We start from the raw sequence: 56,988 nt of genomic DNA, 5'->3' as shown, positions 1-56,988 counted from the left end.
TGTCGATCTCGAGCTCGAGCCAGGCACCACGGGACGGGATGACCTTGGCGGAGTAGATGTCCTTGTCGGACGTCTTGTCCAGGGTGGTGTCGAAGTAGACGCCCGGGGAGCGCACCAGCTGTGAGACGACGACACGCTCGGTGCCGTTGATCACGAAGGTGCCCTTGTGGGTCATGAGCGGGAAGTCGCCCATGAAGACCGTCTGCGACTTGATCTCGCCGGTCTCGTTGTTGGTGAACTCGGCGGTGACGAAGAGCGGGGCCGCGAAGGTGAAGTCGCGGTCCTTGCACTCGTCGATCGAGTTCTTGGGGGGCTCGAAGCGGTGGTCGCGGAAGGTCAGCGACATCGAACCGGAGAAGTCCTCGATCGGGGAGATCTCCTCGAAGATCTCCTCCAGGCCGGACTTCTGCGGGACGTCGTGTCCTTCTGCGAGCGACGCCTCGACCCTGTCCTTCCACGCCTGATTGCCGAGGAGCCAGTCGAAGCTCTCGGTCTGCAGGGCGAGGAGGTTGGGAACCTCGAGGGGCTCACGAATCTTCGCGAAGGAAATACGGAGCGGTGCGGTGGATGCGGAGTTGTTCGAGGCGTTGCGCGAGGCGGCCAAGAGGGGGTCCTTCCGAGGGCTCGGACTCACTACGCGCGTACCGGGCCCACCCGTCGCACGGGTAGCATCCGCGCTTCCACACGAGCTCAGGGGCCTGGAGATTTCTCCAGGTCAGAGCCAGTGCGCAAACGGGGTGCCACCCCTGGTCGGGGTAGTGCGTACTCCGGGGGTCGAGTCACGGAGCAGCTAAAAGGCAGCGCAAAGGGACAGTGTAGCCAGACGGCACACTGCTGTCCAGTCCGGATTCGGAGACCGAATCTTCGAACTCCCTACCTCGCGGTGCAACCCCCGTCGAGGGCGCCCCTGGGGCGGTTACTGCCTACTGGGTGTGTATTCCCCACCACACCCCGGTTCCATGCCTGGAACCTGAGATTTGCTCGCTGCCGTGCCTGCTGCCGTACGTGCCGCGCTGCCTGCCGCGACCTCCTGGCGGAGGTACAACCTCGCGTCCTGAGAATTGCGCGCCGCGTGCCGTTCGTCAAGGGCGAGCCCCCGGTGAACCCGTCGGAGGACCCCTCCGGAGACCCCTCGGGGAGAGCTGCGGTCCGATCCCGGGGCCGGCGGTCGGGCCGGGCGACTGCCCTGGTGGGGTGGCCGCGCGGCGACCGCTGGTGCGGCTCCGGGAGTGGCCCCCGAAGCCTGCGGCGCCCGCTGCGGACAGGTCGTACCCGCAGCGACGACGATCACCATACTCGCCCTGGAGGGCGGTGGGGAGCACCTCGGCGACAGAAGTGGCGGATCGTCATAGATCGGACAGCAGTGGCGGGATGGACCCGGCAAACAAAAAACCGAGGCGCTCACCCGTACGGGTGAGCGCCTCGGTTCAGAGGTTCGTACCGGCCTCACGGCCGGCAGGCGAACCGCCAGCCAGTAACCGTGATTACTTGACGGTGACGGAAGCGCCGGCGGCCTCGAGAGCGGCCTTGGCCTTCTCGGCGGCCTCCTTGGCGACCTTCTCCAGGACGGTGGCGGGCACGCCGTCAACGAGGTCCTTGGCCTCCTTCAGGCCGAGGGAGGTGAGGGCGCGCACCTCCTTGATGACCTGGATCTTCTTGTCGCCGGAGGAGGTGAGCACGACATCGAACTCGTCCTGCTCCTCGACGGCCTCGACAGCGGCGGCAGCGCCACCACCGGCGGCGACGGCGACCGGGGCGGCAGCCTTGACGTCGAACTTCTCCTCGAACGCCTTCACGAACTCGGAGAGCTCGATGAGGGTGAGCTCGGCGAACTGCTCGAGCAGCTCTTCCTGGGACAGCTTCGCCATGATGGCGTCCTTCCACTATTTCGGCAGGTGCCGGATGTACGGATAGGCGGGCGTACGGGCCCGCTGCAAGGCAGGAGACGACGGAGTGGTTACTCCGCCACCTCGTCCTCGGCGGCGGGAGCCGGCGTACCGGCACCGCCCTGCTCGACCTTGGCCCGGAGAGCTTCCGCGGTGCGGGCGAACTCCGTGAGGGGAGCCTGGAAGGTGGCGGCGGCCTTGGCCATCGACGCCTTCAGGCCACCGGCCAGCTTGGCGAGCAGCACCTCGCGGGACTCGAGGTCCGCGAGCTTCTTGATGTCATCGGCGGACAGCGCCTTACCGTCAAGGACACCGCCCTTGATGATCAGCGCAGGGTTGTCCTTGGCGAAGTCACGCAGAGCCTTCGCCGACTCCACCGGGTCACCGGCGACGAAGGCGACAGCCGTCGGACCCGAGAACAGGTCGTCGAGCTCAGAGATCCCGGCCTCGTTGGCCGCGATCTTGGTCAGCGTGTTCTTCACCACGGCGTAATTGGCGTTGTCGCCGAGCGAGCGACGCAGCGTCTTCAGCTGCGCCACGGTCAGACCGCGGTACTCGGTCAGCACCGCCGCGTTGGAGCCACGGAACTTGTCCGTCAGCTCTGCGACAGCGGCAGCCTTGTCGGGCCTTGCCATAGGCTTACGCCTCCTTCCGTGATGTCGATGCGTGGCCGACCGTTGAGTCGACCTGCTACGCCCATACCGCCGGAAGAAAGTGTTCGAGAAAAACAGAACGGCCCCGGCGCAGGCGCACGGGGCTTCACATGCTCAACGGCGGCCATGCCTTGCGGCATGCATCCGGAGCGCGATTGTCCTCATCCATCCTGCGCGGGTCGTCCGCATTCGCGGAGCCTTCGGTCCTCGCGTCCTCCCCTTGCAGGGCACGCGACAACAACCAGCGGTCTGTGGCAAGGACCAAGCTACGTGATGACACGCCCGGCGGGCAAATCGCCCACCGGGCGCACTTGGGAATCGGCTACTTGGTGAGCGAGGCCAGGTCCTCGGTGTCGCTCGCCGGAGGCACAGTGATCTTCACCGGGGTGTTGCTGAAGTCGGAGTAGTCGATGGTGATGTCCACCGTGCCCTGGGGCGTCGTGGCGGTCTCGTGGAACTTCACCGGAAGGCTCTGGTCGTTGACCCACATGTCCACCTTCTCGGTGGTCATGCCGGTCTTGGCCGCCTGGTCGGCGATGGTTTTGAGGTCCGGGTCCGAGGAGGCCAGCTTCTTCAGGTCGACCGTGCCGGAGTAGCGCGTGGTGGACACGCCGTCCACCACCTCCGTGCCGACGCGCTTGACGTCACCGGATGCGGTGAGCAGCTTGACCGAGGTGGCAGGGTCCTGGCTGTTGCTCTTGTTGACGCTGTCGGCGAGGGCCTTGCCCACGGCCCCCATCTTCGAGAAGTCCATCTTGAGCCAGTGCTTGCCGCCGAACTCCTTCGCCCCGGCGGCGCCCATGGTGACGTACTCGGTGGTGCCGGACATCAGCAGGTGCATACCGTCGGGCAGCTGAGGGTTGGTCATGGTCGCGTCCAGCGCGATCGGGTTGTGGGACACCGTGCCAGTCATGACCGAGACGCCGACCTTGGGTATGACCATCGTCATGGTCATCTTGGCGGTGGTGAAGGTCGAGGTCTTCTTCGTCGTCAGCGACAGTGCGTCGGCGACGCTGAGCACGGCCGACTTGGCACCGCTGACGCCCTTGGAGGCGGCATCGGACGCCGTCTTCGCGGTCGAGCCGGAACAGGCCGTCAGAGCGGCGAGCGCCACGGCGGCAGTGGTGGTGAGGCAGAGCGCACGGGTACGGCGCATGTGAATCCCCCCTGTGGTTCGTACGAGATCTGCGAGCAGACGCTACACCCGAGGACTGACACGACGACGGGCCGGTTCCCCTTCCGTGACAGAAGGGGAACCGGCCCGTCGTATCGCTGCTGCTGCGACCTGGCCAAGCTGATCAGGGATCAGACGGAAGCCGGGTCCTCCTCGACGAGGAGGTTGCGGGTGCGGCTCGGGTCGACCGGGATGCCGGGGCCGATCGTGGTGCTGATCGCGACCTTGCGGATGTACCGGCCCTTGGAGGCGGACGGCTTGGCGCGGAGCACCTCGTCCAGGGCGGCGGCGTAGTTCTCGACCAGCTTCTCGGTGTCGAAGGACACCTTGCCGATGATCAGGTGCAGGTTCGAGTGCTTGTCGACGCGGAACTCGATCTTGCCGCCCTTGATCTCGGTCACGGCCTTGGCCACGTCCGGGGTCACGGTGCCGGTCTTCGGGTTCGGCATCAGGCCGCGGGGGCCGAGCACCCGGCCCAGACGACCGACCTTGCCCATGAGGTCCGGGGTGGACACGACGGCGTCGAAGTCCAGGCGGCCCTTGGCGACCTCGTCGATCAGCTCGTCGGCGCCGACGATGTCGGCGCCCGCAGCACGCGCGGCCTCGGCGCGGTCACCGGTCGCGAAGACCAGGACCCGGGCGGTCTTGCCGGTGCCGTGCGGGAGGTTGACGGTGCTGCGGACCATCTGGTCGGCCTTGCGCGGGTCGACACCCAGACGCATGGCGACCTCGACGGTGCCGTCGAACTTGGAGGTGGAGGTCTCCTTGGCGAGGCGAATCGCCTCGAGGGGGGCGTACAGACGCTCGCGGTCGATCTTCTCCGCCGCGGCGTTCAGAGCCTTGCTGCGCTTCACTGCTGCTCCTGTGGATAAAAGACGTGGAGTTGTGGTGGCTGCGGGCCGCGCTCGGCCCTACCACGACCGTTCAGGGACTGAGGAGTACTCAGCCCTCGACGGTGATGCCCATCGAACGGGCGGTGCCCGCGATGATCTTGTCGGCCTGCTCCAGGGAGTTGGCGTTCAGGTCGGGCAGCTTGGTGGTGGCGATCTCACGGACCTGGGCAGCCGTGATCTTGGCGACCTTGGTCTTGTGCGGCTCGCCGGAGCCCTTCTCCACGCCTGCGGCCTTGAGGATCAGCTTGGCGGCCGGCGGAGTCTTGGTGATGAAGGTGAAGGAGCGGTCTTCGTAGACCGTGATCTCCACCGGCACGACCATGCCACGCTGCGACTCGGTCGCGGCGTTGTAGGCCTTGCAGAACTCCATGATGTTGACGCCGTGCTGACCCAGGGCAGGGCCGACGGGCGGCGCGGGGTTGGCCGCACCGGCGTTGATCTGGAGCTTGATAAGCCCCGTGACCTTCTTCTTCTTGGGAGGCATGCTCTCTCCGGGTCCTTACGAGAGGTGTTCCCGACCGGCGTGCGGAAGCACGGCGGCGGGGCCTTGGGTTTCCGTGTGGCTCGCCGACCGAACGGTCCGGCTCCGCGCACACATCGAACCAGGATAGCCCGAAAGGGGCAGCGATCCTAAATCACGGTCCTGGGGGCGGCTCCGCCGGAGGTTCGGCAGTGCGCCCACCCATGCGCGAGGGCCCCGTACCTTCGCGGTACGGGGCCCTCGGCGCTGCTGCTGCCCGCTGATCAGTCGTTCTTGGCGATCTGGTCGAAGGAGAGCTCCACCGGGGTCTCCCGGCCGAAGATCTCGACGAGGCCCTTGACCTTCTTGGAGTCCGGGTTGATCTCGTTGATCGTCGCCTGGAGGGTGGCGAAGGGGCCGTCGGTGACGGTGACCGAGTCGCCGACCTCGAAGTCCAGGACCTGGATGTCGGAGGAGTTGACCTGCACCGGACGGCCGGCCTCGCGGGCCGCGGCGCGCTCGACCTCGGGGGCGAGCATCTTGACGACCTCGTCCAGGGTCAGCGGGTACGGGTCGTAGGCGTTGCCGACGAAGCCGGTGACGCCGGGGGTGTTGCGGACCACGCCCCAGGACTCGTTGGTGAGGTCCATGCGCACCAGCACGTAGCCGGGGAGCTTGTTCTGGCGGGTCGTCTTGCGCTCGCCGTTCTTGATCTGGACGACCTCTTCCTGGGGCACCTCGGCCTGGTAGATGTAGTCCTCGACGTTGAGCGAGACGGCGCGCTGCTCCAGGTTGGACTTCACCCGGTTCTCGTAGCCGGCGTAGGTGTGGATGACGTACCACTCGCCGGCGGCCGTGCGCAGCTCCTCGCGGAACGCGACGATCGGGTCGACCTCGACCTCCTCGACGTCGGCCTCGTCAACCTCGGCTTCGGCCTCCTCGGCCGCTTCGAGGGCCTCGGACTCGTCGGCGGTGACCACGGTCAGCGCCTCCTTCTCGGCGGACTCGCCGTCGGCGGCGTCGGCAGCCTCGACCTCGTCTTCGTCACCATCGGCGTTTTCGATGATCTGCTCGGCGGAGTCGTCGGCCTCGGCCCACGCAGACGCGTCCTGCTCCGCAGCGTCGGCCGACTCGACGGCTTCGTCAGCCTCGGGGGCCTGCGCGGCGTCGTACAGGTGGGACTCAGACACGTTGGCTGCTTCTTCCTGGAGATGAAAGGTGGGACGGTACCGGACCGTCCACAGGGAGAAGCAGGGCTTGGCTGCGGGCGGCTCGGATACTCAACGATACCGACACAACGGTAGCGGAGCGCCCGGACCGGGTTGTCCCACGACGGCTCGGACCGGGCCGACCCGGTCCTGGGGGAAACGCCGGTCAGGCGAAGATGAGCTTGGCGAGCGACGAGAACCCGGTGTCCAGGCCGTAGACCAGAGCCATGATCACCACGACGAAGACCACGACGACCGTGGTGTAGGTGGTGAGGTCATTGCGGCTCGGCCAGACGACCTTGCGCAGCTCGGCGATGATCTGCCGGTAGAAGAGCGCGACTCGGGCGAAGATGTTGGGGCGATCCCCACGCTTCTTCTTGCCGTCCTTGCCTGCGGCCTTGTTGGCACGCTTGCGGTCGCGGCGGGACAGAGTCTCGCTCTGTTCGTCCGCCGCGTTACCACTGTCAGGTGTCGCGGTGGAGCCCACGGTCTCCGTCACTCGTCCCTCACCTGAATCCGGGTACCTGTTGCGAGAGCCGCAGTGCTTGCGGTCTCGGGAATGCAGTGCTGACGGTACCGCCTGTCGCCGTCAGGCAACAGGGCGGACAGCAGGGCCGGAGGGACTTGAACCCCCAACCGCCGGTTTTGGAGACCGGTGCTCTACCAATTGAGCTACGACCCTTTGAATCCGCAACCACCGGATTCGCGAGGCCCAACCTACCGTATCGGGGTGCCTGCGCGGTGAACGCTGCACCCTGAGCCTTCGGGCGGGACCATCGAGGCTTGAGTGTAGGGGGTGGAACGGTAATTGGTCGAATGGATAGCACCTGCCGGTCCGCGGCCGCTCCCGGGCCCGGCGGGCGGCATCGCTGCTCGGAGCACCCGCGGCGGGGCGAGCGGCGACCACGGGCCCGACCGTCCGGCGAAACCTCGATGCCCGGGCGGCGCGGCTTCTGGGAGCATTCAGGCATGAGCGCTGCGTTTCCCCACCCAGACCCCAGCATCCGTCCGGCCGACCGTCGGGTCTCGGCCCGTATCGGCGCCATCGCGGAGTCCGCGACCCTCGCCGTCGACGCCAAGGCCAAGGCCCTCAAGGCCGCCGGGCGTCCGGTGATCGGTTTCGGCGCCGGCGAGCCCGACTTCCCGACGCCCGGCTACATCGTGGACGCGGCCGTGGCCGCCTGCCGCGACCCGAAGAACCACCGGTACACCCCGGCCGGCGGGCTGCCCGAGCTCAAGGCCGCCATCGCGGCGAAGACCCTGCGGGACTCCGGCTGGGCCGTCGACGCCTCGCAGGTGCTGGTGACCAACGGCGGCAAGCAGGCCATCTACGAGGCCTTCGCCGCGATCCTGGACCCGGGCGACGAGGTCGTCGTCCCCGCGCCGTACTGGACCACCTACCCGGAGTCGATCCAGCTGGCGGGCGGCGTCGCGGTCGACGTGGTCGCCGACGAGACCACCGGCTACAAGGTGTCGGTGGAGCAGCTGGAGGCCGCGCGCACCGAGAACACCAAGGTGCTGCTGTTCGTCTCGCCCTCCAACCCGACCGGAGCCGTCTACACCCGCGCCGAGGTGGAGGCGGTGGGCCGCTGGGCGGCGGAGCACGGCCTCTGGGTGCTGACCGACGAGATCTACGAGCACCTGGTCTACGGCGACGCGGAGTTCGTCTCCTTGCCGGTGGCGGTGCCGGAGCTGGCCGGCAAGTGCATCGTGGTCAACGGCGTCGCCAAGACCTATGCGATGACCGGCTGGCGGGTCGGGTGGGTGATCGGCCCGCAGGACGTGATCAAGGCGGCGACCAACCTGCAGTCGCACGCGACCTCCAATGTGAGCAATGTCGCGCAGGTCGCGGCGCTGGCGGCGGTGTCGGGGGACCTGACCGCGGTGGACGAGATGAAGGTGGCCTTCGACCGGCGCCGGAAGACGATCGTGCGGATGCTGAACGAGATCGCCGGGGTGGTCTGCCCGGAGCCCGAGGGCGCCTTCTACGCGTACCCCTCGGTGAAGGGCCTGCTGGACAAGGAGATCCGGGGCCGGCGGGCGAAGTCGTCCGCGGAGCTGGCCGCGCTGATCCTGGACGAGGCCGAGGTCGCGGTGGTGCCGGGCGAGGCCTTCGGCACGCCGGGGTACCTGCGGCTGTCGTACGCGCTGGGCGACGAGGACCTGGTCGAGGGCGTCTCCCGGCTGCAGCGGCTGCTCGGTGAGGCCCGGGACTGACCCCTGCGACCTCCACCGGGACGGGGCCCGTAGGCCCGGCCGCAGCCGGTCTGCGGGCCCCTCGTCCGGTCGAACCGCATGGTCGAATTCACTCGATCGAGCGTCTTGACCAGGTTGTTTTCCGCCATCAGGCTGAGTACGCAAAGATCTGTGGATGGAACAGGTACCCACCGCGCCGGCCGTCCGCGATGTTCGTCTGCTGCCCAAGGCCCATCTGCATCTGCACTTCACCGGCTCCATGCGTCCGGCCACGCTGCTGGAGCTCGCCGACAAGCACGGAGTGCATCTGCCGGAGGCGCTGAGTTCCGGCACCCCGCCGAAGCTCAGGGCGACTGACGAACGCGGCTGGTTCCGCTTCCAGCGGCTCTACGACATGGCGCGCTCGGTGCTGCGCGACGAGGACGACATACGGCGACTGGTGCACGAGGCCGCCGAGGACGAACGGGCCGACGGCAGCGGCTGGCTGGAGATCCAGGTCGACCCGACCTCCTATGCGCCCAGGCTGGGCGGCCTGATCCCGGCCATCGAGCTGATCCTCGGGGCGGTGCAGGACGCCTCACGGGCCACCGGGGTCGGCATCAGGATCCTGATCGCCGCCAACCGGATGAAGCACCCGCTGGACGCCCGTACGCTCGCACGGCTGGCGATCCGCTACGCCGACCGCGGCGTGGTCGGTTTCGGCCTGTCCAATGACGAACGACGGGGAATGGCAAGGGACTTCGACCGGGCCTTCGCGATCGCCAGGGAGGGCGGGCTGCTGGCGGCTCCGCACGGCGGCGAGCTGGCCGGCCCCTCCAGCGTCCGGGACTGCCTGGACGATCTGGGCGCGGGGCGGATCGGCCACGGGGTGCGCGCGGCCGAGGACCCGCGGTTGATGCAGCGGCTGGCGGACCGTCAGATCACCTGCGAGGTGTGCCCGGCGTCGAACGTGGCGCTGGGCGTGTACGAGAAGCCGGAGGACGTACCGCTGCGCACCCTGTTCGAAGCCGGGGTGCCCATGGCGCTGGGCGCGGACGACCCACTGCTGTTCGGCTCTCGCCTGGCCGAGCAGTACGAGTCGGCGCGGACCGTGCACGGCTTCAGCGACGCCGAACTGGCCGAGCTGGCCCGGCAGTCGGTGCGTGGTTCGCGAGCCCCGGACATGGTGAAGAAGGAGTTGCTGGCCGGTGTGGACGGCTGGCTGGTGAGCTGAGCGGGACGGCGCCGGAAAGGCCCTAGAGCTCCGCACCGACCAGGACCGGCTCGTTGACCAGGGTGACGCCGAAGGCGGCCTGGACCCCGGCCCGGATCTCGCGAGCGAGGGCCAGGAGGTCCTCGGTGGTGGCCTGGCCGCGGTTGGTCAGGGCCAGGGTGTGTTTGCCGGAGAGTCGGGCGGGGCCGGAGCCGTACCCCTTGCTGAAGCCCGACTTCTCGATCAGCCAGGCGGCCGAGGTCTTGGTGCTGCCGTCCGCCGCCGGATACGCGGGGAAGGCGGCGTCCGGGCCGAGGCGGTCGCGGACCCGGGCGGAGAAGGCGGCGAACTGTTCCGGGGCGAGAACCGGATTGGTGAAGAAGGATCCGGCCGACCAGGTGTCATGGTCGGCCGGGTCGAGGACCATGCCCTTGCCGGAGCGCAGTTTCAGGACGGCCTCGCGCGCCGCGGTGAGCTCCACCCGCTCCCCCGGCTCGACGCCGAGGGTGCGGGCCGCCTCGGCGTAGCGGACCGGGGTGGAGAGACCGTCGGCGTCCGCCAGGGCGAAACGCACCCGGAGCACCACATAGCGCTCGGGCGCCGCCTTGAACCGGCTGTGCCGGTAGGAGAACGCGCAGTCCGTCCCGGCCAGGGTCACCACACTGTCGGCGCTGCGGTCGAAGGCGACCACCTCGGTGATGGTGTCCGCGACCTCCTGGCCGTAGGCGCCGACGTTCTGGACCGGCGTGGCGCCGACCGAGCCGGGGATGCCGGCCAGGAACTCGATGCCGGCCAGGCCGTGGCGGAGCACCGTCTCGTCGACCAGATCGGTCCAGATCTCGCCGGCCGCGGCCTCCAGGGCGGTTCCGTCGAGATCACGACCGCGGGTCGCGATGTGGAGCACGGTTCCCTCGAAGCCCTTGTCGCCGATCACCAGATTGCTCCCGCCGCCGATGACCAGCAAGGGTTCACCGGACCGGTCCGCGCGCCGGACGGTCTCGACCACCTCGGCGTCGGTGGTGGCGGTCACCAGCCTTCGGGCCGGTCCGCCGAGACGGATGGTGGTCAGCGGGGCGAGGGGGGCGTCCTGGAGTTCCTGCACGGGACCAGCCTAAGGGTGGACCTGGAGCAGCCCTGCCCGCCCCGGGTGGGGCGGGCAGGGCTCGGACCGCAAGGCCGGCAACTGGCTGCGCGCGGCGGTCAGACGACCGGGGTGAGCGCGGGCGCGCTCTGCGCCGCGTCAGGAACCGGGGTGGCGTTCCGGCGCCACCGCGGGACGATCAGCGCGGCGACCGTCGCGGCGGCGATGGCGGCCGCGCCGACCCAGAGCGCCGGGGCCAGCCCGTCGGCGTAGCGCTGGGCGCTGCTGAAGTCCCCGCTGGCGGTGAAGACCGACGTGAGCACGGCCACACCGAGGGCACCGCCGATCTCTCGGAAGGCGTTGTTCGCCCCCGAGGCGACTCCCTGCTCCTCCGGCTTCACCGAACCCATGAGCACGGTGGTGACCGGGGCGAAGAAGAGCGCCATCCCGACCCCGGAGAGGACCAGCGCGGGAATCTGCGAGCTGTAGTCGACATGGGCGGCGACGATCAGTGCGAACCAGAGCAGCCCGGTGGCCTGCAGGGCGAGTCCGGCGGCGATGATGATCCGTCCGCCGATCCGGTCGGCCAGCATCCCGGCGAACGGTGCGACGACCATGGGCATCGCGGTCCAGGGGAGCATCCGGACGCCGGCCTCCATCGGGCTGTAACCCTGGGCGGTCTGCAGCCACTGGCTGAGCAGGAAGATCGAGCCGAACATGCCCACGGACATCAGCAGCGAGGCGCCGTTCACGGCGGCGAAGGCACGGTTGCGGAACAGCCGCATCGGCAGCAGCGGGGCGTCGGTGCGCAGTTCCCAGGCCACGAACCCGATCAGCAGCAGGACGCCGGAGACCAGGGCGGCCAGGACGGTGGAGCTGGTCCAGCCGTCGGAGTTGCCGCGGATCAGGGCGAAGACGATGCCGAAGAGTGCGGCGCTGGCCAGGGCGGTGCCCGGGATGTCGAGGCGGCTGTTGGGGCCGCGGCTCTCGGTCAGCCGCAGTCGGGCCAGCGGCAGCAGGGCCAGTCCGATCGGGACGTTCAGGGCGAAGATCCACTGCCAGGAGAGGTGCTCCACCACGGTGCCGCCGATCAGCGGACCCATCGCGATGGCCATGCCGTTCACCGCACCCCAGGCCCCGAAGGCCAGGCCGCGCCTGGCCGGGGGCACTGCCGAGGTGAGCAGGGTCAGGCTGACCGGGGTGAGCAGTGCGGCTCCCACGCCCTGGGCGGCCCGGGCGGCGATGAGTTCGCCGATGCCCGGGGCCAGTGCCGCGGCCATGGAGGAGAGGGTGAAGAGGCCGAGGCCGATGGTGAAGAGGCGGCGGCGGCCGAAGCGGTCGCCCAGCGCGGCGCCGAGCATCAGCAGCACAGCGAAGGTGAGGGTGTAGGCGTTGACGGTCCACTCGAGGTCGGTGATGCCGCCGCCGAGGTGGGTCCGGATGGAGGGCAGGGCGGTGGTGACGACCAGGTTGTCCAGCGCGGCCATGAAGCCGGCGGTGCTGGTGATCACGAAGGCCCAGACTGCGGGGTTTCCCTTGCGCATGACGGTTCCCTTGGTTGAAGCCCCCCGACTCGGGGGGAACCTGATGAGTTATCGATCAATAACTTTCGCGGACAGAGAGAAACGAAGAGAAAGGCGCTCCGCCCCCGGCCGGCCCTAGCAGCCGTCGGACTTCAAGCAGCCCTCCCAGATCCGGTGCTCCGGCGGGAAGCCCATCGCGACCAGCGCGTTGATCAGCATCCCTTCGGCGAAGAAGCTGGTGGTCTCCTCCGGGGTCATCCCGGCCGCCGCCGACACCGAGTCCCAGAGGTCGACCCACATGGCCCGGACCGCCTCCCCCACCTCGGTGTCGCCCGCCGACTCGGCGGCGAAGGTGGAGACGTACATCTGCATCTGCATCAGCAGCCGGCTGCGGTCGGTGATCATGTCGAAGTAGGCGAACCCCATGGCCTCCCGGGCCTCCTTGCCCTCCAGGCCCTCGGCCGCCTTGAGGAAGGCATCCCTGACGTCCTCCATGCAGCGCCGGACCGCGGCCTCGAACAGCGCCCGCTTGTTGGGGAAGAGTCGGAACAGATAGGGCTGGGAGACGCCGACCCGATCGGCGATCGCCTGGGTGGAGGTGCCGTTGTAGCCACGCTCGGCAAACTCGATCATGGAGGCGTGGATGACGCTCTCGCGCCGCTCCTCCGCTGTCATTCTCATGCTCGTCTTCGCCATGGATACTAAGTTAGTGGCTGATTACTAACTTCGCAAGGGGTGCCGGAAACTTGGCTGCGCCCCTCCGGACAGATCCCGAGGGGCGCCTCCGTCGGCGCAGGTCAGGCAACGCAGGTCAGGCAGCGCACGTCAGGTCAGCTGGACCACGGCGCGGGACATGCCGAGCACCTTTTCGCCGCCGCTGGTGGCCACCAGGTCGACCCGGACCCGGCGGTCGTCGAGCTTCACCGCGACCTTGCCGGTGACCTCGATCACGGCACCGGTCCCGTCATTGGGAACGACGACCGGCTTGGTGAAGCGGACGCCGTACTCCACCACCGCACCGGGGTCCCCCAGCCAGTCGGTGACCACCCGGATCGCCTCGGCCATGGTGAACATGCCGTGCCCGATGACGTCCGGCAGACCGACCGAGCGGGCGAATGCCTCGTTCCAGTGGATGGGGTTGAAGTCCCCGGAAGCGCCCGCGTACTGCACCAGAGTGGCGCGGTTCACAGGGAAGGAGCGGGCCGGAAGCTGCGCGCCGACCTCGACCTCGTCGTAGTTCACCTGTGCGGGCATCGTCACTCCCCCTCGGCGGCGCGAGCCACCAGCATCATGTAGGCGGTCACCACGTGCTCGCCGCTCTCCTCGTGGACGTCGCCACGGACCGAGAGGATGTCGTTCCCGGCCAAGGACTTGATCGAATCGATGGTGCAGGTGACCGAGAGCCGGTCGCCGGCGCGCACCGGCCGGGTGTAGGTGAAGCGCTGGTCGCCGTGGACCACCCGGGAGAAGTCCAGGCCCAGCTCGGGATCGTTCACCACCTGGGCCGCTGCGCGGTAGGTCAGCACAAAGGGAAAGGTCGGCGGCGCGATGACATCGGGGTGTCCCAGCGCCTTCGCCGCATCTGGGTCCAGATAGGCGGGGTTGGCATCCCCGACGGCCTCGGCGAACTCGCGGATCTTCTCGCGGCCGACCTCGTAGGCCGCGGTGGGCGGGTAGGTCCGCCCGATGAAGGAAGGATCGAGCGGCATGGGCGGCTCCTCGTCGTGCAACACGTCAGTAGGCAAGTCGTTCAAGGAGAACGGTAACCGGCCGGGACACAGCGAAGGCCGCCCCCACGGATGGGGGCGGCCTTCGCCGTTACGGCCTTGGCGATATCACCGGACGTGCGACGGAACGCAGAGGTCAGCGGGTCTCGCGGTGCGCGGTGTGCGAGTTGCAACGGGGGCAGTGCTTCTTCATCTCAAGACGGTCCGGGTCGTTACGCCGGTTCTTCTTGGTGATGTAGTTCCGCTCCTTGCACTCCACGCAGGCCAGCGTGATCTTCGGGCGGACATCAGTGGCGGCCACAGGAGTGCCTTCCTCGGACAGACAACGTTATGAACACAGACAAGAGTAGCCGACCGGGAGGGTTACCCTACAATCGGCTACACGGCGTGGTAGCGGTGACCGGACTTGAACCGGTGACACAGCGATTATGAGCCGCTTGCTCTACCAACTGAGCTACACCGCCACGACGATTGAGTGCCCCGCCGAAGCGGGGCCCCCTCTCATCCGAGCCCCCATGCGGAATCGAACCGCAGACCTTCTCCTTACCATGGAGACGCTCTACCGACTGAGCTATAGGGGCTGGCCGAGGAAGACATTACACGCTCCCCGGCCGATCCGTGAAATCCGTTTCCGCCCCCGCCGATCCCAGGCCTGGAGCGGCCTCCCGGGCTTCCGAGCAGTCCAATCTGACGTTGCATCGCAGCTCAGACGTTCGCTCTCGCGCACCCCTCGGGCGCCTCCCGAGCACCCCTTGAACGGCGAGGGGCCGGTATGACTTATGAACTCCCCGACGCCTCCACGCGCCTCCCGAGTGCGCCAGGACCGGCGGCCTAGGCTCGCAAAGAGCGATCATGAGCGAGCGATCATGAGCCACGGCGGGAAGGAGCAGCGGATGCCCGCCGAGACGCCCCCGGAGCACCCGGCCGCCCCCAGTGGACCCGCCCTGTTGCTGTCCGGCGCCCGGCAGGCCGACGGCCGGGCGGTGGATGTCCGCATCCTCGGCGAGCGCATCGAGTCGGTCGGACCTGCGGGGAGCCTCAGCGCACCGGACCGGCTGGACCTCACCGGGTATCTGCTGCTTCCCGCCCCGACGGAGCCGCACGCGCATCTGGACGAAGCCTTCAGCGCCACGCCGCCGCTCAACCCCTGCGCCGAACCGGATGCCGGCGGGAGCGCGGAGGCACTGCAGCGGCGGATCACCGAGGCCGCGCTGAGCGGGCTGGGCTACGGCGCGACCGTGCAGCGCACACATGTCCGGATCGGCGGGGCCCACGGGCTGACGGCCATGACCGCGGCACTGCAGGCCGCCCGCGCCCTGCACGGGCTGATGGAGCTTCAGGTGGTCCCGCTGCCCGGAACGCTGACCGGGCGGTCCGGCGCGGAGGGGCGCGCGGCTCTGCGGGAGGCCCTGGCCATGGGGGCGCACGCCGTCGGCGGCTGCCCCGAGGAGGACCCGGATCCGGATGCGCACCTGGACGCCGTGGCGGCCCTCGCCGACGAGTGCCGGAGTCCGGTCGATCTCCATGCCGACCTGGGGGATCCGCGCCGGCTCGCCCGGCTCGCGGCCGTGTTCGGCCAGTTCCCGCAGCGGGTGACCGTCGGCCCGTGCGCCGCGCTCGAACTCCAGCGCCCCGAGGACGCGACACGGGCGATCGACCGGCTCGCCTCGGCCGGGATGGCCGTCGTCCTGCTGCCGCAGAGCGGGTACTGCGTGGCGGCGGGGCGGGGACCGGGACGGGCGCGGGTCGCCCAGCGGGCGCCGGTCCGGCGGCTGCTGGCGGCCGGGGTCGCCGTGGCCGCCGGCAGCGGCGCGCTGCGGGACCTGGCGAATCCGGTCGGCCGGGTGGATCCGCTGGAGGCGGCGTTCCTGCTGGCCGCATCGGGCGAGCTGGACGAGGTGGAGGCATACGAGCGGGTCAGCGGCGCGGCACGGTGGGCCCTCGGGCTGGCCCCGGTACTGGTGGCCCCCGGCGCCCCCGCGGACATCCTCGCGGTACGCGGGGACACCCTGCGCGGGGTGCTCTCGGGCGGACACAGCAGGGTGGTGGTGCACGGCGGCCGCGTGGTCAGCCGGACCAGCGCGGTACGGGAGTTCGCCGACACCACGGCCCCGGCCGTCCCCCGCCAGGGGCGGAGCGGACCAGTGCCCCTGGAGTGACGGTCCTGGAATGAGGGTCCTGGAATGACGGCCCTGGAGTGAGGGCCTGTCGGCGTTACCGGGTGACCAGTGATCGACGGTAGTGGACCAGCAGCTCGCCCCAGTCGTCCACCTTGACCCGGCCGCTGCGGCGGAAGCCCATCGCCTTGTAGAGCCGATTGGCCCTCAGATTGTCGGCGTGGGTCCAGAGTTGGGCCTGCTCGAAGCCGCCGGCCACAGCGCGGTTGATGGTCTCCTCGACCAGCAGCCGACCGATGTGCTGACCCCAGCGGTCGGGGGCGACGCTGAGCAGGGATATGTGGACCAGACCCGCGACCGGCGGCCCGGCGCCTTCGTCATCGCGCCCCTGGACTCCCATGATGGTGCCGATGATGCCGAGGTCGTGCTCGGAGTCCTTGTCGGACTTCCCGTCCGGCTCGCCGTGGGACTCGTCGGCACCGTCGCCCGAGTCGTGAGCCAGCAGGACTAAGGCCTCCGGCGACGCCATCCGCTGATGGGCCGAGACGATATGAGCCTCGGGCAGGGGCCTGCCGTTGCGCCTGACGACATGCGAAAGCGTCCACAGCGCCACTGCGGCGTCCAGATCCGCCGCCGCGGCCTCACGCACCGTCACTGCTTCGCCCATACCCAACCCCCTGCCCCGTCCGTCGAGCCCCGGCGCTCCCCCACCGGGCGACTCGTTTTCTACCACGCCCCTGTGACAACCGGGTTCGGCCATCGGCCCTGGGACTGCTGCGACCCTACTCGCGCCCACCCTCCCCGCACAGGACGCCTGACAGCGGCCGGGCCGATGCGCCCGGGAATGCTTCTCCCTGACGAAGGGTCAAAATGGCTATCTGTTCAATAGTTGAAGACAGTTCACCTTCTTGACGGTAGGTCATGTCGGACTGAGACTGCCTTACGGATCCGGAACTCCCATGTCCACGGTCTGAGAGCGCTTCCAAATCGCTGCTTCGACGGGACCGGGTCGGACGGGTCTCCGGATCTTGACCAGAAGGTGGTACCAAAGCGCTCCCCATGACGATCTGGCGTTCACTTCACGAACCCAGGCGAAAGGACCCCCATGCGCAGAACCGCCCTTCCGCGCCCACCGCGACTCCCGTCGCGCGGACGCATCGTCGCCCTGCTCACCGCCATCGTGCTGACGCTGGCCGCACTGCTCGGCCTTACGGCCACTGCCGTACCCGCCTCAGCCGCGACCGACTACACGCAGAGCGTGACCCAGCTGAACGCGTCGCAGACGCAGATCACGTTCGTGCCCACCACCGCCGCGCTCTATGTCGACGTCCACTACCTGGTCAACGGCGCCAACCAGCAGAACTTCCGGATGGCCAACAGCAACGGCACCTGGACCCAGACCGTCAGCTCGCTGAGTGCGGGCAATGTGCTGGAGTACTGGTTCACCTACGAGAAGAACGGGCCGCAGTACGACACCCCGCACTTCACGTACACCCAGACCGGCACCACCACCGGAACGGTGGCGACGCCGACGTTCAGTCCGGCCGGGGGAACGTTCACCTCCGCCCAGACCGTGACACTCGCCGACTCCACCTCCGGTGCGGCCATCCGCTACACCCTGGACGGCAGCACCCCTACCGCTGCCTCCGCCCTCTACAGCACTCCGCTCAGCATCACCGCGACCACCACCGTCGAAGCCATCGGCGTCCAGTCCGGCCTGACCAACTCCGCGGTGGCCGCCGCGACCTTCACCATCGGGACATCGGTCGGCTGCCCGGCGCAGTCCGACACCCCCAACTTTGGCCCGAACGTCCACATCTTCGACCCGACCATGTCCAGCGCCAGCATCCAGGCGACACTCGACGCCCAGTTCGCGCAGATGAAGGACACCAACACCGCCCAGTTCTCCGAGAACCGCGTGGCCGACCTGTACAAGCCGGGCACGTACACCGTGGAGGACAACGTCGGCTTCTACACCTCGGTGGCCGGCCTCGGGCTGAACCCGGACGACGTGACCATCAACGGTGACGTCACCGTCGACGCCTTCAACTCCGAGGACGCCGGCAACGCGACGCAGAACTTCTGGCGCTCGGCCGAGAACCTGGCCATCAACCCCTCGAGCGGCACCGACCGCTGGGCCGTCGCCCAGGCCGCGCCGTTCCGCAGGATCGACGTCCACGGCAACCTGGCGCTCTACCCGGCCAGTTACGGCTACGCCAGCGGCGGCTACATCGCCGACACCAAGGTCACCGGCCAGGCCTCCTCGGTCTCGCAGCAGCAGTGGTACACCCGGGACAGCAACCTCGGCAGCTGGGCCGGCGGCGTTTGGAACATGGTCTTCTCCGGCGTGAACGGCGCCCCGGCCAACACCTTCCCGAGCCCGCCTGAGACCACCCTGGCCACCACCCCGGTCTCGCGCGACGTGCCGTACCTCTACATCGACAGCACCGGCAAGTACCGGGTGTTCGAGCCCTCGCTCCGGACCAACGCCTCCGCCCCGAGCTGGGCGAACGGCAGCACCCCCGGCACCTCCCTCCCGATGAGCCAGTTCTACGTGGTGAAGGCCGGCGACACCGCCGCGACCATCAACACCGCGCTGTCCGAGGGCTGCAACCTCTTCGTCACCCCCGGGGTCTACCACCTCAGCCAGACCCTCAACGTGACCAAGGCCAACACGGTCATCCTCGGCATCGGCTACCCGACGTTCGTCCCGGACAACGGGGTCAACGCCATGCAGGTCGCCGACGTGGACGGGGTCCGGCTCAAGGGCCTGCTCTTCGACGCCGGGACGACCAACTCGGCGGCGCTGCTGACGGTCGGCCCGTCCGGTTCGTCCGCGAGCCACGCGGCCAACCCCACGACGATCCAGGACGTGTTCTTCCGGATCGGCGGCGAGGTCGCCGGCAAGGCCACCGCGAGCCTGGTCGTCAACAGCAACGACACGATCATCGACCACATCTGGGCCTGGCGTGCCGACCACGGCAATGCGGGCACGGTCGGCTGGACCACGAACACGGCCGACAACGGCCTGATCGTCAACGGCAACAACGTCGAGGCGACCGGCCTGTTCGTCGAGCACTACCAGAAGTACGAGGTCACCTGGAACGGCCAGAACGGCAAGACCATCTTCTTCCAGAACGAGATGCCGTACGACGTGCCCAACCAGGCGGCCTGGATCAGTCCGACCGGGGTCAACGGGTACGCCGCCTACAAGGTGGGCGCCGGCGTCACCACGCACGAGGCGTGGGGGCTCGGCAGCTACTGCTACTTCAACGTCAATCCGGCGGTGAACAGCTATCACGCGTTCGAGGTGCCCAACACCGCGGGCGTGAAGTTCCACGACACACTCACCGTCTCGTTGGGCAACGTCGGCACGATCACCCATGTCATCAACGACACGGGCGCCCAGACCGCGACCAACACCACGCCCAGCAACGTCGTCAGCTTCCCGTGAGCTGACATCGCAACACCCGACCACCACCCGGCCGGCCCGATCTCCCTCGGGCCGGCCGGGCCGGAACCCCGCGGCTCCGCACCTAGCGTCTGCGACGCTGCCACCAGCGGGGTTCCGCCGCTTGCGGCAGCAGGCCGCGTTCACGCAGGTACCCCTCGAACGCTGTCGCGTCGGCGTGGCTGCCGGCGCGTCCCGCCCGCAACGGGTGGGCTGCGGCGTAGGCGGTGAAGTGGGTGCGGTAGTCGGCAGCCGGGAGGGCCTGGGTCAGCCACCCATGGTGGGCTGCGGCTTGGCGGGTGCGCTTGGCGAGCAGCGCGTGCGACTGGACCCGGAGACGGTAGGCGTCGAAGCCGGAAGGCGTATCCGCGCCCGCCACGAGCGCGGACAGGAGCGCGGCCTGGGCCACGGCGAGAGCCGCTCGGGGGTCCGCGGCGGGGTCGGAGCCGCAGCCCCGGCCCGCGTCGGGGCGGTCAGTGGTCGGCATCATGTCGAGCTCTCCTCCCCTCGCCACGCCGCACCGTGCCATTCAGGACTGTGCCGTTCAGGACTGTGCTATTCAGGACCGCGTCCCGGATCGCTGCCAGCTCGCCCGCCAGCTCCGCGTCCGGCGGGTAGTCGCCGTCGCGTTCCAGCAGGACACCGGGGAGACCGGGACCGCCAGTCGCACCCGATACCCGGGCGGCCAGGTCCTCCAGGAGGGCGAGGACGGGCTCGCCCACCGGGTGGGTGTGGGTGTCGTGCCAGATGCCGTCCCGCTCCACGCCGCCCGCGACATGGACATACGCGAGTCGTTCCAGCGGCAGGGCGTCCAGCACGTCCCCCGCGTTCGTGCCCAGGTTGACCTGGGCCGTGTGCAGGTTGGCGACGTCCACCAGCAGCAGCGCGCCCGTTCGCTCGGCCAGCTCGCTGAGGAACTGCCCCTCGGTCAGTTCCTCTCCCGGCCAGGTGAACAGCGGGGCTATGTTCTCCAAGGCCAGCGGCACCGGCAGCGCGTCCTGGGCGATGCGGACGTTCTCGGCGAGGACGTCCAGTGCGTCCCGGGTGCGGGGCAGCGGCAGCAGGTGGCCCGCGTCCAGACCGCCCGCGCGGGTGAACGCGATGTGCTCGCTGACCAGCGGCGACTCCAGAACACGAGCACACTCCGCGAGCCGTGCGAGCCGGACCGGGTCGGGACGGTCGGCGCCGCCGAGGGACAGTGAGACGCCGTGCGGGACGGCCGTGGTGCCGCGCGCACGGAGCACCCGGAGGGACTCGGGCAGTCGGCGGGGGTCGATGTTCTCGGCGACGACCTCGACGAAGTCGACTCCGTGCAGCCGCTCCACGGTGAGGTCGATCTCCGGACGCCAGCCGATGCCGAACCCCAGCCTCGGAGGCACTGCCGGCACCGGCACCGGAGTCGACGCAGGCCAGCTTCTCACCCTCCGCACCCGCCACCGCCGCAGCTCGACCCGCCCCCGCAGCTCGACCCCGCCCCGCAGCCGCTGGACGACCCCGAGCCGCCGCCCGACGACGCCACGCTGCCGAACAGCGCGGAACGCATGACCTGGTCCTCCACGCCGGCCGCACCCAGCGCCGCCACCGCGATCACGCCGGCCGGCACCAGTGCGCCGGTCGACGTGTACGAGGCGCCGACGCACTCGCTGCGGCTGGGCGCCGTCCCCGCCGCCCGGACCAGTCGGCGCCCCGCACGGCTCACCGTCGGCGGGTTGCCCATCGGGATCAGCACCAGCGGGACGGTCATCACCATCAGGAACACCAGGACGCCGATGGGCCGGCCCAGTTGGGCTCCGTTGACCGCCCTCGCAATGCCCACGCCCAGCACGACCAGCGGGAACAGCGCCGCCAACCGGCCCAGGTTGCGCCGCGCGTCGCTGAGCCGCAGCCCGCGGTCGACGGCGTCCGCGATCGTCTCCTGCACCTGCTGCGTCCGGCCCGCGAAGTCGCGCACCTCGCTCAGCCTGGCGCTCTTGCGCAGCCCGAAGGAGTCCAGCACCGCGCACTGCACGGGCTCCACCGGCGTCCCGCCGCAGACGGTGACCGTCCGGTCCCGGGCGGCGCGCAGGTGGTCGCCCTGGACCAGGGCGTAGACGGCCGTGTCGACGACCCGGTCGCTGCCGCCCGCGACGGCCGCCGTCGTGTAGACGTCCACGGGCCCGCTGTCGGCCGGGCCCGCGCCGCGCACCAGGGCACGGAAGATCAGCACCAGGAGGAGCGATGCGGCGAGTGCGGCGATGTACACGACCAGGAACTGCGGGCCGCTGAGGCCCCAGGGATTGCTCATCGTGTCCTCCCGGACGGGGAACGGTACCGACGGGCCGTGGCCGGGCGGAATGCACTGACGCACGCCCCTCTGCCGGACAGCACGCCAGTGCGCGGCCCAGTGGTTCCCCGAATCCCCGGCCTTGAGGTCCGTCCGGTGACGCCACGTCAGCTACTGGAGGTGCACCCCCACACCGATCCTGGCCCGTGGGCGGTCCATAGAACGGGACAGCACCCGGAGTTCGACCATGAAAACAGCCCCCCATCTGCGTTTCCGCAGGTGAGGGGCGTTCCCGTTCCCTGGTGGCGGGTATAGGGTTCGAACCTATGTAGGCAGAGCCGGCAGATTTACAGTCTGCTCCCTTTGGCCACTCGGGCAACCCGCCAGGGATCGTCTCGCGGTCTCCCGCTCGACGTCGTAAACAATACCTGATCGACGGGGGTGCTCCGCCACTCGGTTGATCCGGGGAGTCGGCGGCCCGCCGGTACCCGGGGAGGACAACGGGCGGGGTCCGCGGTGGCTAGGCTGGATCGGCAGCTCCACTCGCAGGGAGTACTGCGCCATCCGTGTCGTAGCACCGTCAAGGAGACTCACTGATCATGGCCGACTCCAGTTTCGACATCGTCTCGAAGGTCGAGCGGCAGGAGGTCGACAACGCGCTCAACCAGGCCGCCCGCGAGCTGACCACCCGTTTCGACTTCAAGAATGTCGGCGCCTCCATCGAGTGGTCCGGCGACAAGATCGAGATGCGGGCCAACTCTGAGGAGCGCGTGAACGCGATCCTCGACGTCTTCCAGACGAAGCTGGTCAAGCGGGGCATCTCGCTGAAGGCGCTGGATGCCGGGGAGCCGCAGCTCTCCGGCAAGGAGTACAAGATCTTTGCCACCATCGAGGAGGGCATCTCCCAGGAGAACGCCAAGAAGGTCGCCAAGATCATTCGTGATGAGGGCCCCAAGGGCGTGAAGGCCCAGGTCCAGGGCGACGAGCTGCGGGTCAGCTCGAAGAGCCGGGACGACCTCCAGGCCGTGCAGGCCCTGGTCAAGGGCAAGGACCTGGACTTCGCCGTCCAGTTCGTGAACTACCGCTAGGTCCGGCTCGGTCTGCCGGATCCCGGCCCCCGCGGTGGGATGACATCCGCATACGAGCGCGGCTTCTGACGGTCTCTCCGGTCTCCCCAGGCCGAGGAACCGTGAGGAGCCGCGCTCGTGTTGTGACCGCCGGGTTCATGGGGTCCTGGGCCGCGCGGACCGTTACTGGAACGCGATCTAATCCATAAAATTCACATTGGTCCCCTTGAGACCTCTCTCATTCGCGGCTCATCAAGCTGTCAGCCCCGCTCCCTAGGTTCCAGAGGCGCACCAAGAGCCCCTCCTTCCCTAGGAATCACATGTTCTTCACCTATCTCAGGCGCGAACTGCGCCGCCGCCGCAAGGCGGCGCTCGTCATCTCCATGGGACTCGCCCTGGGTATCGGCCTGGTTCTCACGGTGACTTCAGTCTCTGCGGGGATGAAGAACGCCCAGTCGACGGTGCTTCACTCGCTCTACGGCCTCGGCACCGACATCACCGTGACCAAGTCGGCCGCAGCCGGGGCAGGTGGCGGTGCGCAGAAGTTCGGCATCCAGCAGTCCGGCTCGGGCAGCAAGAGCAGCAGTGCGGACCGGCTCTCGGTCAACCAGGGGACCGCCACCATGGCGAGCTCCACCGTCACCACGGTCGCTTCGCAGAGCAATGTGAAGTCCGCGGTCGGCAGCCTGCTGCTGAACGACTTCAAGTTCGACGGCTCCTTCAACCTGAAGAGCGGCACCTCCAGCTCCAGTTCCAGCTCCAGTTCCAGCGCCGCCAAGAGCGGCGGTCAGCAGAGCGGCACGAGCGGCGAGGGCGGCCAGCAGGGTGGCACCCCGCCGAGCGGCGCGGCCAACTTCAGCCTGAACACCCTCACCATCATGGGCACCGACACCTCCGACCTGACCGTGGGCCCGCTCAGCTCGCTCAAGATCACCTCGGGTGTCAACTTCACCAGCGCCCAGAGCAACTCCCTGGTCGCGGTCGTGGACAGCTCCTACGCCACCCAGAAGAAGCTGAAGGTCGGCAGCACCGTCACCATCAGCAGCAGCAAGTTCACGGTCATCGGCATCGCCACCGCCTCCAGCGGCACCTCGGCTGCCAACATCTACATCCCGCTGACCCGGGCGCAGACCCTGGCCGACATGAAGAACAAGGTCACCACGGTCTATGTGAAGGCCAGCAGCTCCCAGGAGATCAGCGCGGTCAAGGCGAACATCACCAAGAACGTCTCCGGCACCACCGTCACCACCGCGTCCGACCTGGCCTCCACGGTCTCCGGTTCGCTGTCCACCGCCGCCAACCTGGTGACCAGCATGGGCAAGTGGCTGTCGCTCGCCGTGCTCGCCGCAGCCTTCCTGATCTCCAGCCTGCTCACCTCCTCGGCCGTCAACCGGCGGGTCCGCGAGTTCGGCACCCTGAAGGCGCTCGGCTGGCGCAGCAAGCGCGTGATCGGGCAGGTCATGGGTGAGGCCCTGGTCAACGGTCTGATCGGCGGGGCCCTCGGCATCGCACTCGGCCTGGCCGGCGCATACGCGATCACCGCCTTCTCGCCCACCCTCAGCGCTACCACTGCGAGCTCCAGCTCCAGCCAGGGCGGTCCCGGCGGCGGAGGCGGCCCCGGCCAGGCGGCGAGCGCCGCAGCGAAGGCCATCGAGGTGCACCTGACGGCACCGGTGACCCTCTCGGCGATCGCTGTCGCGGTGGCCCTGGCGGTCGCGGGCGGTCTGGTGGCCGGCGGCTTCGGCGGCTGGCGCGCCTCCCGGCTGCGCCCGGCCGACGCCCTGCGCCGCGTCGAGTAGTCCCGAAGCCCTTCCCGCAATCCTCATAGGAGCACCCATGTACCGCCTCAGCGGCGTCACCAAGCACTACTCCCGGGGCAAGGAGAAGGTCCGCGCCCTGGACGGCATCGACCTCGAGATCCCCGACGGCGGGCAGCTGGTCATCCAGGGCCCCACCGGCGGTGGCAAGTCCACCCTGCTGCAGATGCTGGGCGGCCTGGACCGCCCCACCGACGGCACGGTCGAACTCGCCGGACACGACCTGGGCAGGATCGGCGAGGCCAAGCTCACCAAGGTCCGGGCCGAGCTGATCGGCTTCGTGTTCCAGAGCTTCAACCTGATCCCGACCCTGAGCGCGCAGGAGAACGTGGAGACCGCGCTGGTCCCGCTCGGCATCGGCAAGGACGAGCGCCGTAGGCGCGCCTTCGCGGCGCTGGACTCGGTCGGTCTCGGCGAGCGCAGCAACCACGTGCCGAGCGAGCTCTCCGGTGGCCAGCAGCAGCGTGTGGCCATCGCTCGCGCCCTGGTGAAGGAGCCCAAGGTGCTGCTCGCCGACGAGCCCACCGGCAACCTGGACGAGGAGACCCGTGACGAGATCATGGAGCTGCTGCACGGGCTGTGGCGTGAGCGCGGGCTGACCTTTGTGATGGTCACCCACGACACCACCATCGCCGGGCGCGCCCCGCGCGTTGCCACCATCCGGGCCGGCAAGGTCACCGTCACCGAGAACGCCGACGCCCAGGTCTGGGCTGGCTGACCGGACAGCTGCGACGGAAGCGGACCGGGGCCCGGGTGGACGAGACATTTTCGTCCGCCCGGGCCTCGGCCGTGGACCGCAGACGGTTGCGCGGGGGCCGGCCGGGGAGCTCTCAGCGCGCAGCGAAGGGCTGGTCCGAGGGGACGATCTCGCGACCCAGCGGCATCAGTGAGATGGGGATGAGCTTGAGGTTCGCCCAGGCGAAGGGGATGCCGACAATGGTGACCGCGAGAGCGATGCTGGTGACCAGATGGCCCAGGGCCAGCCACCAGCCGGCGAAGATCAGCCAGATGACATTGCCGACGAAGGACGCCCCACCTGCGTCGGGACGCTCACGGGTGGTACGACCGAACGGCCAGAGGACATAGCCGGCGATCCGTAGGCTGGCGATGCCAAAGGGGATGGTGATGATGAGGATGCAGCAGACGATCCCGGCAATGGCATAGCCGACAGCCATCCAGAACCCGCAGAGGATCAGCCAGACGACGTTGAGCAGGAACCTGAGCACATCCATCTGCGGCAGCCTTCCGTGCGAGCGGCTCCCCCGGTCGATCCGGGGCCCGAAAAAATTCTGACACGCTTTCGAGGGCGACGCTGATTGGTGATCAGCGGATGCGGCGGTGTCCGGCCATCTCCTCGAGTCGGGCGATGCGCTCCGCCATGGGCGGGTGGGTGGAGAACAACCGGGCTCCCGCCTCACCGGGGCGGAACGGGTTGGCGATCATCATGTGACTGGCCGTCTGGAGCTGCGGCTCGGGCGGCAGCGGGAGCCTGCGGGTGCCCGCGTCGAGTTTCCGCAGGGCATCGGCCAGGGCCAGCGGGTCGCCGGTCAGCTGGGCACCGGAGGCGTCCGCCTGGTACTCCCTGGAGCGGCTGACGGCGAGTTGGATCAGGGCGGCCGCGATCGGTCCGAGGATCATCAGCAGCAGCAGGCCGACCAGCCCCGGTCCGTCGTCGTCATCGCTGCGGCCCATCGGGATGAGCCAGGCGAAGTTGACGGTGAACATCACCACCGAGGCCAGGGCTCCGGCCACCGAGGAGATGAGGATGTCCCGGTTGTACACATGGGAGAGCTCATGGCCGAGGACGCCGCGCAGTTCCCGCTCGTCGAGGATGCCCAGGATGCCCTGGGTGCAGCAGACCGCGGCATTGCGCGGATTGCGGCCGGTGGCGAAGGCGTTGGGGGCTTCGGTCGGTGAGATGTAGAGGCGGGGCATCGGCTGGCGGGCCGAGGTGGAGAGCTCACGCACGATCCGGTAGAGCCAGGGGGCCTCGATCTCGCTGACCGGGCGGGCCCGCATCGCACGCAGCGCGAGCTTGTCACTGTTCCAGTAGGCGAAGCCATTGGTCCCCAGGGCCAGCACCAGCGCGATCAGCAGCCCGGTGCGCCCCCAGAAACTGCCGATCAGGACGATCAGCGCGGAGAGGCCGACCAGGAGTACGGCGGTTCTCAGACCGTTGTGCCGGCGGTGCACGGGTGCCCTCCAGGACGTGCGATGAGGGGCGTCTGTTGTCTGCTGCCCTTGAGTCCGTTCGTCCGGTTCAACGGCTGGGAAGGACGCCCTGGTTCCCTTGTGCCCTGCTGGGCGGGGCTGTGCAACCTGGACCAACCGACCGGCGCGACCGGACCGAGCGGCCCCGGTCAGCCGAAGAGGGAACCGCTGGTGATCTGCAGCACCAGCTGGGGTGCGAGTGAGAGCACCACCCCGGTCGCCGCCGCGAGCCCGAGGCAGAGGGCCAGCGGAACCGGGATCCGAAGGGTCGTGGCCGAGGCTGACAGGGCGGGCTGGAAGAGCTTGGCCGTCCAGGTGAGGTAGTAGTAGAGCGCCACGACCACATTGACGGCCATGATCACGGCGAGCCAGCCGAGGCCCGAGTCGACGGCGGCGCGGAACACCACCACCTTGCCGAAGAGACCGATCACCCCGGGCGGCAGTCCGGCGAGGCTGAGCAGGAAGAAGGCCATGGCGATCGCCGCGGCAGGACGTGCGGCGAACAGGCCCCGGTAGTCGTCGATCCGGCGGGAGACCAGGGCGACGACGGCGAACGCACCCAGATTCACCACGCCGTAGATCATCGCGTAGGCGACCGTCGCGCCCAACGGGTCGCGGGCGTCAGCGCTGCCGTAGCCCGCTGCGGCGATCGGGACGAGCAGGTAGCCGGCCTGGGCGACGGAGGACCAGGCGAGCAGGCGGACGGCACTGTGCGGAGCGTCCGAACGCTGGCGCAGCGCGGCTGCGTTGCCCAATGTCATCGTGAGCGCGGCCAGCACCGCAAGCGCCAGACCCCAGGTTCGTCCGTAAGGGTGAAAACCCACCACTGCGACTAGCGCCAGGCCGGAAAGCCCGGCAGCCTTGCTCACCACCGAGAGGTACGCGGCCACTGCCACGGGAGCACCGGTGTAGGTATCGGGGACCCAGAAGTGGAACGGGACCGCGGCCGTCTTGAAGGCGAAGCCGACCAGTGTGAGGACTGCACCCACCAGGGCCAGGGTCTTCAGCTGGGGCTGGACATGCGGCAGTGCGGCGGCGATACGGGTGAGATGCAGACTGCCGGTCGCGGCGTAGACGAAGCTGACGCCGAGCAGCATGACGGCGGTGGCCGTGACCGAGGACAGGAAGAACTTGAGGGCGGCCTCCCCGCCCATGCCGTCACGACGCAGGCCGACCAGGGCGAACGCGGGCAGCGAGGCGACTTCGAGGGCGACCACCAGGGTCGCCAGATCACGTGAGGCCGGGAGCAGTGCGGCGCCGGCCGCCGAGCTGAGCAGCAGGAACCAGTACTCCCCGGGCGGGAGGACGTTGTCCTTCACGGTGTGGATCGAGAGCAGCGCGGCGAGCAGCGCACCCGCGAGCACCAGCAGTTGCAGGACCAGGGTGAAGTGGTCGGCGACATAGGAGCAGGCGGTGCCGTCGGTGGCCCCGGTGGCGGTGCCGAGGCAGAAGGTGGCGCGGGTACCGGAGCGCAGCGGGACCAGGGAGAGCAGGGCCAGCGCCAGCCCTGCCACGGAGATCCAGCCCAGGAGCGGCTTGTGTCGTACCGGGAGGAACAGTTCGGCGACCAGGACGCCGAGGGCGACGGCGGCAGTGATCAGCGGAGGGGCGACGGCCTGCCAGTCGATCGACTGGATCAGCGAGCCGGCCATGGGTGTGGCGAGAGCGGTCATGGCTCAGCTGCCTCCGAGGAGTGCCTTGACGGCGGGGTTGCTGAGGCCGAGGAGCACGGCCGGCCAGAGCCCGGCGACAAGGGTGAGGACGACGAGAGGGGTCCAGGCGGCGGCCTCGTAGGCCTGGACGTCCAGGAGCTGGAGTACGGGCCCGGCGGTCGTCGACGTGTCCGCCGGTGCGGCGGGGTCGCCCATGCAGACCCGGCGGACGACGCTCAGCAGGTAGGCGGCGGTGAGCAGGGTGCCGAGCCCGGCGAGGGCCATGAAGACCAGGTAGGCGGGTCGGGAGAGTCCGGCGGCCGGATGGAAGGAGCCGAACATGGCGAGCAGTTCACCCCAGAAACCGGCCAGTCCGGGCAGGCCGAGGCTGGCGACGGCGGCGAAGGCGAGGAGTCCGCCGAGGCGCGGGGCGCGTCCGTACAGGGCGGCGCCGGTACCGCCGGCGGAGGCGGTGAGACGGTCGAGGTCGACGGTTCCGTAGCGGTCCTTCAGCGCCCCGACCAGGAAGAAGAGCAGGCCGGTGACCAGACCGTGGGCGATGTTGGCGAACAGGGCCCCGTTCACTCCGGTGAGGGTGAGGGTGGCGATGCCGAGCAGGACGAAGCCCATGTGGCCGACGGACGAGTAGGCGATGAGTCGCTTGAGGTCGCCCTTGGCACCGGGACGGACCAGGGCCAGGCAGGCGAGCGAGCCGTAGAGGATGCCCACCACGGCGAAGGCGGCCAGATAGGGCGCGAGGGTGGTCATCCCGTCCGGGGCGGAGGGCAGCAGCACCCGGACGAAGCCGTAGGTCCCCATCTTGAGGAGGACTCCGGCGAGCAGGACCGAGCCGGTGGTGGGAGCAGCTGTATGGGCGTCGGGGAGCCAGCTGTGGAACGGCCACATCGGGGCCTTGACGGCGAGGCCGAGTCCGACCGCGAGGACGACGAGGATCTGCGTGGTGTGCGAGAGGCCCCGGCCGTGGCGCTGGGCGAGTGCGGTCATGTCGAAGGTGCCGGCGTGCAGGCCCAGCAGCAGAAAGCCCAGCAGCATGATCGCCGAGCCGAGCAGGGTGTAGAGGATGAAGCGGGCCGCGGCCGGGCCCCGGTTCTCCCCGCCCCAGCGGGCGATGAGGAAGTACATGGGGATGAGCACGACTTCGAAGGCCAGGAAGAACAGCAGCAGGTCGAGGACGGCGAAGGTGCCGAGCATGCCCGTTTCGAGGAGCAGCAGCAGGCCGGTGTAGGCGCGCGGGCTCGGTGTCCCGGGACCGTCGGGCAGCCTGCGCAGGGAGTAGATCGCACAGAGGAAGGTGAGCAGGGTGGTCAGCAGCAACAGCGGCAGGGAGATGCCGTCGATGCCCAGGTGGAGTCGCACGCCGAGGGCCGGAATCCAGGGCAGGTCGGTGGTGGCCTGCATCCTGCCGGGGTGTCCGCGGTCGAATCCGACCGCCAGGACGACGGCGGCCAGCAGCGTCGCGCCGGTGACGACGGCGCCGAAGCGCAGCGCGCGGCGTCCGGCGGCCTGCGGGTCCTCGCCGAAGAGGCCGGGTACCAGGGTGACCGCTGCGCCGAGGAGCGGCAGCAGGAGCAGGGCGATGAGGACGGCGTTCACCGGGAGGCCTCCGTGGGAGCGCAGGCAGGGGGCTGACGGTGGGTCATGCGGCTTGCCGCTGGTCTGTTCACTGGACCACCGCCACCAGGACGGCGAGAACCACGGCGCCGGCGAGCAGGGCGCTCAGATAGGTCTGGGCGTTGCCGTTCTGGGCTCGGCGGACGGCGGCACCGAGCAGTCTCGGGGCGCCTGCGGCTCCGGCGAGATAGGTCTCGATGACGTCGCGGTCCAGGAAGCGCACCAGTTGCGCGGCCGCGAGGGCGGGGCGGACGACGGTGGCGGCGTAGAGGCGGTCGAGTCCGAAGCCGTTGGCTGCGGGGCCCAGCAGGGGCCCGAGCAGTAGTCGGGCCGGGTCCGGCGCGTGACCGGTCGAGGCGGCGGTGGCAGCACTGTCGGCGTCCGCGAGGGCCTGGCTGAAGGTGCGGCCGGGGATGGTGGCGAGGTCGGCGGTGATCTCGCGCGGTTCGGCGGCCGTGCCCTCGGGGCGGGTGGACTCGTCGAGTTCATGGGCCGCTCGCAGCGGGGGTGCGGTCGCCGCGTCCAGGACCAGGGCGGTGGCCCGGCGCCAGGCGGTGTAGGCGACCAGGACTCCTGCCAGCGCGACACAGGTACCGAGGATCGCGCTGCTGCCCGAGGGGGTGAGTGAGATGCCGTCCAGGAAGGAGGGGAGCCAGTTGCTGTGCAGTCCGGCGAGGCCGAGGGCGACCGCGGGAATGGCGAGGAGCCACAGCGGCCAGCGCATCGCGTTGGGCTCGGCGGCGGTCTGCGTGCTGGCGGACCGCGCGGCGCCCGGGGAACGGAAGGCGACGAGCCAGAGGCGGGCGGCGTACATGGCGGTGAGCAGGCCGGTGAGCAGACCTGCGATCAGGACGATCCAGCCGACGGAGGTGGGCACCGCTGCTGCGGGACCAAGGCCGCCGGTGAGAGCCTCGCCATGGGCCGCGTGCTCTGCGGCTGTGAGGATCGACTCCTTGCTGAAGAAACCGGAGAAGGGAGGAATGCCGGCCAGGGCGAGCAGGCCGATGGTCATGGTCCAGTAGGCGTCGGGCACCTGTCGGCGCAGGTCGGGCATACGGGACATGGCGGTCAGCGAATTGGTGTGCGCCGCGTGGATCACGACGCCGGCAGCCAGGAACAGCAGGGCCTTGAAGGCGCCGTGGGTGAGCAGGTGGAAGACGGCGGCGTCACGGTCCCCGGTGGCCAGGGCTCCGGCCATGTAGCCGAGCTGGCCGACGGTGGAGTAGGCGAGCACCCGCTTGATGTCGTCCTGGGCCAGGGCGCAGAGAGCGGAGCCCACCATGGTGACCGCTGCCATGACGGCGAGGACGACCAGGGCCGCCGAGGAGAGCAGGAACACCGGGAGCAGTCTGGCCACCAGGTAGATCCCGGCGGCGACCATGGTCGCCGCGTGGATCAGCGCCGACACCGGGGTGGGGCCCGCCATCGCGTCCGGAAGCCAGGTGTGCAGCGGGAACTGGGCGGACTTCCCGGCGACGCCGCAGAGCAGCAGCAGTGCGATCAGAGTGGGGTGGTGCAGGTGGCCGGCCGTGGCCGCGCCGAGGACGCCGCTGATCCGGAAGGTCCCGGCGTCGGCGGCGAGGGCGAAGATGCCGAACAGGAAGGGGATGTCACCGAGCTTGGTGACCAGGAACGCCTTGATCGAGGCGGAGCGGGCGTCGCCCCGCTCCCAGTGGTGGCCGACCAGGAAGTAGGAGCAGATGCCCATCACCTCCCAGCCGACCAGCAGGACAATCAGATCGCCGGAGTACAGCACCAGGAACATCGAGGCGGTGAACAGCGACACCAGCGCCGCATACGACGAGTAGCGCGGGTCGTCGCGCAGATAGGAGGTGGAGTAGATCTGCACACAGCCGGCGACGACGCCGACGAGGACGGCGAGCAGGGTCGAGAAGCCGTCCAGGTGCACAGCCAGGTCGATGGGGATGCTGCCGGTGGGCGTGAGCCTGGTGGCGGCGTCCAGGTGACGGCCGGTGCCGAGGTCGCAGACCACCGTCACGGCCAGGGCGGCAGAGGCGAGGGTGGGCAGGACGGCCAGCGGACGGACCAGTCCGGGCATCCGGCGTCCTGCCGCGAGTCCGGCGAGGGCGCCGAGGAAGGGGAGCAGCGGGACGAGAACCGCCAGCGTGAGGATCATGCAGGGCCGGCCTTCCCCTGGGCGGAGCCCGTCAGTGAGGCAGTGTCAGGATCAGCGAGGTGTGGATCAGGAGAGTCGGCTTCGGAGGTCGGGGGGACACCGTCGGCGGGCCCGTCCTTGAGCTCGCGGAGGCGGTCGATGTCGGCGGTGCCCTGGGTGCGGAACACCAGGAGGACGATGGCCAGGCCGAGGCCGATCTCGGCGGCGGCGATGGTGATGGTGAACAGGGTCAGCGCCTGGCCGGCGTGCAGGGTGTCCCGCAGCCACACGTCGAAGGCCACCAGATTGAGGTTGACGGCGTTGAGCATCAGCTCGACGGACATCAGCACCAGCACGGAGTTGCGCCGGGCGAGCACTCCGTAGAGGCCGACGCAGAACAGCAGGGCGGCCAGCACCGCGGGATAGGCGAGGTGCATCGGATCAGCCCTCCTCTCGGTGGCGGCGGGAGAGGACGATGGCCCCGACCAGAGCGGCGAGCAGCAGCACGGACAGGGCCTCGAACGGCAGCACCCAGTAGCGGAACAGAATCTCGCCGTTGGCCCCGGTGCTTCCGCCGCCGGCCGAGAGGTTCATCCAGGTGCTGCGGAAGGCGTCGACGACCAGGGTGACCAGGGTCGCTGCGGCGACCACTGCTACGCCGAGGGCGACCCAGCGGTTGCCCGAGTCCGCGTCGGGCGAGCGGCCGATGGGGGCCTTGGTGAGCATCAGTCCGAAGAGCACCAGGACGACGACCGAGCCGAGGTAGATCAGGACCTGGACCCAGGCGATGAACTCGGCGGTGAGCAGCAGGTACTCGATGGCCAGGCCACCGAGGGCCACGACCAGCCAGAGCGCGGCGTGCACCAACTGACTGGTGGTGACGGTGAGCACGGCGGCGCCCAGGACGGCGAGCCCGACCAGCACAAAGACGACCTCGACGCCGGTGGGCGTCAGAAAGGAGTGGCCTTGGGAGCTCAGCGAGGCGGCCAGGACGGCGGTCACGGAGCGGGCTCCTCTCCGGGCGGTGGGGTCGCATCGGCCGACGCCTCGGCTGCGGCGGCCTGGGCAGCGGCGGCCGTCTCGGCGGCGGCGAGTTTGTCGGCGGCCTTGCGGGCGGCGGCGATCTCTTTGGGCTCCTCTGCGGAGGGATCCAGCGCAGGCGGCGCGGGAACGGTCCACATCCACTCGCGGAGCTTCTCCCGCTCATGGGTGAGCTCGTGGATGTCCGTCTCCGCGTACTCGAACTCCGGCGACCAGAACAGCGCGTCGAAAGGACAGACCTCGATGCAGATACCGCAGTACATGCAGAGCGAGAAGTCGATGGCGAAGCGGTCCAGGACGTTGCGGGTACGGGCCCGGGCGTTGGGTTCGGCCGCGGGCAGCGTCTCCTTGTGGGAGTCGATGTAGATGCACCAGTCGGGGCACTCACGGGCGCAGAGCATGCAGACCGTGCAGTTCTCCTCGAGCAGCGCGATGACGCCCCGCGAGCGCGGGGGCAGTTCGGGCTGCGCCTCGGGGTACTGGTCGGTGACGCTGCGTCGGGTCATCGTGCGCAGGGTGACGGCCAGCCCCTTGGCCAGACCACGGCCGGGGAAGCCGCCGGAGCCGCGCTGGTGCGAGTGGTCGGCATGGCCGGAGGGGACGGCGGAGCCGGAGGGAAGGGCCGAGCCGGAGGGAAGGGGCGGCACTAGGAGATCACCACCTTGACGATGCCGGTGACGGCGAGCTGGACGAGGGCGAGCGGGATCAGGACGATCCAGGCGAAGCGCATCAGCTGGTCCTCGCGCAGCCGCGGATAGGTGACACGCAGCCAGATCACGACGAAAGCGAGGGCGAATGTCTTCAGCAGGGTCCACAGCCAGCCGAGGTCCGCCGCGTTCGGGCCGTGCCAGCCGCCCAGGAACAGGACGGTGGTGAGCGCGCAGAGCACCAGGATGCCTGCGTACTCGGAGAGCAGGAACAGAGCGAAGCGCAGTCCGGTGTACTCGGTGTAGGCCCCGAAGATGATCTCCGAGTCGGCCACCGGCATGTCGAACGGCGGCCGTTGGAGCTCAGCCAGGCCCGCGGTGAAGAAGACGAAGCCGCCGACGATCTGCCAGGGCACCCACCACCAGTGGAACGCCCCCAGGATCCCGGTGAGCGACACGGTGCCGGCGGCCATCGCCACGGACGCGGCGGCGAGCAGCATCGGCAGCTCATAGGCCAGCAGCTGGGCGGCGCTGCGGATGCCGCCGAGGAGCGAGAACTTGTTGGCGGAGGCCCAGCCGGCCATCAGCGAACCGAGCACCCCGACGCCCATGACGGCGAGGACGAAGAACAGGCCGGCGTCCAGGGTCTGTCCCACGAAGCCGCCCGGACCGACCGGGATCGCGATGAGAACCAGGAGGTACGGCAGCAGGGCGACGGCGGGCGCCAGTTGGAAGATCCGGCGGTCGGCCCCGGCCGGGACGATGTCCTCCTTCTGTGCGAACTTCACACCGTCGGCGACAAGCTGGGCCCAACCGTGGAAGCCACCCGCGTACATGGGTCCCAACCGGCCCTGCATATGGGCCATGACCTTGTGCTCGGTCTGCCCGATGACCAGGGGGAAGGTCAGGAACACGACCAGGACGGCGACGCAGCGCAGCAGCGCTTCGAGCGCAGTGATCATGCGTCGTCTCCAGTCGTTCCGTCTGTTCCAGCTGTTCCGTCCGAGGGCTCCTGCGGGGGCGGTACCGACTGCCACGGCGCGTCGGGCGTCGGGGCGGTTGCGGGGGCCTGGCTGGTGAAGCCGTCTCCGACGCTGCGGTTGCGGCGTGGACGGTCGGCGCGGACCGGACGGTCGCCCGGAGCGGCTGCCGCTCCCCCGGTTCCTCCGGCTCCCCCGGCCGACTCGGCGGCTGCCGCACGGGGGCCCCGGGCCGCGCCGCGGGCCGGCCGCTCGGCGACGGGCGGGAGGGTTCCGGCGAGCGGTCCCCACTCATTGGGGTCGGGCACACCGGGCGGCAGCATCCGCCGCCGGGCCGCTGGGGCGCCCTCGCTGGGGCCGTGGTCGCTCTCGCCCGGCTCCTTGGCTCCCGGCCAGGCCTTGGCGACCCGGGCCGCGAGGACGAACTCCTTGCGGAGCGGATGGCCCTCGAAACCGTCAGGAAGAAGGAGGGTGACCGGGTTGGGGTGACCGGTGAAGTCGATGCCGAACATCTCGTGGGTCTCCCGCTCGTGCCAGTCGGCACCCGCGAAGACGCCGGTGGCGGTCGGGAGGGCAGCGGCGGCGCGCGGGATGCGGGTGCGGAACAGGACATGACGCAGCGGCGCGGCCGGTCCGGCGCCGACGGCGGCGAGGTGGGCGACGACGGAGAAGCCTTCGGTCAGCTCGTCGACGGCGCTGAGCCAGTCGAAGTAGGCCAGGCCGAGGGTGTCCCGGGCTGCGGTCAGGGCCTCGGTCCAGTGCTCGGCCGGGACGTCGACGGTGAGCAGCGCGAACGCCTCGGTGGCGGTGGCCCAGGGGCCGAGGGCGGCCGCCGTCGCCTGCACAGGGTCGAGCTCTGCAGGCTCGATCTCTGCTGGGCCGAGCTCTGCTGGGTCGAGCTGTCCGGGATCGTCCTGTCCGGGGTCCGGCTGTCCGGGGTCCGGCAGGGCGGGCGGGGTGGGATCGGTCACTGGGCCGGGCCCTCCTCGGAGCCGGCCGGCCGGGTGGCCCCGGCGGGGCCGGCCACCAGGGGTCGCTTCAGGGCGGCGGCGGGCACGGAGGCGACCGGGTACTGGTCGGGGAGGGACTCGTGCGCGATCTTCTCCTGCAGTTTGAGGATGCCCTGGAGCAGCGCCTCAGGACGCGGCGGGCAACCGGGCACGTACACGTCCACGGGGATGATCTGGTCGACGCCCTTGGTGACGGAGTAGGAGTCCCAGTAGGGGCCGCCGGAGTTGGAGCAGGCGCCGAAGGAGATGACGTACTTGGGCTCGGGCATCTGCTCGTAGAGGCGCTTGATCGCCGGGGCCATCTTGTCCGTCACGGTGCCGGAGACGATCATGAGGTCGGCCTGGCGCGGACCGGGCGCGAAGGGGATGACGCCCAGTCGGATGAAGTCGTGCTTGGCCATGGAAGCGGCGATGAACTCGATGGCGCAGCAGGCGAGGCCGAAGTTGAAACACCACAGGCTGTAGCGGCGGCCCCAGTTGAGAACCACCTTCACCGGGTCCGGTGCCAGCCGGGCCAGCGGGCCGAGGCGGCGCGGCTCGACGGCGCCGCCCGGCGCGGCCGGGTCGGGCATGCCCAGCGGAACCGGGCCGCCCAACGGGGCTTGCGCATGCGAGTGGGGAGCGGGGGTCACGTCCATTCCAGGACGCCCTTCTTCCAGGCGTAGAGCAGTCCGACGGCGAGGAAGCCGATGAAGACGAACATCTCGATCAGCGTGGTCGCACCGTATCCGGGCAAGGCGAAGACCGTGGCCCAGGGAAACAGGTAGATCGCATCCACCGCGAAGATCACATAGAGGAAGGCGTAGACGTAGTAGCGGATCTGGGTCTGCGCCCAGCCCTCCCCCACGGGGTCCACGCCGCACTCGTAGGCGAGCAGCTTCTCCTGCGTCGGCGCGTAGGGGCGCAGCAACTGGTTGGCCCCGAACGCCGAGGCCACGAACAGCACCCCGACCACAGCCAGCAGACCGACCACGGCATAGGCGTGGAAGTACCCCGGATCAGGGGTGGCGACGGGCGCCGCGACTGCTTCCATGCTTCGTTCGCCCTCCGGTCCTGCCAGGCGGCAGCGATGTCTTTACACATCCATGACGTTCTTACTGCACGGGAGTCTAGGTCCACAGGCCGGGGGTCTGTGCACGGCGCTCAGCCGGAACGTGGTGACAGTGGGGTTATCCCCCCTTTCACCATGCCGACCTGCCCCATCGTCATCGGCCCGCCGCGACGGCAGGCTGGGACCGTAGGCAAGACGCCCCTGCGGCGGCCGACTGTGACCGAGGATGGACCCATGCGAGACGACGACACCTGGACCGACTCCTTTCGGGATCCCGTCAGAGCTCCGAAGGAGTCGCCGGCGCGGCGCGGACGCCCGGCGTTCGACCGCCGGATGTGGCGCGAGGTCGCCTTTCTGCTGGTGAACTTTCCGGTGTCGCTGGTGGGTTTCGTACTCACCGTCGTCGGGCTCTCGCTCGGCGCCGGGCTGATGGTCACCATCATCGGACTCTGGGTGCTCGCCGGGTCTCTGTTCGCCATCCGCAGCTACGGCACTGTCGAGCGCCAACTGGTGCGTTCACTGCTCGACGAGGACATCGCCGAACCGCTCCCGGTCGGCGCGGGCCGCAGCGGCAGTGGCAGTAGCAGCGCCTGGCGTCGGATCTTCGACGTCTTCTCGGACGGCCTCGCCTGGCGGACCGCGCTCTACCTGTTCATCAAGCTGCCCTGGGGCATCTTCACCTTCACCGTCACCCTGGTCGCGGTGATCGTGCTGTGGCCGGTGCTGCCGTGGATCACCCGCGGCCTGTCCACCGTCGACCGGGCGCTCGCCGCCTCGCTGCTCGCCCCGGCCGACCTGACCCAGCGGGTCAAGGAGCTGGAGCAGGACCGAGGCACGGTCGTCGACACGGCCGCCGCCGACCTGCGCCGCATCGAGCGCGATCTGCACGACGGCGCACAGGCCCGGCTGGTGGCCCTGGCGATGGACCTCGGTCTGGCCAAGGAGAAGCTGTCGGAGGATCCGGAGGCCGCCGCGAAGATGGTCGGCGACGCCCACGGCGAGGTGAAGCTGGTCCTGCAGGAACTGCGCGACCTGGCTCGGGGCATCCACCCGGCCGTGCTCACCGACCGCGGTCTGGACGCAGCACTGTCTTCCGTCGCAACCCGCTGCACGGTGCCGGGCGGGGTACGGGTCAACGCGGACCTGCCGGGCGGCTCCGACCGCGCGTCCCGCCCGGACTCGGCGGTGGAGGGCATCGCCTACTTCACCGTCAGCGAACTGCTCACCAATATCTCCAAGCACGCCGGAGCCCGCACCGCCAGCGTCGACGCCTGGCGTTCAGCCGACCATCTGATGCTGCAGGTGCGCGACGACGGCAGGGGTGGCGCGACGGAGGAGCCCGGCGGCGGCCTGGCCGGCCTGGCCGAGCGGATCCGCGCGGTGGACGGCGTCTTCGTCGTCGACAGTCCGGTCGGCGGACCGACCGTGGTGACGGTGGAGCTGCCCTGGCGGACCAAGAACCGCAACTGACCGTCGGCGACGGGGGCGGCCCAGGTGGGGTTAACCCCACCCCAGGACGGCCAGAAGCCCCAGCGCGGTCGGGCTCGCTTCCCGGCAGTCTGGGGGTACACGGCAAGGACATGGCGGGGTACGGCCGACAGGGAGTGTGGACGGGATGACCAGTACAGCCAGGATGACCGCTGGTGAGCACAGTGCTCGTGAGCACACCGCGCGTGGGCACAGCGCTGGTGAGCGCCGGGACTGGAGCCAGCAGTCCGGCCCCGGCTTCCTCTCCGCGCCGTTCTCGGCCCGCACCTGGCGGGAGAGCCTGCACCTGGTGGTCAACCTCCCGGTGGCCGTCCTGACCTTCAGTTACGCCGTGACGGTGTTCGCTGCCGGGGTCGGCCTGGTGGTGACCTTCCTCGGCATGCCGATCCTGGCCGCGCTGGTCATCGGCTGCCGCGGCTTCGCCGCGCTGGAGCGGGCCCGGACGCGGGTCATGCTGCAGGTGGACGTGGAGCCCCCGGCACCGCTGCGTCCGGCCCGCCCCGGGCTGATGGCCTGGATCGGGGCGGCGCTGAAGAGCGGCGCGGGCTGGCGCTCGGTGCTCTACAGCGTGCTGATGCTGCCGTTCGCGGTGCTCTCCTTCTCGCTCACGGTGACGCTGTGGGCGTTCGGCATCGGCTACGGCAGCTACCCGCTGTGGCAGTGGGTGTTCCCGCACTACACGCACACGCCGGGTCTGCAGCTCTACAGCAACAACGGCCACACCGTGTACCTGAGCAGCGTCCCGCAGATCGCCGGGGTGTGCGCCGCCGGGCTGCTGGTGCTGTTCATCACCCCCTGGGTGGTGCACGGTCTGGCGAACACTCAGCGGGCGATGGCGCGCGGGCTGCTCAACTGAACCGACACGTCAGCAGGTCAGCAGGTCAGCAGGTCAGCACGTCAACGGGTCGCCACCGTACGGGTGTCGCGTCCGGAGCGGAGCACCGTTCCGGGTACGGCACCCGTCAGCTTGTCGTCCCGGACCGTCTCCACCCCGTTGACCCGGACGCTCACCACGCCCTCCGCCCGCGAGTCCAGCCGGGGGCTGTCCCCGGGCAGGTCGTGGACCAGGGTGGCGGGCCCGGCGTCGATCCGCTCGGGGTCGAAGAGCACCAGGTCGGCGTGGTTGCCGACGGCGACGGTGCCCCGGTCCCGCAGCCCGAACAGCGAGGCCGGGTCGGCGGTCAGCATCCGCACCGCCTGCTCCACCGGGACCAGCTTGCGCCGCCGCAGGCAGTCGCCGAGGAAGCGGGTGGTGTAGGGGGCGCCGCACATCCGGTCCAGATGGGCGCCGGCGTCCGAGCCGCCGAGCATCACGTCCGGGTGCTGCCAGGTGTCACGGCGCAGCTCCCAGCTGCCCGGGTCGTTGTCGGTGGGCATCGGCCACAGCACGGTGCGCAGCTGGTCCGCGGAGCAGATCTCGACCAGCGTCGCGAAGGGGTCCTGGCCGCGTTCGGCGGCGATGTCGCGGACCACCCGCCCGCTGAGGCCCTCGTTGGCGGCGGCGTAGGTGTCGCCGATGACATACCGTCCGAAGTCGGCCAGCCGACGGAACACCCCCGCCTCCGGGCTGTTGGCGCGGCGCAGCATATCGGTCCTGACGGCGGGGTCGGCGAGCCTGGCGATCCGCTCGGGGACCGGAAGGCCGAGGATCTCGCCCCAGCCGGGGATCAGGTTCAGCGCGCAGAAGGTGCCCAGGCTCATGTTCATCGGCGTGAGGATGGGCATGGTCAGCGCGATGATCCGGCCCCCCGCGGCCCGGGCCCGGGACGAGGCCAGCAGCTGGCGCGGGACCCGCTCGGGGACGGCGGAGTCGATGGTGAGGACGTTCCAGTTGAGCGGCCGCCCCGCCGCCGCCGACATGTCGACGAACAGCGCGATCTCGTCGTCGCTGAACTGGTCCAGGCAGCCGGCCACGATGGCCTCGATCTGGGTGCCCTCGAACTCCCCGACGGCCCGGCTGAGCGCCAGCAGTTCCTCCCGTCCGGCGTGCCGGGAGGCGACCGGCTTGCCGTCGCCGTCCGAATGGGTGGAGGACTGGGTGGTCGACAGGCCCCAGGCGCCCTCGGCCATGGAGCGGCGCAGCAGCTCGACCATCGCCTCCAGCTGCTCGGGCGTCGGCTGCCCGCCGATCGCGTCCGGACCCATGACATGGCGCCGCAGCGCGCAGTGGCCGACCATGAAGCCCGCGTTGACGGCGGTGTGGCCGTCCAGTGCCGCCAGGTACTCGCCGAAGGAGGACCAGCCCCAGGGCACGCCCTCCTCCAGGGCCGCCAGTGACATGCCCTCGACCCGGCACATCATCCGCCGGGTGTAGTCGGCGTCCTCGGGCCGAGCCGGGTTGAGCGGGGCCAGGGTGAAGCCGCAGTTGCCGCCCGCGACGGTGGTGACGCCGTGGCCCAGCGAGGGGGTGGCGTAGGGGTCCCAGAACAGCTGGGCGTCGTAGTGGGTGTGCGGGTCGACGAAGCCGGGGCTGAGGATCAGTCCGGTGGCGTCCTCCACCGAGACAGCGGCGTCGGCCGAACCCGAGCGCGAGCCCGAGCCCGCAGCCCCGATGCTGACGATCCGTCCGCCGCTGATGCCGACGTCGGCGGTACGGGAGGGCGCGCCGGTGCCGTCCACCAGCGTGGCGCCTTGGATGAGGTGGTCGAGCATGGTCGTCCCTCCAGGGATAGCCGTGACGTGAAGCCGTGACGTGAAGCCGGAACTGCGCGGGGCGGGTACGGGGTGGCAGGCCGCCGCTCCCCCGTACCCGCCCGGTCCGGTCCGCCGGTCGGCAGCGCGCCGTCAGGGGCGCGCGGCCCGGCGGAAGCGGGTGGTGCGGTGCACCGGGTCGGTGTCGATCTTCGGAATGACGTTCTCGCCGATCAGCCTGATCGTGGTCGCGGTGGCCTCCGGCGGAATGCCGATGGGCAGGCCGAACACCAACTGGTCGGCGCCGGCCGACTCCCAGCGCTTGCACTGCGAGAGCACCTCGTCCGGATCGCCGCAGATCATCAGTTCCTCGTCGATCAGCAGGTCGATCAGCTCCTCGGTGTACGCGGGGATCAGCTCCGGCCAGACCGGGATGCCCTCGATCCTCGGGAAGGTGTCGTGGTAGCGGAACAGCAGCGACTGGAGGTAGTTGAGCCCGCCGTTCACGGCGATCCGGCGGGCCTCCTTGCCCGTCTCGGCGCAGATCGCGGTCGAGGTCACCATCACGTTGTCGTTGACGAAGGCGCCGATCGGCTCGGCGTCCCGGATCGCGTTCTTGTAGGAGTCGACCACCCACTCCATGTCCGAGACCTTCTGCACGCTGAAGCCCAGCACGCCGAGCCCCTTGCGAGCGGCCATCTCGTACGAGGAAGGGCTGCCCGCCGCGTACCACATGGCCGGATGGGCCGACCCGAACGGCTTGGGCAGCACCTTGCGGGGCGGCAGCGACCAGTGCTTGCCCTGGAAGCCCTGGTACTCGTCCTGGAGCCACATCTTGGGGAACTCCCCGATGGTCTCCTCCCAGATCTCCTTGGTGCCGTCCATGTCCTTGAGTTCGGGCATGAAGCCGAGGATCTCGTGGCTGCCGGCGCCGCGGCCGGTGCCGAACTCGAAGCGGTTGCCGCTGAGGTGGTCCAGCATGGCGACCCGCTCGGCGACCTTGACCGGGTGGTTCACCCTGGCCAGCGGGTTGAAGATGCCCGAGCCGATGTGGATCCGCTCGGTGGCATGGGTGAGGTAGCCGATGACCACGTCGTTCGCGGACAGGTGGGAGTACTCCTCCAGGAAGTGGTGCTCGGTGATCCAGGCGTACTTGAAGCCCGCCTTGTCGGCCTGGACGACGTAGTCCATCTCCTCCATCAGGGCGTGGTGCTCGGCCAGCGGGTCGGCCAGCGAGCGACTCCTGGGAACATAGCCCTGGATGAAGATGCCGAACTCCATCGTCCACCGTCCTGTCGGTAGGTCAATGCATCAGTACTACGGTCTCCCAACAAACCTGACGGTCCATCAGATATGTTCCGACTCTTCCAGCGGGGGCTGGAGCAGTCAAGAGCGATGCCCTGTCAGCACGCCTCAGCCGATCGTCACCCCCGCCAGCCACCCGCCGTCAGCGATGATCGGCTGCCCGGTGATGTAGGAGGAGTCCTCCGAGGTGAGGAAGAGCGCCAGCTTGGCGATCTCCTCCGCGCGCCCGATCCGCCCCAGCGGCACCACCCGCGCGTACAGTTCGGCCGTCGCCGCGGCCAGCGCGGCCCCGTCCTCCGCGCTCATCAGCGGCGCACCGGACTCGCCCACGAAGGCGTTGGCCGGGTTGGCCATCGGAGTGTCCACCGAACCGGGACAGATCGCGTTCACCCGGATCCCCTTGGACGCCAGCTCCATCGCCGCCACCCTGGTCATGCTGAGGATGGCGCCCTTGGTCGCCGCGTACGAGGTCAGCAGGGCCATCCCGGTCTGCGCCGTGTACGAGGCCGTGTTGACGATGGTGCCGCCGCCGGCGGCCTCGATCAGCGGCGCCGCCGCCCGCATCCCCAGGAAGCAGCCGGCCTGGTTCACCCGCACCACCGTGAGGTACTCCTCCAGCGGGGTGCTCACCAGCTCGTTGAAGCGGAGAATGCCGGCGTTGTTCACCAGCCCGTCGAGCCCGCCGAACGCGGCGACGGTCGCCTGGACGGCCGCCTCCCAGTCGGCCTCGCTGCCGACGTCCAGGTGCTGGTAGCGCACCCGGTCGTCGCCGAGCTGCTGGGTCAGCTCCTTGACCAGCGCCTCGCCGAGATCGTCCAGCACATCGGCGACGACGACCCTGGCCCCCTCGGCGGCGAACAGCCGGGCCTCCTGCTCACCCTGCCCCCGGGCGGCTCCGGTGATCAGGACGGTACGGCCCGCGAGTCTGGTTCCTTGGGACGGCGACATGCTGACTCCCACTCTCGATACGGATTCCAGTATTTGACCTACCGTCAGACAAGCGGCAGCACTTCGCCCGCGATCCGCTCCAGCTGCTCCAGGTACTCGTCAGCGCTCCGGCTGCGCGGGCGCAGCTGCAGATGGGTGGCGCCCAGGGCGACATACGCCCGGAGCGTCTCCGCCAACTGCTCGGGCTTGCCGCTGACCGAGCGCCGTCCGATCTCCCAGTCCGGCTCGCCGACGAACAGCGCCGGCGGGATGACATTGACCGCGAACGGACCGCTGCGCCCGGCCTGCTCCCTGGTCGCGCGGATCAGCTCCAGCTGCGCGGGCAGCGCAGCGGGCGCGTCCCCCTGCGACAGCCAGCCCTCGCCCAGCAGCGCCGCCCGGCGCACCGCGCGCGGCGAGGAGCCGCCCACCCACAGCGGCGGGCGCGGTCGCTGCACCGGACGGGGGCTGACGGCCAGTCCGCTGAACGGGAAGCGCGGCCCCGGGTGCACCGGGTACTCCTCACGCAGCGCGGCGTCCAGCGCGGCCAGGGTCTCGTCCAGGATCGCGCCGCGCTGGTGGAAGTCCACGCCCAGCGCCTCGAACTCCTCCGGGACATGGCCCGCGCCCACGCCCAGCACCAGCCGGCCGCCGCTGAGCAGGTCCAGGGTCGCGTACTGCTTGGCGGACAGCAGAGGGTGCCGCAGCGGCAGGACCGCCACATGGGACATCAGCCTGGTCCGGGTGGTGAGCGCGGCCAGCCAGCCGAGCGTGGACACCGGGTCGTACCAGGTGGCGCCCATCGCACCGGCCAGCCGCTCGGGGATGGCGACGTGGTCGCAGACGGCGACGTAGTCGAAACCGAGCCGGTCGGCGGCCTGCGCGGCCTGCGCCAGCTCGGCCGGACCGGCCCGGGTCTCCCAGGGTTCGCAGTAGATGGTGCTCTGGGACTGGACCGGGAGCTGAATCCCGTACGGAATTGACGGAGAGTCAGACATTGGTCGCCCCCTTCCACAGCCCCTCCGGGGTCAGGTCCAGCAGCCGGATCGCGTTGCCGCGCACCAGCTGCTCCACCACATCCGCCTCCAGATGGCCCATCTGCGACTCGGCGACCTCACGGCTCCTGGGCCAGGTCGAGTCCGAGTGCGGGTAGTCGGTCTCGTACAGGACGTTGGCGGCGCCGATCGCGTCCAGGTTCCTGACGCCGTGCGGGTCGTCGAAGAAGCAGCCGTAGATGTGCTGGGCGAACAGCTCGCTGGGACGGGTCAGCACCTTGTCGGCGACGCCGCCCCAGGCCGCGTTCTCCTCCCACACCACGTCGGCGCGGGCCAGGATGTAGGGGATCCAGCCGATCTGGCCCTCGGCGTACATGATGTTCAGCCCGGGGAAGCGGTCGAACTTGCCGCTCATCAGCCAGTCCACCATGGAGAAGCAGCAGTTGGCGAAGGTGATGGTGGAGCCGACGGCCGGGGGCGCGTCCGCCGAGGTGGACGGCATCCGGGAGGAGGAGCCGATGTGCATGGCGATGACCGTGCCGGTCTCCTCGCAGGCCCGCAGGAAGGGGTCCCAGGCGTCGGTGTGGATGCTGGGCAGCCCCAGGTGCGGGGGTATCTCGCTGAAGCACACCGCCCGTACCCCCCGGGCCGCGTTGCGGCGGACCTCCGCCGCCGCCAGTTCGGCGTCCCACAGCGGCACGATCCCCAGCGGGATCATCCGGCCCCGTGCCTTGGGCCCGCACCACTCCTCCACCATCCAGTCGTTGTAGGCGCGGATGCACAGCAGCCCCAGCTCGTGGTCCTTGGCCTCGGTGAAGGTCTGGCCGCAGAAGCGCGGGAAGGTCGGGAAGCAGAGCGCCGACTGGACGTGGTTGACGTCCATGTCCTCCAGCCGCTCGGGTATCGAGAACGATCCCGGACGCATCTGCTGGTAGGTGATCGCCTCCAGCCGCACCTCCTCCCTGGGATAGCCGACGGCGGTGTCCAGGCGGGTCAGCGGGCGGCGCAGATCCTCGTAGACCCACCAGTCCGCGATGGTGCCCTCGCTGCCGGGCTCCCCCATCCGCGGGGCGAAGCGGCCCCCGACGAAGGTCATCTCGGCGAGCGGGGCGCGGACGATGCGGGGACCGGTCTCGCGGTACTTGGCGGGCAGGCGTTCCTGCCAGACGTCAGGCGGCTCGACGGTGTGGTCGTCCACCGAAATGATCCAGGGGAAGCTCTCCATGACGGCCAGGCTAGCGCCGATCTGACGATCCGTCAGGAGTCGTGCAGCGGAGATCGGAGCCGGGTCGGGAACGTGGAAGCGTCCCGCCGCACCGCAGTGCAGCGGGACGCTTCCCCGCCCCGCGCAGACAGGCAGCGCATACGCGGGGCGGCGGGGCGGGAAGGCTCAGGAACCCGGGGATCAGAATCCGGGAGTCAGAATCCGGGGACTCTGGGACCTCAGGAGGCGGCGAGCGTGCCCAGCGTGACGTTGGCGGTCTTCGTCTGGCCGCTGCGCAGATAGGTGACCTGGACCTGCTGGCCCGGCTGCAGGCCGGCCAGCACCTCGCTCAGTTCGTTGGAGCTCGCGATGGTGGTTCCGCCCACCTTGGTGATCACGTCCCCGGCCTGGATCCCCGCCCTGTCGGCCGGGCCGCCGCTGGTCACCGAGACCACCCCGGCGCCGGTCTCGGTGTCGCCGCCGCTGGTCAGGACGGTTCGCGAGGTGATGCCCAGCGCGGCGCGGCCCGAGTTGGTGACCTTGCCGTCCTTGATCATCTGGTCCGCCAGGCTGACCACCGCGGACGCCGGGATGGCGAAGCCGATCCCCGGCGCCTGGGCGCCGCTGCCGCTGGCGGAGGTCGCGGCCAGGGTGTTGATGCCGACGATCTGGTCGGCCAGGTTCACCAGCGCGCCGCCGCTGTTCCCGGGGTTGATCGCCGCCGAGGTCTGCACCATGTTGGGGATCGTCACGCCCGGCGACTCCGCGGTGCTGGGCTCCGACACCGTACGTCCGACGGCCGACACGATGCCCTGGGTGACGCTGCTCTCCAGCCCGAGCGGGTTGCCCATGGCCAGCACGATCTGGCCGACCGCGACCTTGCTGCTGTCCGCGAAGACGGCCGGCCTGATGCCGGAGGGCGGGTTGGTCAGCTTGATCACGGCCAGGTCGCTGGTCGGGTAGGAGTAGACCAGCGTCGCGTCCAGGGTGGTGGAGCTGTCGGCGAGGGTGACCTTGAAGCTGTGCCCGGTGCCGATGACATGGGCGTTGGTGACGACGTCGCCCTTGCTGTCGTAGACGATGCCCGAGCCCAGGCTCTCCCCCGCGGTGATCTGGACGACGGAGGGGAGCACCGCCTTGACGGTGTTCTGATAGTCCGTCTGCAGATCGTTGCCGGCTCCGGACGCTGCGGCGGTCGCACTGGAGGAGCCGCCGCTGTTCCAGCCGTTGGCGGCGTTCGACGACGAGCCGCTGCTGCATCCGGCCGCGGCGGCGAGCACCAGACCGACCGTGAGCACCAGGCACGGCCTGCGGAGCGGAAGCGAGCGGGAGGTGCCGGAGCCTGCGCTCTCCATGGGTGCGACCTTCCTGTCGGGCTGCCCGTCGAGCAGGGCTACCTTGGGAGATTTACACCTATTGTCCCTTTTGTTCCACAAGAGAACGGGAGGCGCGCCGCCCCCTCGCACGCAGAAACCCCGGTACGGACGGAGGGAATCCGCCCGCACCGGGGGTGGGGGTGCGCCGGCCTACGGGCTGTCGCCCTAGAGGCCGAGCGACTTGGCGATCACGAGCTTCATGACCTCGCTGGTGCCGCCGTAGATGCGGAACACCCGGTTGTCCGCGTAGAGGCGGGCGATCGGGTACTCCAGGATGTAGCCGTAGCCGCCGTGCAGCTGCAGGCAGCGGTCGACCACCCGGGAGCAGACCTCGGTGGTGAACAGCTTGGCCTTGGCCACGTCCGAGGCGGTCAGGTCGCCGGTCTCGAACTGCTCCAGGGCGCGGTCCACGACGGCCTGGGCCGCGTCGACCTCGGCCTCGCAGGCGGCGATCTCGAACTTGGTGTTCTGGAACTCGGACACCGACTGACCGAAGACCTTGCGGTCCTTGGTGTAGGAGACGGCCAGGTCCACCGCGGCGCGGGCGGCGGCGTAGGCGCCGACGGCGATGGCCAGGCGCTCCTGGACCAGGTTGTGGGCCAGGTAGAAGAAGCCCTTGCCCTCCTCGCCCAGCAGGTTCTCGACCGGCACCTTGACGTCGACGAAGGACAGCTCGGCGGTGTCGGAGGTGCGCAGGCCGATCTTGTCCAGCTTGCGGCCGACGGTGTAGCCCTCACTGGTGGTGTCGACGCAGAGGATGGAGAGGCCGGTGCGGCGGTTCTCCGGGGTGGCCGGGGAGGTGCGCGCGACCACCAGCATCAGGTCGGCCTGGACGCCGCCGGTGATGAAGGTCTTGGCGCCGTTGAGGACGTAGTGCTTGCCGTCCTCGGAGAGCTTGGCGTTGGTGGTCATCCCGGCCAGGTCGGAGCCGGTGCCCGGCTCGGTCATGGCGATGGCGGTCATCATCTCGCCGGAGACGAACTTCGGCAGCCAGCGCTTCTTCTGCTCGTCGCTGCCGTACTCCATCAGGTACGGGAGGCAGAGGCCGGTGTGCACCCCGGAGCCGCCGAAGCTGACGCCGGCACGGGCGCACTCCTCGGTGACGATCGCCTGGTACTTGAAGCCGTGGATGCCGGCGCCGCCGAACTCCTCCGGCACCTCGATGCCGAAGACGCCCAGCTCGCCCAGCTTCAGGTAGAAGTCCTTGGGAGCGCGACCGGCCTGCTCCCACTCGGGGTAGACCGGCACGACCTCCTTGGTGATGAAGTCGCGGATGGTCTCCCGGAACGCCTCGTGGTCCTCGGTGAATACGGTGCGGCGCACGATGGCGCTCCTCTCCTGAGCCTTCACGTCCTGACTGGTCGAACGAACGTTAAGTTAATCGCCAGTAGGGTGTTCTGTCCAGGGAGGCCGACTGTGATGTGAGCCGGATCCGACGGCCGGTCGGCCGCCGGGCAGAACGGTCGATAGGTCAGTGCCGGCAGCCGGGGCTGGGAACGCCGCTGCCCCCACGACCGGGCGGTCGCGGGGGCAGCGGCGGTGTCGGGCCGGATGTCGCGCCGGCCGACGACTACTGGGTGAAGTAGCCGGTGACGTCGGCGATCAGGTCGACGGTGCCGCTGTAGTTGTAGAAGTCCACCACACCGTTCTTCACCGGGACCACCACCAGGTTCGGGATGGTCTGCCCCGCCGCGAAGTTCAGGTTCGAGGCGAGCGGCATGGTGGTGCCGTCCGGATACACGGTCACCACCCCGCCCGTGCTCGGATTGACCGCCGTCACGTTCATGACCACCGCGGTCGCCCCGGTCGACGGAATCCCGTTCACCCCGGCGACCTTCAGCTTCACCGTCCCACCGGCCGCCACCCGCGCCGTCGCGACACCACCGGTGCCGTTGCGGGTGTCCATCGCCCGGACCGGACCGGCGGTGACGTACGAGGATCCGGACCCCTGGGTGAAGTAGCCGGTGATGTCGGCGATCAGGTCGACGGTGCCGAGGTAGTTGTAGAAGTCCACCACCCCGTTGGTCACCGGGACCACCACCAGGTTGGGGACGGTCTGCCCGGCCGCGAAGTTCAGGTTGGAGACCGTAGGCCGGGTGATGCCGTCCGGATACACGGTCACCACCCCGCCCGTGCTCGGGTTGACCGCCGTCACGTTCATGACCACCGCGGTCGCCCCGGTCGACGGAATCCCGTTCACCCCGGCGACCTTCAGCTTCACCGTCCCACCGGCCGCCACCCGCGCCGTCGCGACACCACCGGTCCCGTTACGGGTGTCCATCGCCCGGACCGGACCGGCGCTGGTGAAGGTGGAGCCGCCGGTGGCAGTCGTCGAGAAGTAGCCGGTGACGTCGGCCAGCAGGTCGACGGAGCCGGTGCTGACCGCGAAGTCGACCTTCCCGTCCACCACCGGGACGACCGCCAGGTTGGGCATCACCGCGCCCTTGGGGACGTTCAGGTTCGAGGTGGCCGGCTGTTTCAGACCGTCCGGATAGACCGTGACGACCGTGCCGGCGGTCGGCTTGACCGCAGTGACGTTCATGACCACCGCCGTGACCCCGCTAGCCGGGATCCCGTTCGCCCCCGCGATCTGCAGCACCCGCGGCGTGCCGGCCACGACCGGCGCCTGCGCCCCGCCGAGGGTGGTCCTGGTGTCCATGGCCCGGGTCGGACCGGTCGGGACGTAGCTGCCCTTGGGCGGCGCGGCCGCGGTGAGCACCTGGACGTCGGATGCCTTCACATAGGCGATCCGGTGGTTGTAGCGGATCGGGTAGTACTTGGTGGTCGGGGAGATGACCTCGATGCACACCGACGGCGAGGCGCAGCTGCCGGTGGTGTTGGTGTCACTGCTGGTGTAGTAGTAGTCGGCGCTCACAGCGGCGTCCGCGGTGTAGGCCTGCCCCACCGGGAGGGTGTACGCCAGCGGCGCGACCGGCTGGTAGCCCGAAGTGGCGAAGGTCGCGAGCGAGGGCGGGTAGTCGGAGGCCTCGGGGTAGTAGCGCCCGTAGACCGCGACCGGTGTGCTGCCGCTGGGCTGGACTATCAGCTGGCCCGGATGGGTGTTGGCGACCGTGTTGATCCCGGCGGGGTTGTAGAACCAGGCCTTCTGTCCGCCGTACCAGATCGCGGTCCAGTCACCGTTGATGCCGGCGACGACGAAGCTCTGGCCGTAGACGGCCTTGTCGCTGACGTCGGCGATCTGGCTGCTGCCGCTGTCCATGCCGGCGCCGGACAGGATGCTGTCGGTGATCAGGCCGGAGTCGGTGGAGGCGTCCTTGTAGAGGTAGACGAAGTTGGCGTTGGCGGCCGGGCAGGGGTCGGTGCTGTCGGCGGTGGCGCCCGGCTTCACATCGCAGCCGAGCATCGCCGGCTGGTTGGCCGAGCTGAAGGCCGGCGCGATGGTGACCGTGCCCCCCTCGACCAGGTTGCCGCTGCCGACCGGGGTGGCGCCCAGCAGGCTGAAGAGGGTGCTCCAGTCGTAGTAGGGCCCCGGGTCCCAGTGCTGCTTGGTGACGAAGCTGGAGGGGGTGGAGAGCGGGTAGGGCACATCGTCGTGGCCGAGGATGTGGTCCCGGTCGAGCGGAATGCCGTACTTCTCCGCGACGTACTTCACCAGGGCCGCGTCGGCCGCGTACTGCGCCGAAGTCAGCCAGGTGCCACCGGTGTTGTTGGCGGAGGTGCTGCCCGCGGCGAAGCCGACGTTCTCGATGCCGACCGAGTGCAGGTTCACCGACTTGTTGCCGGCGTGGGCGGCGGCGTCCTCAAGCGGCACCAACTGGGTGACCGCACCGTTGGCGTCCACGATGTAGTGCGAGCTGGTGCCACTGGTCGCGTCCTGGAAGACCCCGACCGCGTCCGACGCCGCATTGCCCTCGGTCGTGTGCAGCACGATCGTGGTGATGCCGTTGCCGTCGGTGGGACGGTTGCCGGGGTAGTAGTTGGGGATGGCAGCCGGTGCGAAGGTGCAGGTCACCGTGGTCGGGCACTCGGTGGCGGTGGACGCGGAGCTGCCCGCGGCCGTCGCCCGCAGGCTGAGCCCGCTGATGGCCTGGGTCGCGGCCGCCGTGCTGGGCACGGTGACAGCCGGGCTGGCCGCCAGCGACACCGTCTGGTTGTCGGTGGTAGTGCGGGAGGCGCCGCTGTGCAGGGTCAGGAAGACCTGGTCGGCGAAGCCGGTGGCGGCCTTCTGGTCCGAGGCCTGGGAGTAGGCCGCGACCGCGCCGTACCACTGGGTGGGGTCGAGGGACACCGTGTGGTGCAACTTCTGCTGGTAGGAGACCAGCAGGGCCGCTGCGCCGCGGATGTTCTGCTTGCTGTCACCGCGCAGCGCCGAAGCGGGCTGCTTGATCAGCCCGGCGGCCGTGTCCAGTGTGTGCAGGGCCGGGGAGTTGGTCGCGGACTTGTCGTTCACCAGCGCCATCAGCGCGGCGCTCGGGGTACGCGGCTTGCTGCCGTCGCCGGCGTCGTTGTACTCGGCCGCCACCTGGGCGGCCGTGAGCGGGGCCGCCGTCGACTGGGCGGCCTGGGTCAGGCCCATGACGTTGTAGTTGCCGGTGGTGCTCGGCTTGCCCTGGTGCGACTCCCACTGGGTCTCCTGGTAGGACACCGCCAGCAGGACGCTCTCCGGGACCTTGAACTCAGCAGCCGCAGCTGCGAAGTCGTCCTGCAACGTGCTCCTGGCCGAGGTCGCCAGGGCCACCGACGACGCGTCGGCCCCCGCCCCGGATGTGGACTTCGTGGGCGCCGCTTCCGCGACCGCTCCGACCACCAGCGCTGCTGCCGCCAGTGCGACGCCGACTCCGGCGCCTATACGAGATTTCTTCCGACTGTGCCTTGCTGCCACCGCAGTGCCCCTGCCCTGAATCCGAGTAGCGGGGCAGTAACGACATGGCGGTCTGCCCCCAATGCGCGTGTCTCGTTCTCGTCACGTCCGCGCGTGCTGCCGCGTCCGGCTGAAGTCAAATCCCCCGGCGATCGAACACATGACAAATGATGGTTGAGGTTAGCAGTCATGGGGCTGTCCAAGACCATTGGGGCCTCTGTTCCGGGGCTGTTCGTGCAACGATGTGTCCATGGCTGAGAAGACCCGCAGCGAGCACTCCGAACCCCTCTCCCCGACCGGTCCCCAGCAGGTGATCGAGTACGGCGACTACCGCGCGGTACTCACCGTCGTGGGTGCGGGTTTGAGAGGTCTCAGCCACCGGGGACGTCCGCTGATCGTGAAGTACCGGTCCGAGCAGATGCCGCCCGGCGGCGCGGGGCAGTTGCTGGTGCCGTGGCCCAACCGGGTGAGGGACGGGAAGTACGCCTTCGACGGCCGGGAGCAGCAGCTCGACATCAGCGAGCCGGCCACGCACAACGCCAGCCACGGCTTCGTCCGTTGGCTGCCCTGGCGGGTGATGGCCGAGGACACCGCCTCGGTCCGCTTCGGGCTGCGGCTGTACCCGATGCACGGCTACCCGCACATCCTCGAACTGACGGCCAGTTACACCCTGGGCGAGGACGGCCTGAGCGTCGAGGTGGCCGCCCGCAACGTCGGGCCGACGGCCGCCCCGTACGGCATCGGCGCGCACCCCTACCTGACCCTGGGCCGGGGTCCGGGCAGCCTGGACGAGGCCGTCCTGGAACTGCCGGCCGACACCTGGATCCCGGTCGACGAGCGGCTGATCCCGACCGGCCGCGAGTCCGTCGAGGGGACGGACTACGACTTCCGCAAGGCCAGGGCGATCGGCGCCACCCCGCTGGACACCGCCTTCACCGGACTGCACCGCGACCGCGACGGACGCGCCGCGGTCCGGCTGACCAGCGGCGACGGCGCCCGCGGGGTGGAGCTCTGGGTCGGCGAGGAGATCGGCTGGCTGCAGGTGTACTCGGGCGACGGCCTGACCGGCCCGTACCGGCGCGCGGGCATCGCGGTCGAGCCGATGAGCTGCCCCCCGAACGCCTTCGCCACCGGCGAGGACGTGATCCGGCTGGAGCCGGGCGACCGGATCGCCCACCACTGGGGCATCCGGGCCCTCTGACGGCTGCCGCACCATCCCTCCCGCACCGTAGAGTTACCTGTGAGGGGGTGCGCAGATGCGCGGGTTGCAGGGATGGACGTCGGCGGGGCCGCAGACCGCCGAGGAGATGATCGCGGAGGCGCGCAAGGCGTTCTTCGTGATGTTCGGCTTCATGGTCCTGATCTGGGCGCTGCAGATCGTCAACTGGACCGGGAACTACCAGCTGGACCGGGAGTTCGAGGTGATCCCGCAGCGGCCGGACCGGCTGGGCGAGATCTTCACCGCGCCGTTCCTGCACTTCAGCTGGCAGCACATCGAGGGCAACTCGGGGCCACTCTTCGTCTTCGGCTTCCTCGCCGCCTACCGCGGCGTGGTGCGCTTCCTCTGGCTGACCCTGCTGGTCGCACTCACCAGCGGCCTCGCCGTCTGGATCTTCCAGGACACCAACACCGGCAGCGTCGGCGCCAGCGGCTTGATCTTCGGCTACTTCGGCTATGTGGTGCTGCGCGGGATCTTCGACCGGCGGCTGATCGACACCCTCATCGGGGTGGTCATGGCCGCATCCTTCGCCTATCTTGTGACGATCGCACTGCCCGGCACCCCCGGAGTGAGCTGGCTGGCACACCTGGGCGGACTGGTCGGCGGCGTGGTCGGAGCATGGGCACTGCGGGACCGACGGCCCCGGATGGTCTCCGGCCCGGATGCGGGCCCTGGATCGGGCTACGGCTCGGCCTCAGGTTCGGGCCTGGGCGCAGGTTCAGGTTCAGGTAAGACGATCGTGCCCGCGCAGGGGTCGAACCCGGCGCTCGAAGGCAGCCGCAGCGACCTGCACAAGGAGCTGGGGGATCTGGGGCTCCTCTAGCCCCACCCTCTGCGCCCGGAAAAGTGCCTGGTCAAACGGATTAATGGGTTCCTGTGACGGAACTGGCAGGCAAAGCACAGGCTTGCCACAGGTTGACCTCATGGATTTCTCATTGAGGGCATGCAGCCTTCTCGCCATGACGACGATGCCCCCTAGCCCCGAAGCGGCCTCCACCGACCTTCGCCGACCCGATGGAAGTCCCGTCCGAGTCCTCGTCGTCGACGACGAGGCTCCGCTCGCTGATCTGCTGTCCATGGCCCTGCGCTACGAGGGCTGGCAGACGGCCACCGCCGGTGACGGCGCCGACGCTCTGCGTGCTGCCCGGGAGTTCCGCCCGGACGCCGTGGTGCTCGACGTGATGCTGCCCGACCTGAGCGGCCTTGAGGTGATGCGCCGCCTGCGTGCCGACCAGCACGACGTGCCGGTGCTGTTCCTCACCGCCAAGGACTCGGTCGAGGACCGCATCGCCGGCCTCACGGCCGGCGGCGACGACTACGTCACCAAGCCCTTCAGTCTTGAGGAGGTCGTGGCCCGCCTGCGCGGACTGCTCCGCAGGAGCGGCGCGGCCGCGGCGCGGGCGGAGTCGGTGCTGGTCGTCGGCGACCTCACCCTGGACGAGGACAGCCGCGAGGTCTACCGCGGCGACGACGCGATCAGGCTCACCGCCACCGAGTTCGAGCTGCTGCGGTTCCTGATGCGCAACCCGCGCCGGGTGCTCAGCAAGCCCCAGATCCTGGACCGGGTCTGGTCCTACGACTTCGGCGGGCAGGGGAACGTCGTCGAGCTCTACATCTCCTATCTGCGCCGCAAGATAGACGCCGGACGCTCCCCGATGATCCACACCATGCGCGGCGCGGGGTACGTGCTGAAGCCGGCCGACGCGGGGGCACCGGTCCGATGAAGCGGAGCCGGGTCCGAAGCTGGTCCACATGGTCCTTGCGGACCCGGCTGCTGGTGACCACCACGCTGATGCTGGCGGTGGTCAGCGGGGTGATCGCGCTGGTCACCACGCTGGCGGTCAAGGCGGACCTGAATGCTGCGGCCCAGGACAAGCTGACGCAGGCGATTGCTCGAGCCCAGCCGTTCTGGATCGACAACGGAGGCGGGACCGACGGCACAGGCGGGGCCGGAGCGTCGCGTCCGCCGTCGCGCGCCCAGCAGAATCCCCTGGCGTTCGTCAACACTCTGCCAGAGGGTGCCGTTGGCGCCCTGGTGGCAAAGGACGGAACTGTGCAGGCCGGCACACCGACGGTGAGCACCGACGGCAACAACAACCCGTCCTTCACCCCCAAGGCACTGACGACCGCCCAGACGAACGCACTCGCTGCTGCTGCCGGCACCAGCGTCTTCGTCACGATCTCCCTGCCCGACCTTGGCGACTTCCTGGTGAAAGCGCAGGTCAATCCTCAGACCCAAGAGACGCGCATCGTCGGGGTGCCCCTCAACAGCTACCAGACCACCGTCAATGAGCTCATCGCCGTCGAGGCGACGGTCACCCTGGCCGGGATGATCATCGCAGGCTTCCTCTCCTTCGGCCTGATCAGGATCTCGCTCCGTCCCCTCGACCGGGTCGCCGCCACTGCCGCACGAATCTCCCGGGTGCAATTGGACCGGGGCGAGGTCGGCGAGTTGACCCGGGTACCTGACGCCGACACGGACGTCCGCACCGAAGCCGGGCAGGTCGGCTTCTCACTCAATCGACTCATCGACCATGTCGCCGACGCCCTGTCCGCCCGCCACGCCAGCGAGACCCGCGTGCGCCAGTTCGTCGCCGACGCCAGTCACGAGCTGCGGACGCCACTGGCATCCATCGCCGGCTACGCCGAACTCACCCGGCGCGGACGCGAAGCCGTACCGCAGGACACGGCCTACGCACTGAGCCGGATCGAGTCCGAGGCCGCGCGGATGACCCGCCTCGTCGAGGACCTCCTGCTGCTGGCCCGCCTGGACGCCGGGCGCCCGCTGGAGCGCGAGCCGCTGGACCTCTCGCCGCTGGTCATGGACGCCGTCCGGGACGCCCACGCGGCCAGCCCCGACCACAACTGGCAGGTCCAACTCCCTGACGACCCGGTGATGGTGGACGGCGACGGGCACCGGCTGCACCAGGTGCTGGTCAATCTCCTCGCCAACGCGGGCAAGCACACCCCGGCCGGGACCAGGGTCACCGCCGCCGTGCTGCTCTCCCCCGACGGCACCGGTTGCGAGCTGCGGATCATCGACGACGGTCCGGGCATCCCACCCGCGCTGCTGCCCTCCGTGTTCGAGCGCTTCGCCCGCGGCGACAGCTCCCGCTCCCGTTCGGCCGGCAGCACCGGCCTCGGCCTGGCCATCGTCGCCGCCGTCACCGCCTCGCACGGCGGCCAGGTCAGCGTCCGCAGCTCGCCGGGGTGCACCGTGTTCACGGTCCGGCTGCCGCTCTCCTTCGAACGGGCCAGGTTTCTGAATTACCTCGCCAACTGACAGACCGTTCACAGCATCGGCACACGGCGACAACAGGGCTTTCGGAGAGATTGGTGGTATGTCGTCCACCATTGCCGCCCAGCCCGTCGAGCTGGAACAGCAGTCCCCCGCCGGGGACCCGCGCTGGGTCCGCCCCGCATTCATCGCTCTACTCCTGGTCACCGCCGTGCTCTACCTGTGGGGCCTCAGCGCTTCCGGCTGGGCCAACCAGTTCTACTCGGCGGCCGTCCAGGCCGGCAGCAAGAGCTGGGAGGCCATGTTCTACGGCTCCTCCGACGCGGCGAACTTCATCACCGTGGACAAGCCCCCGGCGTCGCTGTGGGTCATGGACATCTCGGCCCGGATCTTCGGCGTCAACTCCTGGTCGATCCTGGCGCCGCAGGCCCTGGAGGGCGTCGCCACGGTCGCCGTCGTGTACGCGGCGGTACGCCGGCGCTTCTCGGCCCAGGCCGGACTGATCGCGGGCGCGGCGCTGGCGCTCACCCCCGTCGCCGCGCTGATGTTCCGCTTCAACAACCCCGACGCGCTGCTCGCCCTGCTGCTGACCCTCGCCGGCTACGCCGTTCTGCGCGCGCAGGAGAAGGCCCAGACCCGCTGGCTGGTGCTGGCGGGCGCGTGCGTCGGCATGGCGTTCCTCACTAAGACGCTGCAGGCGTTCCTGATCCTCCCCGCGCTCGGCATCACCTACCT

Annotated in this window: 50 protein-coding genes, 4 tRNA genes and 1 pseudogene (2 of these 55 running past the window's edge); 14 read left to right on the top strand and 41 right to left on the bottom strand. The window is 69.7% G+C overall.

Going from position 1 to position 56,988, the window contains the following annotated elements:
- The 9 genes from rpoB to ABH941_RS12060 all read right to left on the bottom strand — a co-directional run.
- On the bottom strand, positions 1 to 604 hold the 5' portion of the coding sequence (rpoB, locus tag ABH941_RS12100) for a DNA-directed RNA polymerase subunit beta (RefSeq protein WP_134003906.1). The gene continues 2,870 nt to the left of window position 1, outside the view; 604 of the gene's 3,474 nt are visible here — the first part of the coding sequence; its start codon is at positions 602 to 604; its stop codon lies beyond the left edge, outside the window.
- A gap of 880 nt (positions 605 to 1,484) precedes the next feature.
- On the bottom strand, positions 1,485 to 1,868 hold the full coding sequence (gene rplL, locus ABH941_RS12095) for a 50S ribosomal protein L7/L12 (RefSeq protein ID WP_134003904.1): 384 nt from the start codon (positions 1,866 to 1,868) through the stop codon (positions 1,485 to 1,487).
- A gap of 89 nt (positions 1,869 to 1,957) precedes the next feature.
- Entirely contained in the window at positions 1,958 to 2,521 is a 564-nt protein-coding gene (gene rplJ, locus ABH941_RS12090) for a 50S ribosomal protein L10 (protein WP_030251668.1), read from the bottom strand.
- Between the two features lie 340 nt (positions 2,522 to 2,861).
- Entirely contained in the window at positions 2,862 to 3,695 is an 834-nt protein-coding gene (locus ABH941_RS12085; RefSeq protein ID WP_370128923.1) for a hypothetical protein, read from the bottom strand.
- Between the two features lie 149 nt (positions 3,696 to 3,844).
- Positions 3,845 to 4,567, bottom strand: a complete 723-nt coding sequence (gene rplA, locus ABH941_RS12080) for a 50S ribosomal protein L1 (protein ID WP_134003900.1) — start codon at positions 4,565 to 4,567, stop codon at positions 3,845 to 3,847.
- An 88-nt stretch (positions 4,568 to 4,655) separates the two neighbouring features.
- The gene (gene rplK, locus ABH941_RS12075) at positions 4,656 to 5,090 is read right to left on the bottom strand and encodes a 50S ribosomal protein L11 (protein ID WP_030251677.1); all 435 of its coding nucleotides are present in this window, start codon (positions 5,088 to 5,090) and stop codon (positions 4,656 to 4,658) included.
- 260 nt (positions 5,091 to 5,350) lie between these two features.
- Positions 5,351 to 6,256 (bottom strand): transcription termination/antitermination protein NusG, encoded by a 906-nt coding sequence (gene nusG / locus ABH941_RS12070; protein ID WP_370128922.1) that lies wholly within the window; start codon positions 6,254 to 6,256, stop codon positions 5,351 to 5,353.
- 184 nt (positions 6,257 to 6,440) lie between these two features.
- Positions 6,441 to 6,773: a preprotein translocase subunit SecE gene (gene secE, locus ABH941_RS12065; protein WP_370128921.1), complete on the bottom strand. Its 333-nt coding sequence runs from the start codon at positions 6,771 to 6,773 to the stop codon at positions 6,441 to 6,443.
- A gap of 110 nt (positions 6,774 to 6,883) precedes the next feature.
- Positions 6,884 to 6,956 (bottom strand) — tRNA-Trp (locus tag ABH941_RS12060).
- A 287-nt stretch (positions 6,957 to 7,243) separates the two neighbouring features.
- Between ABH941_RS12060 and ABH941_RS12055 the strand changes: the two genes are divergently transcribed.
- Positions 7,244 to 8,491 (top strand): pyridoxal phosphate-dependent aminotransferase, encoded by a 1,248-nt coding sequence (locus ABH941_RS12055; protein ID WP_370128920.1) that lies wholly within the window; start codon positions 7,244 to 7,246, stop codon positions 8,489 to 8,491.
- 154 nt (positions 8,492 to 8,645) lie between these two features.
- Positions 8,646 to 9,683 (top strand): adenosine deaminase, encoded by a 1,038-nt coding sequence (locus ABH941_RS12050; protein ID WP_370128919.1) that lies wholly within the window; start codon positions 8,646 to 8,648, stop codon positions 9,681 to 9,683.
- Positions 9,684 to 9,705: 22 nt separating this feature from the next.
- Here ABH941_RS12050 and ABH941_RS12045 read toward each other — a convergent pair whose 3' ends face one another.
- The 8 genes from ABH941_RS12045 to ABH941_RS12010 form a co-directional block, all read right to left on the bottom strand.
- Positions 9,706 to 10,764 carry a UDP-N-acetylmuramate dehydrogenase gene (locus ABH941_RS12045; RefSeq protein WP_370128918.1) on the bottom strand — a complete coding sequence of 353 codons (1,059 nt, stop codon included), beginning with the start codon at positions 10,762 to 10,764 and terminating at the stop codon, positions 9,706 to 9,708.
- A 98-nt stretch (positions 10,765 to 10,862) separates the two neighbouring features.
- On the bottom strand, positions 10,863 to 12,287 hold the full coding sequence (locus tag ABH941_RS12040; protein ID WP_370128917.1) for a DHA2 family efflux MFS transporter permease subunit: 1,425 nt from the start codon (positions 12,285 to 12,287) through the stop codon (positions 10,863 to 10,865).
- Positions 12,288 to 12,401: 114 nt separating this feature from the next.
- Positions 12,402 to 12,962: a TetR/AcrR family transcriptional regulator gene (locus ABH941_RS12035; RefSeq protein ID WP_370128916.1), complete on the bottom strand. Its 561-nt coding sequence runs from the start codon at positions 12,960 to 12,962 to the stop codon at positions 12,402 to 12,404.
- A gap of 129 nt (positions 12,963 to 13,091) precedes the next feature.
- Complete coding sequence (locus ABH941_RS12030; RefSeq protein WP_370128915.1) at positions 13,092 to 13,520, bottom strand: MaoC family dehydratase; 429 nt, start codon at positions 13,518 to 13,520, stop codon at positions 13,092 to 13,094.
- A gap of 2 nt (positions 13,521 to 13,522) precedes the next feature.
- Positions 13,523 to 13,975, bottom strand: a complete 453-nt coding sequence (locus tag ABH941_RS12025) for a MaoC family dehydratase N-terminal domain-containing protein (protein ID WP_134003883.1) — start codon at positions 13,973 to 13,975, stop codon at positions 13,523 to 13,525.
- Between the two features lie 154 nt (positions 13,976 to 14,129).
- Entirely contained in the window at positions 14,130 to 14,294 is a 165-nt protein-coding gene (gene rpmG / locus ABH941_RS12020) for a 50S ribosomal protein L33 (protein WP_006604855.1), read from the bottom strand.
- 87 nt (positions 14,295 to 14,381) lie between these two features.
- Positions 14,382 to 14,457: transfer RNA gene (locus tag ABH941_RS12015), tRNA-Met, on the bottom strand.
- 44 nt (positions 14,458 to 14,501) lie between these two features.
- Positions 14,502 to 14,574, bottom strand: a tRNA-Thr gene (locus ABH941_RS12010).
- A 312-nt stretch (positions 14,575 to 14,886) separates the two neighbouring features.
- On the opposite strand from ABH941_RS12010, the gene ABH941_RS12005 reads away from it, so the two are divergent.
- The gene (locus ABH941_RS12005; protein WP_370128914.1) at positions 14,887 to 16,152 is read left to right on the top strand and encodes an amidohydrolase family protein; all 1,266 of its coding nucleotides are present in this window, start codon (positions 14,887 to 14,889) and stop codon (positions 16,150 to 16,152) included.
- Positions 16,153 to 16,207: 55 nt separating this feature from the next.
- Here ABH941_RS12005 and ABH941_RS12000 read toward each other — a convergent pair whose 3' ends face one another.
- Complete coding sequence (locus ABH941_RS12000) at positions 16,208 to 16,777, bottom strand: GNAT family N-acetyltransferase (protein ID WP_370128913.1); 570 nt, start codon at positions 16,775 to 16,777, stop codon at positions 16,208 to 16,210.
- Positions 16,778 to 17,215: 438 nt separating this feature from the next.
- Here ABH941_RS12000 and ABH941_RS11995 point away from each other — a divergent pair, with 438 nt between their 5' ends.
- Positions 17,216 to 19,564, top strand: coding sequence for a chitobiase/beta-hexosaminidase C-terminal domain-containing protein (locus ABH941_RS11995; RefSeq protein ID WP_370128912.1), 2,349 nt, complete (start codon positions 17,216 to 17,218; stop codon positions 19,562 to 19,564).
- 199 nt (positions 19,565 to 19,763) lie between these two features.
- Here ABH941_RS11995 and ABH941_RS11990 read toward each other — a convergent pair.
- From ABH941_RS11990 to ABH941_RS11980, 3 genes and pseudogenes are all read right to left on the bottom strand, one after another.
- Positions 19,764 to 20,940, bottom strand: a pseudogene (locus ABH941_RS11990) (DUF692 domain-containing protein); the annotation flags it as partial.
- Between the two features lie 38 nt (positions 20,941 to 20,978).
- Positions 20,979 to 21,845, bottom strand: coding sequence for a TIGR04222 domain-containing membrane protein (locus tag ABH941_RS11985; protein WP_370128911.1), 867 nt, complete (start codon positions 21,843 to 21,845; stop codon positions 20,979 to 20,981).
- A gap of 279 nt (positions 21,846 to 22,124) precedes the next feature.
- Positions 22,125 to 22,209: transfer RNA gene (locus ABH941_RS11980), tRNA-Tyr, on the bottom strand.
- Between the two features lie 214 nt (positions 22,210 to 22,423).
- Between ABH941_RS11980 and ABH941_RS11975 the strand changes: the two genes are divergently transcribed.
- From ABH941_RS11975 to ABH941_RS11965, 3 genes are all read left to right on the top strand, one after another.
- Positions 22,424 to 22,912, top strand: coding sequence for a YajQ family cyclic di-GMP-binding protein (locus ABH941_RS11975; protein ID WP_134003873.1), 489 nt, complete (start codon positions 22,424 to 22,426; stop codon positions 22,910 to 22,912).
- 299 nt (positions 22,913 to 23,211) lie between these two features.
- Entirely contained in the window at positions 23,212 to 24,690 is a 1,479-nt protein-coding gene (locus ABH941_RS11970) for an ABC transporter permease (RefSeq protein WP_370128909.1), read from the top strand.
- Between the two features lie 37 nt (positions 24,691 to 24,727).
- Positions 24,728 to 25,426, top strand: coding sequence for an ABC transporter ATP-binding protein (locus ABH941_RS11965; protein WP_370128908.1), 699 nt, complete (start codon positions 24,728 to 24,730; stop codon positions 25,424 to 25,426).
- A gap of 112 nt (positions 25,427 to 25,538) precedes the next feature.
- Here ABH941_RS11965 and ABH941_RS11960 read toward each other — a convergent pair whose 3' ends face one another.
- From ABH941_RS11960 to ABH941_RS11905, 12 genes are all read right to left on the bottom strand, one after another.
- Entirely contained in the window at positions 25,539 to 25,940 is a 402-nt protein-coding gene (locus ABH941_RS11960) for a YccF domain-containing protein (protein WP_370128907.1), read from the bottom strand.
- Positions 25,941 to 26,031: 91 nt separating this feature from the next.
- Positions 26,032 to 26,901 (bottom strand): zinc metalloprotease HtpX, encoded by an 870-nt coding sequence (htpX, locus tag ABH941_RS11955; RefSeq protein WP_370128906.1) that lies wholly within the window; start codon positions 26,899 to 26,901, stop codon positions 26,032 to 26,034.
- A gap of 167 nt (positions 26,902 to 27,068) precedes the next feature.
- Positions 27,069 to 28,592, bottom strand: a complete 1,524-nt coding sequence (locus tag ABH941_RS11950; protein ID WP_370128905.1) for an NADH-quinone oxidoreductase subunit N — start codon at positions 28,590 to 28,592, stop codon at positions 27,069 to 27,071.
- Positions 28,593 to 28,595: 3 nt separating this feature from the next.
- Positions 28,596 to 30,185, bottom strand: coding sequence for a NuoM family protein (locus ABH941_RS11945; protein ID WP_370128904.1), 1,590 nt, complete (start codon positions 30,183 to 30,185; stop codon positions 28,596 to 28,598).
- A 67-nt stretch (positions 30,186 to 30,252) separates the two neighbouring features.
- Complete coding sequence (locus ABH941_RS11940) at positions 30,253 to 32,340, bottom strand: NADH-quinone oxidoreductase subunit L (protein WP_370128903.1); 2,088 nt, start codon at positions 32,338 to 32,340, stop codon at positions 30,253 to 30,255.
- Positions 32,337 to 32,756, bottom strand: a complete 420-nt coding sequence (gene nuoK, locus ABH941_RS11935) for an NADH-quinone oxidoreductase subunit NuoK (RefSeq protein WP_370128902.1) — start codon at positions 32,754 to 32,756, stop codon at positions 32,337 to 32,339. Before nuoK ends, ABH941_RS11940 begins: the two co-directional genes overlap by 4 nt.
- Before the next feature lie 4 nt (positions 32,757 to 32,760).
- Positions 32,761 to 33,321 carry an NADH-quinone oxidoreductase subunit J gene (locus ABH941_RS11930; protein ID WP_370128901.1) on the bottom strand — a complete coding sequence of 187 codons (561 nt, stop codon included), beginning with the start codon at positions 33,319 to 33,321 and terminating at the stop codon, positions 32,761 to 32,763.
- Positions 33,318 to 33,866: a 4Fe-4S binding protein gene (locus ABH941_RS11925; protein ID WP_370129058.1), complete on the bottom strand. Its 549-nt coding sequence runs from the start codon at positions 33,864 to 33,866 to the stop codon at positions 33,318 to 33,320. The genes ABH941_RS11930 and ABH941_RS11925 overlap by 4 nt, the downstream gene beginning before the upstream one ends.
- A 140-nt stretch (positions 33,867 to 34,006) precedes the next feature.
- Positions 34,007 to 34,969, bottom strand: a complete 963-nt coding sequence (locus ABH941_RS11920) for an NADH-quinone oxidoreductase subunit H (RefSeq protein ID WP_370128900.1) — start codon at positions 34,967 to 34,969, stop codon at positions 34,007 to 34,009.
- Entirely contained in the window at positions 34,966 to 35,958 is a 993-nt protein-coding gene (locus ABH941_RS11915; RefSeq protein ID WP_370128899.1) for an NADH-quinone oxidoreductase subunit C, read from the bottom strand. Before ABH941_RS11915 ends, ABH941_RS11920 begins: the two co-directional genes overlap by 4 nt.
- The gene (locus ABH941_RS11910; RefSeq protein ID WP_370128898.1) at positions 35,955 to 36,635 is read right to left on the bottom strand and encodes an NADH-quinone oxidoreductase subunit B; all 681 of its coding nucleotides are present in this window, start codon (positions 36,633 to 36,635) and stop codon (positions 35,955 to 35,957) included. Before ABH941_RS11910 ends, ABH941_RS11915 begins: the two co-directional genes overlap by 4 nt.
- Complete coding sequence (locus ABH941_RS11905) at positions 36,626 to 37,030, bottom strand: NADH-quinone oxidoreductase subunit A (protein WP_370128897.1); 405 nt, start codon at positions 37,028 to 37,030, stop codon at positions 36,626 to 36,628. Before ABH941_RS11905 ends, ABH941_RS11910 begins: the two co-directional genes overlap by 10 nt.
- Positions 37,031 to 37,282: 252 nt before the next feature.
- Between ABH941_RS11905 and ABH941_RS11900 the strand changes: the two genes are divergently transcribed.
- Together ABH941_RS11900 and ABH941_RS11895 are read left to right on the top strand one after the other, a co-directional pair.
- Positions 37,283 to 38,518 carry a sensor histidine kinase gene (locus tag ABH941_RS11900; protein WP_370128895.1) on the top strand — a complete coding sequence of 412 codons (1,236 nt, stop codon included), beginning with the start codon at positions 37,283 to 37,285 and terminating at the stop codon, positions 38,516 to 38,518.
- A gap of 145 nt (positions 38,519 to 38,663) precedes the next feature.
- Complete coding sequence (locus ABH941_RS11895; protein ID WP_370128894.1) at positions 38,664 to 39,392, top strand: sensor domain-containing protein; 729 nt, start codon at positions 38,664 to 38,666, stop codon at positions 39,390 to 39,392.
- A gap of 41 nt (positions 39,393 to 39,433) precedes the next feature.
- Here ABH941_RS11895 and ABH941_RS11890 read toward each other — a convergent pair whose 3' ends face one another.
- The 8 genes from ABH941_RS11890 to ABH941_RS11855 form a co-directional block, all read right to left on the bottom strand.
- Entirely contained in the window at positions 39,434 to 41,188 is a 1,755-nt protein-coding gene (locus ABH941_RS11890) for an amidohydrolase family protein (RefSeq protein ID WP_370128893.1), read from the bottom strand.
- Positions 41,189 to 41,320: 132 nt separating this feature from the next.
- A complete protein-coding gene (locus ABH941_RS11885) occupies positions 41,321 to 42,448 on the bottom strand; it encodes an LLM class flavin-dependent oxidoreductase (protein WP_370128891.1) in 1,128 nt (375 codons plus the stop codon).
- 132 nt (positions 42,449 to 42,580) lie between these two features.
- A complete protein-coding gene (locus tag ABH941_RS11880) occupies positions 42,581 to 43,420 on the bottom strand; it encodes an SDR family NAD(P)-dependent oxidoreductase (protein WP_370128890.1) in 840 nt (279 codons plus the stop codon).
- Between the two features lie 44 nt (positions 43,421 to 43,464).
- Complete coding sequence (locus ABH941_RS11875) at positions 43,465 to 44,397, bottom strand: TIGR03619 family F420-dependent LLM class oxidoreductase (protein ID WP_370128889.1); 933 nt, start codon at positions 44,395 to 44,397, stop codon at positions 43,465 to 43,467.
- Positions 44,390 to 45,619 carry an amidohydrolase family protein gene (locus ABH941_RS11870; RefSeq protein WP_370128888.1) on the bottom strand — a complete coding sequence of 410 codons (1,230 nt, stop codon included), beginning with the start codon at positions 45,617 to 45,619 and terminating at the stop codon, positions 44,390 to 44,392. Before ABH941_RS11870 ends, ABH941_RS11875 begins: the two co-directional genes overlap by 8 nt.
- Before the next feature lie 218 nt (positions 45,620 to 45,837).
- Positions 45,838 to 46,953 (bottom strand): S1C family serine protease, encoded by a 1,116-nt coding sequence (locus ABH941_RS11865; protein WP_370128887.1) that lies wholly within the window; start codon positions 46,951 to 46,953, stop codon positions 45,838 to 45,840.
- 186 nt (positions 46,954 to 47,139) lie between these two features.
- Positions 47,140 to 48,297 carry an acyl-CoA dehydrogenase family protein gene (locus tag ABH941_RS11860; protein ID WP_370128886.1) on the bottom strand — a complete coding sequence of 386 codons (1,158 nt, stop codon included), beginning with the start codon at positions 48,295 to 48,297 and terminating at the stop codon, positions 47,140 to 47,142.
- 247 nt (positions 48,298 to 48,544) lie between these two features.
- Entirely contained in the window at positions 48,545 to 51,817 is a 3,273-nt protein-coding gene (locus ABH941_RS11855) for an N-acetylmuramoyl-L-alanine amidase (RefSeq protein WP_370128885.1), read from the bottom strand.
- A 229-nt stretch (positions 51,818 to 52,046) separates the two neighbouring features.
- Between ABH941_RS11855 and ABH941_RS11850 the strand changes: the two genes are divergently transcribed.
- The 5 genes from ABH941_RS11850 to ABH941_RS11830 form a co-directional block, all read left to right on the top strand.
- Positions 52,047 to 52,997: an aldose 1-epimerase family protein gene (locus ABH941_RS11850; RefSeq protein ID WP_370128884.1), complete on the top strand. Its 951-nt coding sequence runs from the start codon at positions 52,047 to 52,049 to the stop codon at positions 52,995 to 52,997.
- Positions 52,998 to 53,052: 55 nt separating this feature from the next.
- Positions 53,053 to 53,838 (top strand): rhomboid family intramembrane serine protease, encoded by a 786-nt coding sequence (locus tag ABH941_RS11845; protein ID WP_370128883.1) that lies wholly within the window; start codon positions 53,053 to 53,055, stop codon positions 53,836 to 53,838.
- Between the two features lie 136 nt (positions 53,839 to 53,974).
- Positions 53,975 to 54,739: a response regulator transcription factor gene (locus ABH941_RS11840; protein ID WP_370128882.1), complete on the top strand. Its 765-nt coding sequence runs from the start codon at positions 53,975 to 53,977 to the stop codon at positions 54,737 to 54,739.
- A 53-nt stretch (positions 54,740 to 54,792) separates the two neighbouring features.
- Complete coding sequence (locus ABH941_RS11835) at positions 54,793 to 56,298, top strand: sensor histidine kinase (protein ID WP_370128881.1); 1,506 nt, start codon at positions 54,793 to 54,795, stop codon at positions 56,296 to 56,298.
- A 58-nt stretch (positions 56,299 to 56,356) separates the two neighbouring features.
- Positions 56,357 to 56,988: the beginning of an ArnT family glycosyltransferase gene (locus tag ABH941_RS11830; protein WP_370128880.1), read on the top strand. The gene runs 1,453 nt beyond the window's last position; the window shows 632 of its 2,085 coding nt (coding positions 1-632); its start codon is at positions 56,357 to 56,359; its stop codon lies off the right edge, out of view.

Source organism: Streptacidiphilus sp. EB103A (assembly GCF_041261405.1).
Lineage (GTDB): Bacteria > Actinomycetota > Actinomycetes > Streptomycetales > Streptomycetaceae > Streptacidiphilus.
The sequence above is the reverse complement of the archived record's forward strand: the minus strand, read 5'-3'. Positions and strand labels throughout refer to the sequence as shown.

Bases quoted from the DNA above. Each gene is read 5' to 3' on its own strand.
- rplL (WP_134003904.1), bottom strand. From the start codon at position 1,868: ATGGCGAAGCTGTCCCAGGAAGAGCTGCTCGAGCAGTTCGCCGAGCTC.
- rplJ (WP_030251668.1), bottom strand. From the start codon at position 2,521: ATGGCAAGGCCCGACAAGGCTGCCGCTGTCGCAGAGCTGACGGACAAG.
- ABH941_RS12085 (WP_370128923.1), bottom strand. From the start codon at position 3,695: ATGCGCCGTACCCGTGCGCTCTGCCTCACCACCACTGCCGCCGTGGCG.
- rplK (WP_030251677.1), bottom strand. From the start codon at position 5,090: ATGCCTCCCAAGAAGAAGAAGGTCACGGGGCTTATCAAGCTCCAGATC.
- ABH941_RS12055 (WP_370128920.1), top strand. From the start codon at position 7,244: ATGAGCGCTGCGTTTCCCCACCCAGACCCCAGCATCCGTCCGGCCGAC.
- ABH941_RS12050 (WP_370128919.1), top strand. From the start codon at position 8,646: ATGGAACAGGTACCCACCGCGCCGGCCGTCCGCGATGTTCGTCTGCTG.
- ABH941_RS12040 (WP_370128917.1), bottom strand. From the start codon at position 12,287: ATGCGCAAGGGAAACCCCGCAGTCTGGGCCTTCGTGATCACCAGCACC.
- ABH941_RS12035 (WP_370128916.1), bottom strand. From the start codon at position 12,962: ATGGCGAAGACGAGCATGAGAATGACAGCGGAGGAGCGGCGCGAGAGC.
- ABH941_RS12030 (WP_370128915.1), bottom strand. From the start codon at position 13,520: ATGCCCGCACAGGTGAACTACGACGAGGTCGAGGTCGGCGCGCAGCTT.
- ABH941_RS12025 (WP_134003883.1), bottom strand. From the start codon at position 13,975: ATGCCGCTCGATCCTTCCTTCATCGGGCGGACCTACCCGCCCACCGCG.
- ABH941_RS12005 (WP_370128914.1), top strand. From the start codon at position 14,887: ATGCCCGCCGAGACGCCCCCGGAGCACCCGGCCGCCCCCAGTGGACCC.
- ABH941_RS12000 (WP_370128913.1), bottom strand. From the start codon at position 16,777: ATGGGCGAAGCAGTGACGGTGCGTGAGGCCGCGGCGGCGGATCTGGAC.
- ABH941_RS11995 (WP_370128912.1), top strand. From the start codon at position 17,216: ATGCGCAGAACCGCCCTTCCGCGCCCACCGCGACTCCCGTCGCGCGGA.
- ABH941_RS11985 (WP_370128911.1), bottom strand. From the start codon at position 21,845: ATGAGCAATCCCTGGGGCCTCAGCGGCCCGCAGTTCCTGGTCGTGTAC.
- ABH941_RS11975 (WP_134003873.1), top strand. From the start codon at position 22,424: ATGGCCGACTCCAGTTTCGACATCGTCTCGAAGGTCGAGCGGCAGGAG.
- ABH941_RS11970 (WP_370128909.1), top strand. From the start codon at position 23,212: ATGTTCTTCACCTATCTCAGGCGCGAACTGCGCCGCCGCCGCAAGGCG.
- ABH941_RS11965 (WP_370128908.1), top strand. From the start codon at position 24,728: ATGTACCGCCTCAGCGGCGTCACCAAGCACTACTCCCGGGGCAAGGAG.
- ABH941_RS11960 (WP_370128907.1), bottom strand. From the start codon at position 25,940: ATGGATGTGCTCAGGTTCCTGCTCAACGTCGTCTGGCTGATCCTCTGC.
- ABH941_RS11950 (WP_370128905.1), bottom strand. From the start codon at position 28,592: ATGACCGCTCTCGCCACACCCATGGCCGGCTCGCTGATCCAGTCGATC.
- ABH941_RS11940 (WP_370128903.1), bottom strand. From the start codon at position 32,340: ATGATCCTCACGCTGGCGGTTCTCGTCCCGCTGCTCCCCTTCCTCGGC.
- nuoK (WP_370128902.1), bottom strand. From the start codon at position 32,756: ATGCACCTCGCCTATCCCGCGGTGCTGGCCGCCCTGCTGTTCTGCGTC.
- ABH941_RS11925 (WP_370129058.1), bottom strand. From the start codon at position 33,866: ATGACCCGACGCAGCGTCACCGACCAGTACCCCGAGGCGCAGCCCGAA.
- ABH941_RS11920 (WP_370128900.1), bottom strand. From the start codon at position 34,969: ATGATCACTGCGCTCGAAGCGCTGCTGCGCTGCGTCGCCGTCCTGGTC.
- ABH941_RS11910 (WP_370128898.1), bottom strand. From the start codon at position 36,635: ATGGACGTGACCCCCGCTCCCCACTCGCATGCGCAAGCCCCGTTGGGC.
- ABH941_RS11905 (WP_370128897.1), bottom strand. From the start codon at position 37,030: ATGGAAGCAGTCGCGGCGCCCGTCGCCACCCCTGATCCGGGGTACTTC.
- ABH941_RS11900 (WP_370128895.1), top strand. From the start codon at position 37,283: ATGCGAGACGACGACACCTGGACCGACTCCTTTCGGGATCCCGTCAGA.
- ABH941_RS11895 (WP_370128894.1), top strand. From the start codon at position 38,664: ATGACCAGTACAGCCAGGATGACCGCTGGTGAGCACAGTGCTCGTGAG.
- ABH941_RS11890 (WP_370128893.1), bottom strand. From the start codon at position 41,188: ATGCTCGACCACCTCATCCAAGGCGCCACGCTGGTGGACGGCACCGGC.
- ABH941_RS11885 (WP_370128891.1), bottom strand. From the start codon at position 42,448: ATGGAGTTCGGCATCTTCATCCAGGGCTATGTTCCCAGGAGTCGCTCG.
- ABH941_RS11880 (WP_370128890.1), bottom strand. From the start codon at position 43,420: ATGTCGCCGTCCCAAGGAACCAGACTCGCGGGCCGTACCGTCCTGATC.
- ABH941_RS11875 (WP_370128889.1), bottom strand. From the start codon at position 44,397: ATGTCTGACTCTCCGTCAATTCCGTACGGGATTCAGCTCCCGGTCCAG.
- ABH941_RS11870 (WP_370128888.1), bottom strand. From the start codon at position 45,619: ATGGAGAGCTTCCCCTGGATCATTTCGGTGGACGACCACACCGTCGAG.
- ABH941_RS11865 (WP_370128887.1), bottom strand. From the start codon at position 46,953: ATGGAGAGCGCAGGCTCCGGCACCTCCCGCTCGCTTCCGCTCCGCAGG.
- ABH941_RS11850 (WP_370128884.1), top strand. From the start codon at position 52,047: ATGGCTGAGAAGACCCGCAGCGAGCACTCCGAACCCCTCTCCCCGACC.
- ABH941_RS11845 (WP_370128883.1), top strand. From the start codon at position 53,053: ATGCGCGGGTTGCAGGGATGGACGTCGGCGGGGCCGCAGACCGCCGAG.
- ABH941_RS11840 (WP_370128882.1), top strand. From the start codon at position 53,975: ATGACGACGATGCCCCCTAGCCCCGAAGCGGCCTCCACCGACCTTCGC.